Source organism: Methanoculleus chikugoensis (genome assembly GCF_019669965.1).
GTDB lineage: Archaea > Halobacteriota > Methanomicrobia > Methanomicrobiales > Methanoculleaceae > Methanoculleus > Methanoculleus chikugoensis.
In genome coordinates this window covers 1677800-1734843 of sequence record NZ_AP019781.1, presented here as the reverse complement: position 1 = coordinate 1734843, position 57044 = coordinate 1677800, and the positions used below count along the sequence as shown (strand labels likewise).

The following is a 57044-nucleotide window of genomic DNA, read 5'->3' as shown; positions in this document are numbered from 1 at the left end:
ATCACAACCCAGAGCGGTAGCCAGCTCTGGATCAGCCTGATGCTCATCATCATCGTCGTCGGTGTAAACTTTTACCTGCTCTTCTCCGAGTTGAAGCGTTACCAGGCCAGGAAGGCCTTCATGCACCGGATGTCGCAGTTCGAAGAGACCGAGACGGACGTGGAATCCGGCTACCTCTGGTGACGCTCAGGCGGCCCTGCGCAATATCTTCTGCATGGTGTTGTACGGCACAAAAAGGTGCTCCACCTCTCTTGCCAGGTACTCGGTCTTCCCTATGACGTAGTAGCCGTCGGCGGCAAGCGCTGAGTAGAAAAGATGCGTAAGGTCGTTCTTCTGCTTCTCGGTGAAGTAGATGGTGACGTTGCGGCAGGTGATGGCGTCGAGGTACCGGGCAATAGGAACGCCCGACATCAGGTCGTGCTCCCGGAATTTAACCAGGCTTTTGATATGGGAACAGACCTCGAACGTGCCGTCTTCGTGGCTGATGAAATGCTTGCGGAGCCTTTTATCGTCGACGTTCTCGAGCGCCTTCCTGTCGTAGACCCCGGCCATGGCCTTCTGCAGCACCACGGTATCGATATCGGTCGCGTATATCGTTACGCTGACGTTTTTATGAAGGGCCATCAGTTCATGGGCGAGGATGGCGATCGAGTAGGGTTCTTCACCCGTGGCGCAGCCGGCGCACCAGATCCGGAGAGAGTTTTTGCGGTGGGCGAGATCCGGCAGTATCTCCCGACGTATTACTTCGAAGACCTCCGGGTCGCGGAAAAATTTGGTGACGTTGATGGTGAGTGCGTTCCTGAGCAGGTCGAGTTCCTGCGGGTTCGCGAGGAGGTACTTATGATACGCCTCGAAATCTGCGGTGTTCGTCAGACGCATCCGGGAGAGGATGCGCCGTTTGATGTAATCCTCCTTGTAGTTCGAGCACTTGATCCGTACCAGTCTCTCGATGCTTCTCTGGAGCGATGCGAATTCATCCATGGGATAACCTGCTTATGCCGGGTGTTGAAGTGCGGAGACGATCTAGCGACTTGCTTGATCGCCGCCGAGATCGCCGATTACTTTCTGGACATCGAGCCATATGATGAGGGTCTTGGCCTTCCCGTCCTCTTCGTCCCCTATCTTGATGATTGCTTTGACGTAACTGCTGATAGACGACGTAATGCCGTCGCTGATACGTTCGATCTGTTCATTCCTGACCGATACGACGCTGTGCACGTCGTCGACGATGATCCCCACGTTCGATCCGTTCGTCACATCCGGCATCAGCACGACGATCTTTCGGTTCTCGGTCTCCTCCGATCCAGGGAGCCCGAGAAGGTCGCGGAGATCGATGATGTTCGTGATCTCGCCCCGCAGGTTAATGATGCCCGCGAGGTAGTCGGGAGCACGGGGAAGGGGAGTGATCGGCATCATCTCCACGATCTCTCGTGCAATCTGGATATCCAGTGCGTAGTGCTCCTCCCCGAGCTGGAACTCCACCACGTCTACGGATGCTGCCATCATCTCCTCCCTAGTTCAGCTTGAACTGCTTCATTATCTTCTCGAGCTGTCCGGCCATGCCTGCCAGTTCGTGGGAAGCGCTTCCGACTTCCTCGGTCGATGCGCTGACCTCTTCGGCGAGTGCCGCCATGTCCTCGGCGCGGTTCAGGCTCTCCTTGGTCATGTGGGTGGATTCGTCCATCTTCTGCATGACGTTGTTGGTGGAGTTCGCCTGGTCCTCGGTGGCCTTGGTTATCTCTGAGATGCCGCTGGTGACCACTTCCACGCTGTCGACGATCCGGTTCAGGCCTATGATGACCTTATTGACGCTCTCGATGCCCGCCTGGATCTCCTGGTGAGACGCCTGCATCGAATCGGTGGTCTTCTCGGTGCTTGCCTGGATCGTCCGGATCAGGTCCTCGATATCCTGGCTCGCACGTTTGGACTCTCCGGCAAGGTTCCTGATCTCGCCGGCGACAACAGCGAACCCGCGGCCGTGCTCCCCGGCACGGGCAGCCTCGATCGCGGCGTTCAGCGCGAGGAGGTTGGTCTGGTTTGCGATGTCGGCGATCAACTTGACGATGTTGTTGATCTCCCGCATCTGGCTGTTGAGGGTGCTGATCTCTCCCACGGTCTGTGTGGAGATCTCCTCGACGAGTTGCATCTTCTTCGTCGCGACTTCACCAAGCGTTGCCGCATCGTTCCCTTCCTTGGAAGCCTTCGATGCCTGCTCCATGACCGACTGCGTCGTGCTTGCAATCTCCTCGATGGATGCCGAGAGATCGTTGATATCCATCCCGATCTCCTCGATCTTCTCGAGCTGGCGGCGTGCATCCTCCGACGACTGCTGTGTCGAGACGGCAACCTGCTCTGTCGCCCGGATGATCTCGTCGGTGCTCTTGCTGACCTCCTTCGTCGTCATGTCCACCTGATGGGCGGCTTTCGCCACGTCGGCGAGGAGCCCGCGGATAGCGGTCAACGAGGTGTTGTAGTCATTCTTGACTTCCCGGAGAGGATCTTCGGTTTCTGCTTCGACGAACGTCGTCAGGTCGCCCTTTGCCATGGCGGCGAGTGCGTTCCCGAGTTCCCTGGCGCTCGCTCCAAGTCTCTCGCTCTCCTGCTTTGCGGTCTCCATCAGGTCGCGGATCTGGTCCTCTCTCTCCCGCTGCTCGGTCCAGTCGTTCCAGACGTAGAAGGCCATCTCGATCTCGCCGTTTCGGTCGAGGATGGGGATGGCGTTCAGGGTGAGATACTTCTTCACGCCGTCGGGCCACTTGACCATGACGTCCGTCCGGGCGAGTTTCTTCGTCTCGTAGCAGGTGTAGAAGTGGTCGCCGTCAAGGATGGTGATGTCGTAGTCGTAGAGTTTCTTTGCGAGGGTCTCTTCCCGGGTTCCCCGCCACATCCTGGCATACTCGTCGTTGATGTCGATCCGGCTCTTGTCGGGGCGGAGCGTCGCGATGGCAAGCGGGTTCTGCTTGATCATCGCATCCACCCGGTGCTCGGTATCTTTGACCTCCTCCTCTTTCTCCTTCAGGTCGGTCCAGTCGTTCCAGACGTAGAAGGCCATCTCGATCTCGCCGTTCGCATCAAGGATGGGGATGGCGTTTAAGGTGAGGTACTTCCTGACCCCGTCGGGCCACTTGACCATGACGTCCGTTCGTGCCGGCTTCTTCGTCTCGTAACAGGCATAGAAGTGCTCGCCGTCGAGAACGGTGATGTCGTAGTCGTAGAGTTTCTTTGCAAGCGTCTCTTCCCGGGTGCCGCGCCACATCCTGGCATACTCGTCGTTGATGTCGATCCGGCTCTTGTCGGCGCGGAGGGTCGCGATGGCAAGCGGATTCTGCTTGATCATCGTGTCGACACTGTGCTTGAGTTTCTCGGCCTCCTCCTTCTGCACCTGCAGGTCGGTCCAGTCGTTCCAGACGTAGAAGGCCATCTCGATCTCGCCGTTCGCATCAAGGATGGGGATGGCGTTTAAGGTGAGGTACTTCCTGACCCCGTCGGGCCACTTGACCATGACGTCCGTTCGTGCCCGCTTTTTCGTTTCATAACAGGCGTAGAAGTGGTCGCCGCCGATGACGGTGATGTCGTAGTCGTAGAGTTTCTTTGCGAGGGTCTCTTCCCGGGTTCCCCGCCACATCCTGGCATACTCGTCGTTGATATCGATCCGGCTCTTGTCGGGGCGGAGCGTCGCGATGGCAAGCGGGTTCTGCTTGATCATCGTGTCGATGCGATGCTGCATCTTCTTGATCTCTGCCTCCTCTTTTCGCTTCTCAGTAACGTCGTTATAGACGTTCAGGATCCCTGTCAGCTCGTTCTTCTCGTTCAAGAGCGGGATTCCATACTGTTCCAGGCTGTAGGTGCCGGCGGGGAACTCGACCGTCACTTCGCCGGAAACACGTACCTTCTCGGTGAGCACCTTCTTGATCCCGTCTCCTTTCTGATCAAGGACCTTGAAGTCCCGCAGGGTCATTGAGGTGATGCGCGACTGATCGATGCCGGTCAGCTCGAGGTATGCCTCGTTGGCCGTGACGATCTTCATCGCGGTATCGACGACCAGCATCGGCATCGGGTTCTTCAGGATGATCGTATCGGATCGATGTTGCAGTTCGGCGATATTCTCTATCTGGGCCCGGATCTCTTCCTCTTCCTCCCGCTGCTTGGTGAGGTCGTTGTAGACGATGAGGATGCTCTCGACCGCATTCTCATTGTCGAGCAACGGGATGCCGTACTGCTCGAGCGTGCGGGTGCCCGAAGGCAGTTCGGCGACGATTTCGCCATACACGCGCTTTTTCTCCAGGATTGCCTGCCGGAGGCCGGAACCCTTCTGCGACGTTATCTTGAAGTCCCTCAGGCTCCTGCCGAGCACCTGATCCATCGGGATCCCGCTCATCTCGGCGTAGGCCGTGTTTGCCATGGTCACCTTGAAGTTCGGATCGACGACCAGGATGGGCATCGGATTCTGCTGAATGATCGTATCGGACCCCTTCAGAAGCATCTTGGCCTCGTCCAGCCGGCGTTTGAAGCGCTGCTTCTCCTCCTGCTTCTTCTCGAGCAGCGCGTTGATCGAGGTGGCCAGCGGCCGGTAATTCTCCGGAACGCCTGCAAGGTCGATCTGAACGGAGTCGTCGCCTTCAAGCGCCGCGTGGAGTGCGGTCTCGATCGCCTCGGGCAGCACCGCCGCCCCCTGTCCCTGCGCCTGTCCTGTCATACCCGGCACAACCGGCCCGGTAAATAGTGCTTTCCTTCCAGGTTTATCGATCATTGATTACACATCCTCGTCACGTTTTTGTCCCGCTCGGCGAGCGCAGTCGCTATTGCCCGGTATTCCCTGCCGGCATCGCTCTCGGGCGCGTAATGGGAGATAGGAAGCCCCTTTTGCTGCGTCTCGTAGATTGCAGGTGAGTATGGGACGGTGAATACCTGCTTGAACGCTTTTTTTACCTCGGACTCGAACGCCTTCAGTCGCTCCCTCTCCTTCTCCTCTTCTGCGGCGGAGGCGGGTGAGAAGATCCGCTTCAGGAAGAGCGCAAGCCCGCCTGTTCCGGCCGCCGGGTCGCCCGACCCTTTCCAGCGGGTCAGGATGGCGAAATCTGCGGCGACGTCTTCCCCGAGCATCTCCCTGATGTCGCCAAAGATCGTAGACAGCGCTTCCATGCCTTTCAGGGCGAACGTGCCGGAATCGAGGGTGACGACGGTGTGGTCTGCTGCGACGAGGCCGTTGATGACGAACTGGCCCATGCTCGGGGGCGTGTCGATCAATATGAAATCGTAGGCGTCCTTTACCTGCGCAAGCGCTTCCCTGAGCACCCCGGCCCGGTCCTCGATGCCATAGAGGTAGGGTTCGACCCCCACGAGATCGAGGATTGACGGAGCGAGATCGATCCCCGACGCCGTGGGGACAATCACGTCGGTGATAGCGACGTCGGGAAAGCCTTCAAAGATGCTCATGAAGACGTCATACATGCTCAGTTTGAGGGTTTCGGGGTTGATTCCGAGACCCGTGGTGGCATTGGCCTGCGGGTCGCAGTCCACCACCAGAACCTTCTTCCCATCTTTCTGGAGGTATCCTGCAACGTTGAGGCATGATGTCGTCTTCCCGGTGCCACCTTTGTGGTGGGCAAACGCTATAATCGTAATATCCAGCACCCCTCACTACCTCTATTTGAAATAGGTAATATTAAACCTACTTTTATTTTGCTATGTATATTCTGAGCGTCTCGTCTTTTTTGAAATATTCTTTCATCCGAGATGATGAATTGAAGGTTTTTTGCCATTATATCTTGAGGAATCTGGAGACGGAAAAAGAGCGCCGTACAGGCCAATCGCTCCCGGGAGGTACGGCGCATACCCGTAGCAGATTTCACCGAAGGGATTCGCTGTCTGTGGAAGACATAGCGGGTTTCCTGTCTCCGGGATCAATTGCAGCCCGGAGCCTCTGCACCCGCTCGGAGATCGACGGCCGGTAGTCGGGCCCGGAACGAAGGACTCCGGGAATCACGCCTGCACGGCGGGGAGACGCTGTCCCTGCCATCAGGCCGGAAAGAAGGCTCTGGAGGAGGGCTCCGGGATCCCTGACCCGGTAGCAGCACCTCATCGCATCGGCGGCGTACCGGTCGGCTATGAACTCCTCATCGTCCATACGGCGGTAATATGTCCGGTAGGCGAAGAAGGCGGTCAGGAGGAGGAGGGCGACGAAGACCGGCTTTGCAACAGGGAGGCCTTCCGCATGCAGGGACGGGTGCCCGAGGAAGGCGAGGCAGAGGAGAACCGGGAGGGCCGGTAGGGCGGAGAGAAGAGAAGAGCCCTTCCTTACGTGCCCCTCCTCGTGGAGCAGCACGAACCGGAGCGTGTTGTCGCTTGCCCCCGAGAGGTTTCTTTTGTAGAATGAATGCCGGTAGCGGATGCAGTTGAGTGCCGGACATCCCCGTATGGAGACGGTGAGGGGGCATCTCACCAGTCTCGTCCTGCGGTCAATCAATCCCTTCTCCTGAAGTTCCCGGAATATCCGGTACAGGCGGGAATTGCGGTCGGCGCCATCCATTATTGTTAATTTATAATAATACAGTCATATTAAATGTTGCTCCGGATCGGATCGCCCTGTCTCCGATAGTTTCCTGATTTTACCCGCAGTAATCCCCCGGTGCAGGTCTCTCCCGGCGAAGCACCGTCCGGTCCGGTGCAGTCCTCCTTCTCCGGCAACCCGGGGAGAGCAAACCCGGAGATGCACCTGCACGATCTCCATGAACCCGGGTGAATCCCGTACCGCGTCCTGTGGTATCGGGCCCCGGATTCGAAACATACGCAATCTCCGTTTTTTTCACAATATTTTAATAATAGCAACCAAAATTCTGAATGAGTAGAGTGGAGGTGAGTCTGGAGGGCTGGAGGGGCCATACGGCCGTGCTTACGCCGGCACGGGGTGCGGATCCCCGGTTCTCCGAGCAGATGTCCAGAATATATACAATCCTTCTGATACTGGCCCTTGCCGCCCTCACCGGGGCTGCCGGATGCCTCTCCATGTCGTTTGGTGAGGTGACCTACAGCGGCGGTGCCCTGCAGGTCCAGGTAGAGAACGCCGGCGAGCCCGTCGAGAACGCTGTGCTCCAGATCATGATCATGGAGGTGAGCGCGCTCGAACAGCACGAGGCCTTCTCCGAAGCGCGGTATATCGACCTTGAACGGGGAGAGAACGAGTACACGATCCGGGCAGACCTGCAGCCCGGCTCATATAAGGTCTTTCTGACCGTGTTCGTCGGCAGCGAGCGGAGAGCATCCGTCATCCGCGACCTGGAGGTAACAGCCTGACCCCGGCGGGACTCGCGGCGGCGCGGGGGCTCGAACCCGCGGACGCCGTCTTCTCCGGAGCGGAGGTCTTCAACCCGTTCGCGTGCTCCTGGGAGCGCACGGACTTCGCGGTGACGGACGGCCGCATCGTCGGCTTCGGGGATTACCGGGGAGCGCGGGAGTACGACCTCTCGGGCGCCTACGTGGTGCCCGGGCTGATCGACGCTCACGTCCACATCGAGAGTTCACTCCTCGCGCCGGCGGAGTATGCCCGGCTCGTCCTCGCGCACGGCACGACGACGGTGATCGCCGACCCTCACGAAATAGCAAACGTCTGCGGGGCGCCGGGGATAGACTACATGCTTGCGGAAGGAGCACGGACGCCGCTCGATATCCTGGTCATGCTTCCTTCCTCTGTCCCGGCGACGCCGTTTGATGCGGGCGGCGCCGTGCTCACGGCCGCGGACCTCGCCCGGTTCCGGGGACGCGAGGGGGTCGTCGGGCTCGCTGAGGTGATGAACGTCCCCGGCGTCCTCTTCGGCGACGAGGATCTCCGGGCAAAACTGGATCTCTTCGAGGTCGTCGACGGTCATGCGCCGTTCCTCTCGGGTAAAGACCTGAACGCCTACATCTATGCCGGCGTCCAGAGCGACCACGAGTGCACGACGCTTCCCGAGGCGCGGGAGAAACTCCTCCGGGGGATGTACATCATGATCCGCGAAGGCTCGACGGAGCGAAATCTCCGCGACCTCCTCCCGCTCGTCGACGCCTGCACGGCGCCGCGGTGCTGTTTTGCCACCGACGACCGGCACGCCGACATGCTCGCCGGGGAGGGGCATATCGACGACTGCATCAGAAAGGCGGTATCATGCGGCCTTGAGGTTGAGCAGGCGCTCCGTATGGCCACGCTCTCCGCCGCCGGGAGGTTCGGGCTCCACGACCGGGGCGCTCTTGCACCGGGCAGGCTTGCGGACTTCTGCATCGTCGAAGATCCCGACCGCTTCAAGGTCCTCCGGACGTTCAAGCGCGGCGTCGAGGCGGTCGACACCGGTTACCGCCGGCCGGCCTGTCCGGCGTCTCCCATGCGCGTCCGCGTGCCGGAGCCCGGCGATATCCGGATAACCGGGCGGGGGGAGGCGCGGGTGATCGGGATCGTGCCCGGCCAGATCACGACCCGGGACCTGCGCTGTTCGGTCGACGCCGCCGGGATCCCGGATCTCGGCCGCGACATCCTCAAAGCGGTCGTCACCGACCGCTACCGGGCGACCGGATCCGGCGTCGGGCTCGTCAATGGATTCGGTCTGAAGGAGGGGGCGATCGCCGGGTCGGTCTCCCACGACTCCCACAACATCGTTGCGGTCGGGGTAGGCGACGCCGATATCGTCCGTGCCGTCGCCGAGGTGATCCGGCTCGGCGGGGGCCTTGCGGTCGTCTCCGGAGACGATATCACCGCGCTCCCGCTCGAGTGCGCCGGGCTGATGTCGGCCCTTCCCTACGGCGAGGTCGTTCAGCGCCTCGCGGCTCTTGAGGAGCATGCCCGGCGACTGGGCTCGGTCGAGAACCCCTTCATGTACCTCTCGTTCCTTGCCCTGACCGTCATTCCCGAGGTACGGGTCACGGAACGGGGAGTCTTCGACGTCAGGGCGTTCTCGGACGTCCCGCTCTTTTACGAGTGAGGGGGGACAGGGGGGCACCCGGCAGTGCTCTCTCCCTCCCTTCGCTCATGTTCAGGATTCCGACTGTATGGATATCGGGCGTCGAAAAGAGGGGAGGGGCGGCGATACACCCCTCCGGTTGAAGACTGACCCCGTCCAGTTTTTTTTCGAATGCGGGCAGCCAGGCGCGCGGGCTGCTCTAACCATACGCCCCGGGTGGGAGGTCACTCATCCCCTTTCTCGGTATTCTCAAAGTCCTTTGATGCTGAATCGGCCGTCTCTGTAGTGGGAGCCGGGGTGGCGTCGGGATCGAGGCTCCGGAGGGCGGGGCAGGCCTCGGCCTGCACTCTCTTCACCTCCGGACAGGTTCCTGTGCGCCGGGTCCTGATCAAGGACGCGATGATGGCCACCGCCAGGATCAGGAGGATGACGGCGAGCGAGATCTCCACCTGAACATGGTAGATGTCGGCGATCAGCATCTTGACCCCGACAAAGCTGAGGATGGCGGCCAGACCGTACTTCAGGTAGCAGAACGCGTTCATGATATGCGCCAGCGCGAAGTACATCGATCTCAGGCCGAGTATGGCGAAGGCATTGGAGCTGAAGACGATGAACGAGTTGGTGGTGATGCCGAGGATGGCAGGGATGGAGTCCACAGCGAAGACGATATCGGTCGTCTCCATCACCAGCAGGGCCACGAACATGGGGGTAGCCCAGGTCACCAGTTTGCCGGTCGCATCGGGCTTCTTAACGAAGAAACTGTCACCTTCATAACCCTTTGTAACCGGCATGACCTTGCGGAACGCGCGGACCAGGATGTTCTTGTCGGGCTCGACCGCCGTCTCCTCCTTCTTGGTTACCATCCTGATGGCGGTGAATATCAGGAAGGCACCGAAGATGTAGAGCACCCAGGAGAACGTCTCCACCAGCGCCACGCCTGCTATGATGAACGCGAAACGGAAGGCCAGGGCGCCTACGATGCCATAGAAAAGCACCTTGTGCTGGTCTTTTCGCGGCACGCAGAATGCAGCGAAGACGAGGATGAAGACGAAGAGATTGTCGACGCTCAGCATCAATTCCATGATGTAGCCGGTAGTGAACTCCAGCCCGGCCTGAGCCCCCATCCAGTGATACACTCCGATATTGAAGACCGCCGCGGCGGCGATGAATACGGCGACCTGCAGGAGCGCCTCCCTCGGTTTTATGACGTGGGCCTTGCGGTTGAAGACGCCGAGGTCTAGTGCAAGGAGAGCCACTATGTTGATGATGAATACGATCCACGCTGTGTCTGTCACGTCTGTCATAGGTTCCCCTCAACCCGGTGTTCCGGGCTCACTTTGCTCATGAATATTTCAGGCATGGTCTCGATCATCTCGGGACGCCCGGTAGGGCAGGACGGAAGGAGAACAGAAGATAGCCCGTGCTGTACTTCCGGACACCCTACCTTTCTTCTCAATCATTTTTCGCTTTATCGTCAAATGCCTTCTGTCGGCGACTCGCTCCTCGCAGAGTTGTGCTTCCCGGCGGCCCTCGCGTCCCTCATGAGAACCCCGTCACCGCGTCCGGCGCGAGGACCGCGATCAGGAGGAGGATAACCGGCTGGTGCAGGAAGTAGATCAGGAGTGAGTGCCGGCCGAGGATCGAGAGAGGACGGGCTGCCGCCGGCTCCGCCATCCGGAGCGTGAACCCTCGCACACCGTCCGGATAGAAGAGATGCCCGCAGGCCATCCCGACCAGGACGAGGCCGAACCAGGGGAGGAGCGGGACGTAATCGAGGCTCGCGAAGGATTCCGGCCGGATGCCGAGCCAGAGGAGCGGCCACGGGCCGGAGACGAGGCTTGCCGCATAGCCTGCGATGAGGAAGGCGATGCTCGTGATGATGAGTCTCTCTGGATCGAGCCGGACGAAGAACGGTGCGAGGAGGATCGCGATCCCGATGAAGTGCAGGATGCCGAAGACGATGTAGACGTTCGGTAGAAATAGCCGGGTGACGGCGGTGATGGCGAGACCGTAGCTGAAGATGGTGAGGCCGCGCCGGACATACTTGAGCGTGAGGCCGCGCCCGTCAAGCCGCCGCGAAGCCCGGGCGTAGCTGATGGTGAAGGAGACCCCGACGAGGAAGATGAACGTCGATGCGGTCAGGTAGGCGAGCATCCGGAGAAACCCGCCGGAGACGTTGAGCGGCAGGACGCCGAAGAAGTTGAGATCGAAGGCCGAGTGGAAGACGATCATCGTCACGACGGCGCCGCCCCGGGCGAGGTCGATCTCCCAGTAGCGCTCCCCCGACATGCTTCCCACCGTTAAAAGAGCCTTCTCCGGACGGGGGCGCCGCAGGCAGGACAGGTCTTCGTGTCGGTTATCTCCCGGCTCTGCTTCTCGGTGGGCTCGTTGTAGAGCCGGGAGAAGCCGCACTGCCGGCTGCACTCGATCACGACGAACGGACTACAGATCCTGCCCATCTCCCCTCACCCCGTCTACCTGCTGCGGACTCTGCAGAAGTGCTTCACATGCCTCTGGAATCCCACGCGAAGGCGCGAAGAACGCGAAGTGCGACTTCCCCGCAGGGGAAGGAGCATGAGCACCGTCAGGTGCGAAGGGGGATGCCGACATCTCTCTGGATTTCGCGTCTTCACGTCTTCGCGCGAAGCAACAAGACCTCCCCGAAGGTTTTCCTGTCGTCGATGGACACAGTAGGTTGTATGGCCTCAGCGAGAGGTTTTCTACAGAGCCCTGCTGTAAGCGTATCATGGCTTGCCTACAATTTCATGGAATGGTTATCTGATAAGGGTTTACCCCGGGGTCGGTGGGAGGCACTATTATTCTCCAGTCCGTTCTACGTTCTTTCATGAGCGACCATGACGAGCATATCGTAGAGGCCGCCGGCAGATGCCGGGTCGTGATCCGGAACGGCCGGGTGGTCGAGGTCGGAACGCCGCAGATAGAGGACTGCCCGCTTGCGCGGCGGTTCGCCTGCCCTGTTCCGGAGATGACGCCGGAGGCGATCAAACGAAACATCGAGGGGCGTATCAGGTCGTTCGGGATGTGCACGCCAAAGCGCGAGGTTCTTGCCGGGCCGGACTTCGTCATCTTCGGGGCGTCGGAACTCCTGAGCAGCGCCGTCCGCCGGGGAGACCTCGACGCTGCGGTGATCGCCTCCGACGGGGCCGGGACGCTCGTTGCGACGAACCCCGCTCTCATCCAGGGGATCGGCGGCCGGATGTCGGGTCTCGTGAAGACAAGCCCGATCCCGGAGGTGGTCGCGCGGATCGAAGAGAACGGGGGCGTCGTCCTCGCTCCTGCAACCGCCGCGATTGACCAGGCCGCCGGCGTCGCCCTGGCGGCAGAACTCGGCCATCGCCGGATAGCCGTGACCACCGCCGTTGCCGCCGAGGCGGCGGCTATCCGGGAGCAGTTCCCCGGTGCCGTGATCGTCGCCGTTCACACGACCGGGATCTCGCGGGAGGACGCCGCCCTTATGGCCCGCTCGGCTGATCTCCTCACCGCCTGCGCCTCGCGGCACGTCCGGGAGGAAGCGGCGAAGACCGCGCTCCTCCAGGCGGGAACGTCGATCCCGGTCTTCGCGATGACGGCCGCGGGGAAAGCAATCATCCTCGGGAAGGTCGCGGAGACCGACCAGCAGGTCATCGTCCACGGAGCGCGCCTCCCGGTGCCGGGATCGCAGTCGCCCTCGCCGCTCCGCTGATCCCGAATGAGCTCTATCATTAACTCACGCGAAGGCCCTCAAAGGTCTCCATCCGGACTTCGGGGCTTCGCGTGAGGCCATGTATTGCGATGCTGAAGAAGTCTCACGCGAAGTGCGACCTCCCCTGTGGGGAGGGAGCATGAGCACCGCTAGGTGCGAAACGCGAAGGTCGCGAAGGGGAGTTGTATTGTTAGCAGCCCTCTTCACAAACTCGCAGGACCTTGATTTTTTATTTCGGACCTGCACCACGGACTATCCGGGGTTGAACGAAGCACTTTGCGAGAGCCCAATATTCATGGACTATCGGCCCGTAATGCCCAGGTGGTCGGTGAGTTCGCCGAACTCTGCGAGAACGATATCGGCCGTTATCTCCGCCACGCTGCCGTCGCGCCAGTCGCCGTAGGCGGCGAACGCGGTCACCATCCCGAGATCTCTCCCCGGAGCGATGTCGCGGACCAGACTGTCGCCCACCATCATCGCCCGCGCCGGAGCCGCATCGAGCCGCCGGAGAGCGTAGACGAGTGAGTCGGGCTCCGGTTTCCGCCGGCCCGAGACCTCCGGGGTCACCACGGTCTCGAAGTAATCGATGAGCCCGGTCTTTTCGAGCCGCCGGTGTGCCTGGGACGACTCCGCGTCGGTCACGACCGCGAGAGCGATCCCGGCGTCCCGGAGGCACCGGAGCGTCTCCTCAACACCCGGGTACGCCTCGACCAGGCTGAGTTTCACGTCTTCGTAGGTGCGGCAGCAGACCTCGAATGCCCGCTCCTCGTACACCCCGAGACTTTCGAGATAATCGCGTATGTTCTCGTGGTCCTCGAACCCGTGAATTCCCCGGAGAAACTGTGAAAAGAGCGATTCAGGGTCGCCGGTTCCGAGGTAGTCGACCACGCACCGGCATGCCTCCCGCTTCGCTCCGATAAGGTCAAAGAGGGTGTTATCCATGTCGCAGAGGACCGCCTCTACCGCGGTATGCCGAGTGCCGTAAGGTGCCTGCATATCTTGAGTTCCCTCGTGAATGCACGGTACGCCTCGTCGTCCCGGAAACGGACTTTGAGCTCGTCAAGGTCGTTGCCCTTTCCGCCGTACTCCCCGAAGATCGTGGTGCCGTTGCAATCCACGAATCCGAAGACGGCGGCAAGGTTGAAGAGCAGTCGCCGGAACGCCGGCGCCGTGCAGGCTGTTGTCTCCAACCTATATGGGCGGTCGAAGTAGAAGTACTCGAGCCCCTCGGCCATGCAGAGATCGGCCATGTAGATGTCGGCGGTCAGGAGAACCGGGAGGGCGTACCGCTCTTCTTCGAACTTCCGGAGCGCCCGGACGATGTTATAATCGTTCTCCTCGGAGAGGTGCGTATGCGGGCCCGGGGCTGCAATCTTCGTCGCCCGGTCACGGATGGTGCGGTACTCCTTCAGCGCGAGATACGCCGCTTTGCGTGACCGCTTCGTCCGCTTGTTCTCGAGTTCCACAATGTATTCCCGGCAGTCGGGCGCCAGTGCCGTCATCTCCCCGATCGTCTTTGCCGGGTACTTGCGGTTGATGGCATACGCGATCTCGTCCCGGACGGTATCGACGATCAGGTATGAAGCGTGCTCGATCCGGGGATTGTTCGATGCAAACCCGTGGTAGAAGAGGTTCGTATCCAGGCCGAAGAAGACGGCCTTCTTGAGCTGCCCATACGATGCGAGCATCGATTCAAAGGCGGCATGGTTCACGTAGCGGGCGACCCCGCTTGCAAACATGCATTCCTGGAGATCGGCGTAGGAAGGAAGTTCCGCGGAGACCGGCTCGTATTCGGCGACCCAGTCCTGGAAGGTCTCGCGGGGCGCGGGCAGTTCGAGCGAAAACCCGGTACCTTCGGGGCGTGCGACCAGGATATCGCCCTCGTAGAGGGGGTACCTGATGCGGATCTCATCGAGGCTGTTGATGAGAACCTGCAGTTCGTCCTCCCTGACGATCGCATCGTTCATCCTCTCGCCCCCGCGTCCTCCATGATATCCCGGATCTGCTGGATCTGGTGCGGAATCATCATGTAGGGCTTTGCAACGTCGTCGGTGTTCTTCATGGCAAGATAATAGATGTGCCGGATATCGAGTCCCGCGACCGAGACCGCAATGAGCGCCCCGGCGACCGTGACTTTCCTGCCGGAGGTGATGTCAATCGCCACGTGAAGTCCCTGCTCGATGAGATCACCGGCAAGCGACCTGATCGTCTGTCCGGTCCTCACGAAGTCCGCTTCGGGCAGGATCTCCGTTTCGATCGCGGGGGCGAACCCGTATCCCTCCGAAACGACTCCGATTGCTTCGGCCGCGACCGATGCTTCCTGCGCGTAGGGTTCTTCGGTGACGATAATGACCCGTTCGGGGCGCAGTCCCTTCTCACGCAGGACTGCGTGATAAGCGTTGACGAGCGCCCATGTTGAGCGGCCGAGAAGTGCTATGTAGGCGTCGCCGGAAGCGGGTGTCACGGGGACAATCACTGCCTCAAGACTCACCCTGATGCTATATAGGCTTTGTCGGAGCAGCCCTCCCGGGATTGGGATTCATGGGAGCCATTCTGAACCTTTTGCTTCATTATTTTTGCATTATTGGCTCTGTATTCGCGTTTCCTGGAGTCGGAGGACCGTTCTTGCCGGATCATGGGGGCATTTCACTCGCGGCCCCTTCTAAATAAGCCTTTAACGTGGAATAAATCGGAAAATACCGCGAAATTTTTGGTAAATATTTTATGATCGATATCCCCATAGTGGTATAGTAGAGCGCGGAATTATTCCGGAGAGATATGACCATGGAGATACGAAGAGCACGATTACGGACACCGGAAGACACCTGGGGGTTGGCCGACCCGGAACAGCAGAGGAAGACGCGCCAGGACGCCATCGACGACGGCGATCTGGTCGAGATCACCCGGATGGGAAGGGATCTGGGTATCACGTTCCCTCTTGCCGTCTCGGCACGGGCCGCACAGAGTATGGTTCCGTTCCCGAACATCCCGCAGGAGACCGTTACGGAGAACCTCTGGGACACCCTTCACGCGTTCCGGGCCAAAGCCCACACGACGACCGAGGAGGAGTTCGAGTTTCAGGTCAGCCTCTACCAGAACGGCCTTGTTCCCACCCTGACGTTCAAGGCTGCGGTCTCCCCCGGGGACGACGGCGAACCGGTCATCACCATCATGCTGCCGGACGAGAACTGGGAGACGATCGGGTGCGGCCACCACCACAACGCGGGCGACGCAATGCTCACCGTCGACGACGTTGCTTCGACCCTGAATTTCACTCCCGGCCGGATCCGGGAGTTCATCCGGGAGGAGCGGATTCCGGCGGTCAAGTGCGGGGGAACCTGGCGGATCAAGCGTTCGGAACTCAACCGGATCATGAACGAAGGATTCTGATCGGCCGTTGGTGGATTGATTCAGGTGCCGATGGGGTTAATTCGGCAGCAGGGCCGTAGTTCTCCGGATTTTCCTGCCCATGCCGCAAATAGCGGTTGATCGGTCACGTCGCTGCAACGCTCCATGCGGCACCGTACCTGTGACCGCCGCCTGATACGCCTCATCAGTCCGGTGCAGACGCTGCCCGGCGACCCCGGGGTCCGGGCAGCTAATATTCGTTCCTGAAACAGGTGATATATAATGATTTTTTTATTTCCCGGGCGAGAGAAACAAACATATTTAATTTTTAGACGTAGAGTTTTCATTATGTGCATCGAGGGCCGACGAGCATTCCCGGACAGCCAATCCACCGATCCGGCAGCCGAAATCCGCGGTATAGTGATGGTGTTGCCGGTATCCGCGGATGGGCGAGCGCCCGGTGACGACCGTGCACCTTTTCCGGCGTTCCGTGCCCTGATCTGCGCGATCTTCGGGATCGTATGTCTTTTCCTTCTTCTGCCCGGTGCGGGAGTGCCGGGTATGCCGGCGGTTGAATCAGTATTGCCCATCGTTTGCCTGCCCGGGCTCTTCGGGCCGAACGGCTCTTCGCTTATCAGGCACTGGATAAAGAAGGATACCGAAGAGAGCGAAAGTAAGGGCGCCCCCAAACCCCCGGTTGCCGGTTTGTCCGTCGAGACCCCCCCGCGCAGGCATGCTCCGGCCGACGGTAGGGCGAGCGTCCTCGAGAGGCTTGAGAACGTCCCCGATGCTCTCCGGCGGTTCGACGAACTCGTCTCGCCGGACAAAACGGTTACCGTTCCTTCCCCGGCGGCGCCTCCTGCGGACGGCCCCGGGGGTCTTGCCCCCCCGGACGAAGTCGATGCTCTCTCCCCTACGGAGCCTTCTGCGGCAGAAGACTTCCCGGACTTTTCTCTCCTGGATGACGGCATGCCCGGCGTTCCGGACGACCAGCCTGCGCCGCACCCCGACTCCCTCAGCGCCGATGAACTCATGCAGATGCTGGAGTTCGAGGACGGAGATGTCGACCCCTCTCCCGGGCTTGCCGAACTCGAACTCGAACTCGATCTCTCAGAGGAAGAGCCGGCGGCCGTGACCTCCCCCCTCCCTCCCATCTGTGAGGCTGCGGGGGGAGACGATGAACGCCCGATAGAGTCGCTCATCGACGATCTCGGGAGTGACGATGCCGGAGTTCGCGGGCGTGCCGTCAGTGCCATCGCAGAGCGTGGAGCCGACGCCGTGGAACCGCTGGTTCGGGCCCTTGCCCTTGCGGACGACGGGCGGCGGTGGTGCGTCGCCGAGGCCCTCGCTCTGATCGGCGAGGACTCAATCTCTGCGTTGATTGCTGCGCTCGGGGACGTTACGGCGCAGATCGGGGCGGCAGCTACGCTCGTGCGCATCGGGTCTCCCGCTGTGCCGCCTCTCATCGCAGCGCTTGCCAGCGATGACGGCGAGGTGCAGTTCGGTGCCCGCTACGCGCTCCGGGAGATCGGCGCCGAAGTAATCCCCTTCCTCATCGAGGCCATCGGTGCGCCTGAGCGGAGCATCCGAAGGTCGGCGGCCTCCGTCCTCCGGGAACTCGGGTGGAAAGCCTCCGACGACGCCGGTGCGATACGCTACCTCGTCGCCGACGAAGCGTGGCTCGACGTTGCGGATTACGGTGAAACTGCGGTCGATCCCCTCATCCGCATCCTGAAGTCCCCCGACAGGGGGGTGTGGTGGAACGCCGCCCGGACTCTCGGGGAGATCGGCGCGGCCGCGGTCGATCCTCTGGTCGAACTTCTGCACGAGGCGGGCGATGAGATCCGCCCGCTGGCGGCCATGGCGCTCACGGAGATCGGTTCTCCTGCGGTCGAGCCGCTCATCGGGCTGCTCTCCGTCCCCTCCCTCCGCAGAACGGCGGCGGCGGCTCTGGCGAAGATCGGTGAACCGGCAACGGAGGCGTGCATCCGCGCCCTGGACTCCGCGGACGGGGAGGCGCAGGAGACGCTTCAGGAGGTTCTCGGTGCGCTCGGCGAGCCGGCGGTACCGGCCCTGATCCAGTCGCTGACGTCCGGGAAGTCCCGTATCCGGTCCCAGGTCGCTAAAATTCTCGGCAGGATGAACTGGGAGCCCTGGAGCGACTCTGAACGGGCCTGGTACCTGGTTGCCCGGGAGGAGTGGATGGAACTCGCCCTGATGGGCTCGCCGGCCGTTGAGCCGCTGATCCGGATGCTCAGCGGCGATGACGCCCGCATACGCTGCGAGGCTGCAGCGACGCTCGGCGAGATCGGCGATCCGGCGGCGGTAGGGGCGCTCGTGGATGCCCTCGCCGACGAGGCCGTCGCCCCGGTGGCGGCGGATGCGCTTGTTGCCATCGGGAAACCGGCCGTGGCGCCCGTCCTCGAACTGCTTGAAGGTGGGGTCGGGGGCGCCCGGGAGAGTGCCGTCGAGGTTCTGGGCCGACTCGGGACGCCGGAGGCGGTTCCGGCCATCGTCGAACTCGTCAGGACCGGTGAGGACCGCCTTCACCGGAAGGCCGTCGACGCCCTGATCGGGATCGGTGCGCCTGCGGTAGACGCCCTCATCCCTCTCCTCGGTGAGGAGAGCGACGGTCAGGCAGGGGCGGCGGCGGCGCTCACCGGGATCGGCGCTCCGGCGCTCGAACCGCTTGCCGGGGCACTCGGCGGCGAAAACTCGTCGATCCGCATGGGAGCCGCAAGAGTCCTTGAGCAGCTCGGGTGGGCTCCCGAAGCGCGGACGGCGGAGGAGATTGTCTACCTGATCGCGCTGCAGCGATGGCCGGAGATCGTGGATATCGGTGCTCCCGCCGTCGACCACCTGGTGCCGCGGCTCGGCGACCTTGATCCGGCGGTGCAGGCCGGAGCAATGGAGGCGCTGGTCGGCCTCGGGGCCCCTGCGGTTCCCTCCCTGATCCTCCTGCTCGGCAGGAAGGCGCTCCGCGATCCGGCGGTAGAGACGCTTGTTGCGATCGGCGAACCCGCGGTGGAACCGCTGATCCAGGTCCTGGAGAAGACCCGGCTCCGCAAGACGGCCGCCGGAGTGCTTGTCCGGATCGGGGGTTCTGCGGCCGGCGCGCTCGTCCCGGTTCTCGGAAATCCCGGGATTGGGCAGACCGCCGCCGGGATCCTCGAGGCGATGGGGGAGGAAGCCTTCGATCTCCTGGTCGAGGCGCTCGGGAACGACGACGCCCTGATCCGGCAGCGGGCGGGAGATCTGCTCGCCGGTCTTGGGGAAGCGGTTGCGGCCCCGCTCGTCGAGGCGCTGGGGCACCCCGACGATGCCGTCAGGCTCGGGGCGATCGACGTCCTCACCCGCCTCGGGAGCCTGGTCGTCGATCTGCTTATGCAGACGCTCAACGATGAACGCTACCTGGTGCGGCTGGGCGCGGCGGAGGTTCTCGGCAGGGCCGGGTGGGAACCGCGGACCGAGAGTGAGACCGTCAGCTACCTGATCGCGAAGGAACAGTGGGCTTCCGTCGCCGGGATCGGGCCCGGTGCGGTCGGACCGCTGATCCGGACGCTCAACGACCCGGACAGCGCAATCCAGATGGGTGCGGCGCGGGCGCTCGGGCTGATCGGGGCTCCCGCAGTCGCGAGGCTGATCTACGAGCTCCGCATCGAACAGGATGGCACGCAGAGAAAGGCGGTCGAGGCACTCAAGATGATCGGCGAACCGGCGGTCATTCCGCTCATCGAGGCTCTCCAGGACCGCGACTGGCAGATCCGCCTGGGTGCGGCGCGGGCGCTCGTCGGCATCGGCGATCCGGCCGTCGAACCACTGGTCCGGGCTCTCCGCGCCGCCCCCCCGACAATCCGGATGGGAGCGGCCGCGACGCTCGGCAAGATCGGGAACCCGGCGGCCACCGAGCCGCTGATCGATGCGCTCCTGCACGACGACCACCGCCTGGGGCGCGTCGTGGTGCGTGCGCTCGGGGTGATGAGCGAACCGGCGGTCAGGCCGCTCCTGCGGGTTCTCAGGGACGGAAACGAGGCGGCCCGGAAGGGTGCGGTGGCGGCGCTTGTGCTGATCGGCGAGCCCGCGGCACGCCTGCTCCCCGGTGCGCTCACCGACGAGCATTTCCGTGTCCGTGCCGGGGTCGCGGACGCCCTCGACCACCTGGGCTGGTCGCCTGCAACGGGGGAGGAGACGGTCGTCTACCTGATCGCGAAGGAGCGATGGGGCGATCTCGCCCGGGTGGGAGCGGCCGCGGTCGAACCGCTGGTGCGTGTGCTCGGCGACCACGACGACAGTATCCGGCGGCGGGCGGCGATGATTCTCGGCGAGATCGGCGACCCGCGCGCGATTCCGGGGCTCATGAGTCTCCTCCACGACGACTACTACAGCGTCCGGCGAGAGGTCGCAGCGGCGCTCGTCGCCATAGGGGCCCCGGCGGTGGATCCGGTCGTATCCGCGCTCGGCGACCCGGACGGCGATGTCCGGAAACGTGCGGCGGACGTGCTCGCCGAGATCGGGGATGCACGAGCGATTGCGCCCCTTGAAGGCATCTTCGACGACGAGGACTGGTACGCCCGGAAAGCCGCCGAGAATGCGGTGGAGCGGATCCGGGAGCGACCTGTCATACGACCTGACCATAGAGCATAAGTCTCTCTCGGGGCCGCGCTCGATCACCATCTTCTACCGGGAGCCTTTCCTCCTCTCGCAGGAGTTCCGGGAACGGGAGATCCCGCTCCTCGATTGTCGCCTTGACAGGATCCCGGAATTCCCTCTTAGTTTCCGTCACCTCCAGGATTGTAGGGATGTTCAGCGCCATCATGAGAGGCATGGTGAAGGGGTGGAGTTTCCTCCCCCAAATGCCTCATTGCCCACCCGGAGTTTCCGACCATTTCATCGATAGGCCGGGTGATGTTCTCCGGCATACCGCTTCCGGGGTGCCGGAGGCCCCAGGTGATAGGCCGGGTGGCGTTCTCCGGCATACCGCGCTCCGGGTGCGTGGAGTTCCAGATGATAGGGAAGGTGTCGTTCTCCGGCATACCGCTTCCGGGGTATCCGGTCTCAAGCGACTGCAGGATGTAGATCTCCCTCTGCATCTGATTGTTTGCGCCCGTCAGCCCCGCGTTCTTGATCAGCACGAGGCCGCTCTCCTTATCGACGACGTAGCGTATGTCAAAACTCGTCCCGAGGTTTGCGTAGTAATACGCCTGCGCATCCCATTCCGTGCCGGCGAGTTCCAGCGGCCCCTCAAGGACCATGAACTCCGGGCTGAAGGCGGGGCTGTCGAGGTCGACCCAGAATGGTACGAGCCCCATCCCCGGATCCCCCGGAAGGTATGACCACGAACCTGTGTACAGGGTTCCCCCGTCGATGCCGCTCACCACCACCGAGTCGCCTGAATAGCCGCCCGCGGCGTCCCCGGCGGTGATCGTGTCGGTCAGATACCCGAATACCCCGGTCCCCTCGTGATGCACCCACTGGTCCATCGGGTCGTCGGGGTCGATGGCGTAGTACGGGGTCAGCGCGGCCTGATACGTCACCTTCGTTCCGGGCTCTGCCCAGGCGGGCGGGGCCATGGCGGAGACCTGGCACACCATCAGCAACAGGCAACAGCCCGCCAGCAGTCTCATCGATGCTCTCATATGCTCGACCTCGGCCGGGCTTGTTGCTATCCCGGTATATCTGGGTTGTGCAGATCGCCGGCAGGTGATGGGAAGGGTTCCTATCTCCTTTCACCCGCAGGCAGTGGGAGCATCCGTAATCCCGGCAGTTACCGGCGGACACGGTATCCGGCCGCCGTGAGAATATCGATGACGGCATCGTCCCATTCGGTGCCGGAGAGCCCGTTCAGGGTCGGTTGCACCCGTTCCCAGAGCCGGCGGAGTTCGTCGGTGTCCGGGAGGAATGTTGTCCGGTACATCACGCGCCCGGCCCTTTTGCCCTGCGAATCGAGGATGAGGAGACGCCAGCAGCAGTAATCGCGGCAGATCTCGGGGCGCGTCAGGTGGACGGTGCACCATGCCTTTCCCGTCTTCCCGTCAAATGCGACGTTCCCATGGAACGGATCAGGAGAATCCCGGGGGGTTTCGAACCTCAGGAAGGGGCATGCGTCCGGCAGTTCCGCGATGCTGCTCTCATCCTCGAAGAGGGCGATCTTGTCCGGGTCGATCCGCACCTCCTTCACGTCCCCGCTGTAGGCGTTGCGGACGACGAAGATGTAGTTGCCGCGCTCTTCGATGACCGTGTGGACGTTTCCCATGTTGCTGCAGCAACTGCCGCACTGGCAGCACCTACACGCCATGGCGGCCGTCTCCCCGGATGCCGGGCAGTTGATGTGCGAACATGCTCGTTATCCAATCATAATCATCGCAGAAATAAAATACCCGCGGGAGAGTCGCCCGGATCAGATCTGCGTCATGCACGGCCAGCTCGGGATAAATAGGCTCCTGATTTACCGATGCCGTAGCCCTGCCCTCTCTTGCCGGGATTACCGGCTCTTCTGTCCCTTATGGGTTGCGAAGTAATGGCAGAGTCCTGGGATAATTACTGGATCGTGCCACTTTAATTTGGAGATTCCGGTGCGTGAAATGCAACGCCCCTTCGCGGCTTCGCGCTCTTCGCGTGAGGAGTAATAGAGAGCATCAACGCCTCACGCAAAAGGGGCGAAGGATGTGAAAGGTGGCAGTGCGAGATTTATAGATTTAAGCGGCAACAAGCACTACCGGCAGAATCGGGGGGATTCGGTGAAGACTGATTGGTGCCGGATCTGCCCGGGAAACATCTAAAACAAGAACCGAATGCGAGGGGTGAGATTCGAACTCACGAACTCCTACGAGACCAGGCCCTCAACCTGGCGCCTTTGACCTGGCTTGGCAACCCTCGCCCTGTGCTTCTCTATACAATGCGCTGCAACCAGAAATATCTTGCTCTGCCGGAACCCGGGCTCCCGCGGGCGCGGGGCAGGGAGGCGCCGCAGATCCAGGCGCCCTGGCATGCCTGCCGGGCTCCCGCGGGCGCGGGGCAGGGAGCCGTTTCCCGGGCGGATCCCTCCTGCGACACCTGTACCCCAGCGCCCCGGAACCGCCTTCGATGTGTATTTATGCGCCCGGATCCAACGATCCCGCATGTGGGCTGACATCTCACGGAAGTTCGCCGATTCGCCGTCCCAGGGCAGGGTAGTCCGTTTTCTGCTGGAGAACGGGTTCGGCATCAACGAAGAAGGGCGCATCGTCTGCAACGGCATCGAGATCCCCGCGACGCACATCGGCAGGGCGATCGAGACCGACCGGAGAGTCGTCGATGCCACCGCCCGCCGCATCCTCGATAATCCCGAACTGCGCGAGATCTTCATCCGTATGCGCGCCGCCCCCGACCTCACCCGGGTCGCCGAGGCCCTCGGCCTCTCGGTCATCACCCTCTACCCGAAGGACGCGCAGCAAAAAGGGATCGTCGGCGCGGCGGTCGAAGTCCTCGTCGAGCACAACCTCTCCATCCGCCAGATCTTCGTCACCGACCCCTACCTCGCGGAGGAGCCCAGACTCGTGATGATCGTCGACGAACCGCGGATCCCGGCTTCGGTCTATGAAGAGATGCGGGCCCTTCCGCAGGTAAACCGGCTGGTTATCTGAAAAGTTCCATCTCCTGCGCGAGCCTGCAGACCCGCTTCCTCTGCCTTCGCGGGAGGGCAATTGCGTGCTGCAGCCGCTCTTCGAGCGCGATGGCGCGGGTTCCCTTCACCAGGTTGTCCGCGTGGGCGACGATCTTCTCTTCGAGCGTGCAGGGCATGCAGTCGCGCGGGGCGAGACCCAGCAGCGAAGACTCGTCGGCCGTCAGCCCGGCCCCGATGTGCCGCTCGACGATGGCGGCGACTGCCTCGTCAAGGCCGAACGACCGGCACATCTCGCCGCCCACCTCGGCGTGGCGGAGGTCGTGCGTCACCCCCCGGCCGATATCGTGCAGAAGGGCGCCGGTCTCGACCAGGTCGCGGTCGACCAGGGGGTCGGACGCGTAGGCGAGCGCAAGGTCGCGCACCGCCCGGCAGTGTGCGATGACCCCGTCGGAACAGCCCGCCCCCCTGAGGAGATCGATGCAGTCCTCTTCACGCACTCCCGAGGCTCTCCTTGATCCTGTCGATTCTCTTCCTGAGGGCGGCGGCGATGAGTTCGTTGTCGAAATGTTCGAGCATCTCCTCGCAGTTCGGACACTCGAAGTTCCAGTTCGCCGCGTCCGTGAAGGTGTAGATGACGCTGCAGTTCCTGCACATGTAAAAGTCGTTCTTCTCCTCGTAGGCGAGCCGGGCGTCGAGATGTTCGAGCACATCCCGGACCTGCTCCTCGAGCACATCGTGGAGACGGTCGAGGCGGAGGTGCCAGAGGTAGGTGAGCCAGCCGGTCTCGGAGTTCTTCAGTCGCCGGTACTCGGCGAGGCGCTGCTCATAGAGCGTGTAAAGGGTATGGCGGACGGTGTTGAGGTTGACACCGGTCATTTCGGCAAGTTCCTCGTCACTGTGCTCTCCTTCTTCAGGGAACCGCCTGAGAAGTTCGATTCCCTCTTCCCCGATCATGCGCAGAATATAGGCGTTGATTGCCGGATCGTTCAACAGTTCAGTGACGGATACCATACTTAAATCTCTCCTGTAGTAGAATTATCATATAAGAGTTTATATGCCGCATCGATGCCTACCATACTCTGTTCTCAATCTTTAATTCACTTTTCCCGCCCTGAGGGAGCGGGCTCATCTCCCGATCCGCTTTCGGACGGCCGCGGTGTTCCTCTCGAAGTCGGCATACGCCTCTTCTTCCGTCTTGCCGCAGCCGTAGACGCTCACGACGGCGTGCCCCTCCTCGAACTCGGTTCCGGGCCAGGGGATATCGGCGATGCGGGGCGCAAGGTCTGAGAGGTCGGCTTCAAGCCGCATATCCCGCTCGGCAAAGAGGATCCGCCGGACTGCGACCTGCCGTGGGACGGGCACCGTCACCGGGATCACCCCGCGGCAGGCGTTCATATGCATGGCAAAGACACTCTTCCGGATCGCCATCTCGACGGTGTCCAGGGTGGCCTGGAACCGGGGATTGATCTCGATCGCCCAGGTTTTCTCACCCGCGACGAAATCGATCCCGATCGAGCCCACGCACCCGCTTGCGGCAGAGATCCGCTCCGCCGCCGCGATCATCTCCCCGGCAAGGGGATGGGAGAACGGGGTGACCGACCCGGCAAACCCGTGTGCGCTCTCCCCCTCGCCCCGGAGGATCTGGCGGTTGACCGCGATCGCCCGCGCACGCCGGCCGTCCGCGACGCAGGAGACGCTCGACGGAATCCCGTCGACGAGAGCCTGCGCGACGTAGGGGACGTCCGGCCAGGCCTCCTCCCACCGGCGGAGTTCCTCCTCCGCTCTCACGACCGCGTTCCTCCATCCCCCCGCCCCCCGGCGCGGCTTGATCATCGCCGGGTAACAGTCGTCCCCGGCGAGTGGCGGAACCGGAACGTCCAGTTCCTCGAAGAACCGCTGGATCTCCAGTTTGTCGAGGAACCGCTCCACCTTCGCGGGCGGCGTGCCGCAGAGCGGGATCGTCGTCCCGACGGCCTCGGCGCCCGAAGCGACGACCAGCGCGTCGACCGGATGGCGGATGGCGAATTCGGCGATCTTTCCCGGGAGTTCATCGAGTTCGTCGAACGAGACGCAGTCTTCCGTGTACCAGCGGAGATCCTGGTCACAGAAGTGGTCGACGGCGTAGACCGCATAACCTGCCCGGCGGGCCGACTGCGCCACATGCCGCGTGGCGAACCCCGCAACCAGAACCCGCCCCTTCACCGCTCCACCGTCTTCTTGCCTGCTTTTGCCGGTTCGATCCGGATCTTCGCGTCCGGGTACTCCCGGTTGAGTTCCCTCCCCTCGAAGAGGTGGTCGAGGAAGAGGGCGAGGCTCGATATCTCGGAGTGAGGCTGGGTCGTCACCGAGACGTTGTAGTCGGCGAGCCCGTAGATGTCGCCCGGCACCTTCTCTGCCCCCACCACGACGAGCACCCGCTCCTCTGCGCGGATCTCGTCGATGACGTCGGTCATCCGGAGCCCGTACATCGTGAGGTGGGCGACCTTGCCGCCGGCGGCCTTCCAGTCCTGGATACACCGCCGCCACTTCACGTCGTTCTCGATGAAGAAGTCTCCTCCCCACCGGTCTGCCACGTCCGTTATGCTCGCAGCGACACCGGGGTCGTCTGCGGCGAGGTACATCCCCCGGGCACCGAGCGCCCGCGCCGCGAGCCCGACGTGGGTCGTCACCCGCTGGTCGCGTTCGGGCCGGTGGCCTATCCGGAGCACGGCTACTTCGGGCATCCCGCTCATTCCTCGCTCCTTTTTGCCCGGATTACTCCGTTCTCGATGATGAACGGCAGGTCTTCTCTGGTATGGCGGCACTGGCACTCTATCAGCGATTCCTGGATAGAGAGAAGGCGCACCATCTTCCCCGTCTTTCTGATAAGAAGGTAATGTTCAAGACGCTCGAGCGATGCCGTCACCGCATCGGGCTCAAATCCGGTGGCTGCTACCAGGTCTCCGACCGTAATGTCGCCGGTTTCGGGAATCCGGTGATATACGGCCCAGTCCAGATCTTCCTCACGCACACCTATTCTTTTTTCCGGGAGACCGATATAGTTATTCATGCACCGTTCCGGCTCTGTCGGCCGCTATCGGCGCGGTTGTTCAGCCGGTGCGGGAGATTGGATGTGCAGGTGGGAACCGGGTATGACCGACTATATGGAACTGGCGGAACTTGCCGACAGCCTCTTTGAGGCGAGTGAAGACGACGACGAGCTTCTCGCGAAGATGCTGGATACGCTTGACGAAGAGACCCGAGGAGCGCTGCTTTCCTCCGACCTTCTCAACGCGTACCAGGTCTTTTACTACTACTTCCGGGAGACACCGGACGAACTGACGATGGAGCGGCTGCAGCTCCACGCCGCATCGGACCTCGCACGGGGGCTCGTCATCGATGAGGTCGACCTCTACGAGGTGATCTTTCTGATGGAAGACGGGGAGCCGGCCGTCCTCCTCACCGACGGGGAGAACACGCCCGCACGGTTCAGCGGCACGGAGGCATACGCAGAGATTGCCCGCTACATGGAGGAGTGCCTCTGATACGTCGGGCTGCCTTCGTTTGAGGGCATAGTCTTTTGCGAGGTTTGAAGGTCGTCAATAGATCACATACTTCGCGTCTTCGCGTGAATTGACGGCATAGGGATGATGATGCGGTCTCACGCGAAGGCGCGAAGATTGTTGATCGTACCCTACCTTCCCTTCGCGTTCTTTGCGTCTTCGCGTGAGCTGACGGTGCATAAAGATGGATGCGGCCTCACGCAAATTGAAGCCAGTAGCACTAGACCGGCGATCTCCCGGCGGTGATCAGCCGTTCGTCCACCCTTGCCCGCACGATCGGCGGGAGGTCCCCCCATCGGATCACCGCATCGCCGATGACGGCAAGCACGCCCCGGATACTGGTCCCCTCAAGGTCGTCGAGGACGGAGGTGTCGTCAACCGTGATCCGATTGCAGATCGCCGTCGCCCATGCGTCCGCGGCGGCGACGTCGGGAGAAATGACCGTCACGGCGTCGGCAATGCCGAAACTGATCGACGGCCCCACCGTCGCCGACGAGGTGCAGATGCCGAGGATCTCCTCGTTCGGAGGGATCAGGAACGCAAAACGCCCGCTCAACGGTGATGCCCCCGCGTAGATGCCGATCGTCACCTCGCGGTCGCTCACGAGAGCGATATCCCCGCCGTTGTCGACGAGGCCGAACACTGCGCCGGCCTCGACCATCGCCTCCACCCCTGCCCGGGCTATGGCGCCCGCCACCGCCGCCATCGGCCCGACCCCGGCCTCCGCGGCTGCCCGGGCCATGCTTGCCGGGATATCTGTAGGGCTCTTTGGAGTATACGGCTCGAACGTTGCCGAAAAATAGGGGTCGACGGCAATCTGCCGCTCGACCTCCTGCCGGGCGGCCAGTATGCCGGATTTCGCCGCCTCGATCTGCCGCGGTTCATCCGCGAGAATCGTCGCGATCGTCTGCCGGTACTCGAAATGTTCCCGGATCATCCCTGTTGCGAGAGGGCGCCGTGCGGGCACGCCCGGATGCACTTCCCGCAGAGGACGCAGCGTTCGGCGCTCACGGAAAGGCGCCACTCCGCATCGAACGAGAAGACCTCCTGGGGACAGATGCTGATGCACGCCCCGCAGTCGACGCACTCCTCCTCGTCGCGGGCAATAGCGTTCTCCATCACACGAACCGAGACTCCGAGATCCTCAAGGCGCCGCCGGATCTGGTCTGCGCTGCTGTCCGGGACGTCGATCAACACCTCGCCGGCCATCGAGTCGATGTTGGCCTTCTCGACGTTGATGAGAACGCCGGTCTCCTTCACCACCCGGGCGATCACCGGTTCTCTTCCCGGGTCGGCTTTTCCTTTCCGGGAGAACGTCAGCAGGAGTTTCATCGCCGCCGCCTCCCGCCGAAGAGTTTCCCGAGATCGATCGCCGAGAGGATGCCGACCACCCGGTTCGTCGCGTCCACCACGGGAAGGGCGCTGATGTTGTTCTGCTCAAGTTTCTGGGCGGCGACGTCCACCGGCTCGTCGGGTGTCGTCTTGATCACGTTCCGGGTCATGATGTCCTTTACCTGACGGAGCCTCCCGTCCGTCACCACCGCCTTCGAGACGTCGTAAGTGGTGATGATCCCGACCAGCATGCCGTTGCCGTCGAGAACCGGGAGGTGGTTCGTCTCGCCCCGCAAGAGCCGCTTTGCCGCCACGCGAATCTCCTCGTCCTCCGTGATGCTGATCACCTGCCGGTTCATGATATCACGGACGCGGGGGGTGACGGCTGTCTCCCGCATGGGTTTCGCGCGTTTTGTCGGGTCGATCCGGCGGGTAGGGAGGGCAAGTTCCATCTTTCCTCGCTCGATCCAGTCTTTGAGTTCCACTGCAACCGCGCGTGCCCGCCGGTAACTGGAGAGCGACGACGTCCGGACGGTCTCACCGCCGATCTCGACCGACCCGCTCTTGAGGTCGGCGTAACTGACCCTCGCGAGCGACGGGCGGTCACGCCGGGGCGTGCCGTAATCGATGATCTCGGTCAGGATATCTTCGTCACGCGCCGCGGTGCTCCGGACGATCCCGGTATCGAGCACCGGTATCGGGACGCCGACGCCGACGTACATCGTCACACCGTAGCCGTTCATCACCGCCGCCCGCAGGAACTCCTGGCGCATCTGCTTCATGTCCCCGGTCACCATCAGGGTTCCAAACCCGCCGCCCGCCGAGTGTTGCGTCCCCTCGCCGACGATCATCCCCTCCGCACCGGCAAGGAAGATCGGGACGCCGCTCCCGATGACCCGGAAACCGGGGTCGTTTATGAGCGGGGAGAGAGTCCCTGCGCCGGAGTAGGAGACGTTGCCGCACCGTGGGAGGAGTGTCCCCATGTAGGTGTTGAGCGTCCGGTCGGTGGTGTTCGTCGCCGCGTTGTAGCGCTGGTAGGAGTTCCTCGGGTTGACCATGATTGCCTGGTTCATATCCTCGAGCAGCAGTTCCGTCGTGATGCTCCGGCGCGGGTAGCAGTCGGTCCCGTGGGAGGTTGCCCGCAGTTCGACGGTGCCTCCCGCGACGAGTTCTTCGAGGACGTGGGCGCCGCCGTACGGCCTGTCTTTGGACTCGGCCTCCTGGGTTGCGCCCAGGTAGGCGTCGACCGCTGCAATCCCCGCGTATGCCTCAACGTCGTTGAGCCATACGCGCTCCATCCGGATGGGGGGGTCGGCGTGCCCGAAGTTAAAGAAGGCACCGGAAGAGCACATTGCCCCGAACGTCCCGGTCGTGACGACGTCGACCTCCGCCAGTGCCCCTTCCTCGCCCAGTTCGTCGACGATTGCCGGCATCTCGTCGGCGGTAACTACTCGTGCACTACCGTCGCGTATCCGGGCATTGATGAGGTCGAGGGACTTTGCCATGAACGTATATTCATTTTCGGAATATTTATAGGTGTTGTTTATTACTTTAGGTAATATTGCGTCGGGGTATGAACCCTGCCGTCAACGGTCAATCGGTAACATCTGGGAGATTTATGCTTCTCAAAAAAGTGTGGGTTTTTTTCGTGTTCAGTCCCGCCTGTGCAACGCGACGAGGATCCCGAGGATCCCGAGCGCGCCTATCACGGCAAAGGGTGCCACGCCCGCGTGGGGGGCCTGGGTCGGCACAGGCGAGAGCGAAGCCGAGGCCGAGGCGGTGCTTCCGGCACCGACCTGAACGGTGGTCGACCAGTCGCTGTAGCCGCCGAGCGCCACCCTGACCGCGTGGGTGCCGGTGGCAATCCCGTCGACGGTCAGCGGGGTGATACCCTTATAGACGTTGTCGATGTAGACCTCGGCTCCGGAGGGGGAGGAGGTGACCGAGATCGAGCCCGTCGAGGTCGACTGGCCGGGCTGGAGCGTCGCGGTGACGTGGCTTGTGGTTGCCCCGCTGACGATGACCGACGTCGTGTAGTCCTGGTAGCCGGAGAGGGCTACCCTCACCGTGTGGGAGCCGACCGCGACGTTCGATATCGCGTATACTCCGGCCGCGGGGGTCTTGCCCTGGTACCTGTCGTCGAGGAAGATGTCCGCGCCTGCCGGGTAGGAGACCACGTCGATGGCGCCGGTGGTCTCGGAGGGGATGGTCGTCAGGTAGGCGTTGACGTAACTGGTCACGCCGGGGCTCACGGTCACGGTCGACCTCCAGTCGTAGTAGCCGCTATGATCAAGTTCGATATTGTGTTTCTTTGCCGAGACGCTGGTGAGCGTCAGGGGCGTCCGGCCCTTGTAGACGCCGTCCATGTAGACGTACGCACCCGATGGGCTGGAGGTGACCTTGATCGACCCGTACTGCTCGATCGGCGTCAGGGTGAACTGGATGTTCGACTGCTGCCCTGACCTGACCGTGACGGTGGCGTGGTCGGAGTTGTAGCCGGATCGCTCGGCTTCAAGGGAGTAGGTTCCGGGGGAGAGGCTCTGAATCGTGAGCGGCGCTGTGCCCCGGTAGTTTCCGTTCAGGTAGATCGCCGCACCTGAGGGGCTTGACGTGACGTGGATCGAGCCGGTAGTCTCGACCGGCTGCAGTGTCGCGTAGACGTCCACGGTCTGGCCTGCCGCGGGGCCCGAGGGCAGGCTGCCGGAATACGAGTTGTACCCGCTCTTCTCGACACGGTAGGAACTGTAGGGCGCCCCGGTGGTGTAGACCGGGACGTCGAGCGACCCACCGTAGGTGGTACCCTGGTACTGTCCGTCGAAGTAGACGTTGGCACCGTCGACGTTGCAGTGGACGCGGTACCATCCTTCATCTCCTCCCAGTGCGGACACGGCGGGGATGCCGGCGCAGAGAACGAGGAGTATTGCTCCGATAATAAGTGGTCTCAACATGTTCTGTCTCCGAAAGACGATAATCGAGTCTCGGCTTTTTTAGAGATAATTATTTCTATTTGATCTATTCCATACCTGCTGCCTTTATCAGATAATGGCCCATTTTCTCTCGAATTATGTTCAAAACTTCCTGGGAAAGAAATTTTATTCGATGGGATTTTTCTGGGTGCAGGGTGGCGTCCTCGTTCACCCTTTTATTTTGTGAGTGCCATATGAGGTACCGTATGGATATCGAGAGGTTCATCGCCGCACTGGAGCAGGTTGCTCCGCCCGAACTGGCCGAGGAGTACGATGCCGGGAGGATCGGCCTCGTCGTCGAGGGAAGAGAAGAGATCGGAACCGTCTGCTGTGCGCTCGATGCCACACAGAAGGTGGTGGATGCCGCCGCCCGTGCCGGCGCGGATATGCTGGTCGTCCACCATACGCCCCTCTGGAGTCCGGTCACGGCAGTCCGGGGGGCGACGTCGCGCCTGCTCCGGACGCTCCTTGCCGCCGATATAAATCTCTACGTCATGCACACGAACTTCGACCGTGCCGAGGGCGGCGTCAACGACGTCCTCGCGGCCCGGCTCGATCTCCTGCAGACGGAGCAGATGACCGTCGGGCTCGTCGGCGACTGCTCCCTCGATGCCCGGGAGATTGCCCGCCGCCTCCCGGGCGGCGGGATCCGGGTCTACGGCGAGGTGGGAACGATCCGGCGCCTCGCCGTCGTGGGGGGGAGCGGGTTTGACCCCGACCTGATCCGGGAGGCCGCCGGTCTCGGGGCGGAAGCATTCCTCTCGGCGGAGCTGAAGCACAGCGTAGCCCGTGCATCGCCCATCCCCTGCCTCGAATCCACTCACTATGTGCTTGAGGCCCCGGCCATGGAGGCCCTCGCATCACGCATGGGGTGGCATTATATCCCTGATCCGCCACACGTAGTGGTAGTTCCATGAGGGGTCTCTGGCAGAAGATGGAGCAGGACCGGGCGCTGACGCCGGAGTTCCGCGCCTGCATCGAGCGTGTCTACGGCGAGCGAGGGAGAAAGGCGCTCGAGGCCGTCGATGCAGGGCAGGTGAAGCGTTACCTCGACTTCTTCGTCGTGGTGGGCCGGAGCAGCGAGTACATCGTCGAGGGGGACTTCTGCACCTGCAGCGACTTCCTCTTCCGGGGGCGCGAATGCTGGCACATCCTTGCGGTGCGTATCGCCGAGAGGACGGGATTATATGAATCCTACGACCTCTGGTATCAGGATACATGGAAAGTATGAATAGGCTGCACAAACAACTATATCGCGCAGAATCCAACAGATTTATGCTGCGTGATTTTCAATGCTCGAGGAAGAATATACGCTCGATTATTTCAAGTCGGAGGGGTTTGAGCGGAAGATCTGCAAGAGTTGCGGGTCGGCCTTCTGGACCCGGGATCCGGAACAGGAGTTCTGCGGCGACGCCCCGTGCGTGACGTATAACTTCATCGGCAATCCGGTCTTCAAACCTCATAACGTCAGCGAGATGCGGGAGGCGTTCCTCTCGTTCTTCGAGCGGCACGGCCATACACGCCTCGAACGATATCCCGTAGCCGCCCGATGGAGAGACGATATCTACCTCACCATCGCATCCATCGCCGATTTTCAGCCGTTCGTCACGAGCGGGGTCGTTCCCCCGCCGGCGAACCCGCTGACCATCTCCCAGCCCTGCATCCGCTTAAACGACCTCGACTCGGTCGGCCGGTCGGGGCGCCACCTGACGCTTTTTGAGATGATGGCGCACCACGCCTTCAACACCCCGGAGGAGCGGATCTACTGGAAGGATGAGACGGTCGCCCTCTGCGACGAGTTCATCAAGTCCATCGGCGGCGATCCCACCCGGGTCAGCTACAAGGAGCACCCCTGGTACGGCGGCGGGAACGCCGGAGCGTCAGTCGAGGTGCTCATCGGCGGTCTTGAGGTCGCGACGCTGGTCTTCATGAACCTCGGGCGGCAGAAGACCGACAAGCCGCCCGTCGACGTGAACGGGGTGCCATACTACCCGATGCGGCTGAACATCGTGGACACCGGCTACGGCCTTGAACGGTTCGTCTGGGCCTCGAAGGGTTCGCCGACGATCTATGATGCGGTCTTCCCGGAGATGGTGAGCCGCCTGATGCGATCGGCTCATCTCGAGAATCTCCTCGACAACCCGGAGTTCACGAAGATCATGGGGCTCAGCGCCCGGTTCGCCGGGGTGATGGACATCTCCGGGACGAACCTCTACAACCTCCGCAGAAAGGTCGCCGATGCAATCAGCGTGCCGGTCGATCGGCTCGAGCGGATCGTCGTCCCGATCGAGAAGGTCTACTCGATCGCCGACCACACCCGTTGCCTCGCCTACATGCTCGGGGACTGCATCGTCCCCTCGAACGTCCGCGAGGGCTACCTCGCACGACTCGTGCTTCGCCGGACGCTCCGGATGATGAACGACCTCTCGATGGACGAGGATCTCGGCGACCTGATCGAAGCACAGATGCAGGTCGTGGGGGTCGAGAACTTTGAGCAGGACGTGGACGCGGTACGGGAGATCGTGGAGAGCGAGGAGGCGAGGTACGCAAGCACGCTTGAGCGCGGGGCCCGGATCGTCCAGAAGATCGCCCGGAACTACAAGGCAAAGAGTTCCCGGGTGCCTCTCGAGGAGGTCATCACCCTCTACGACTCGCACGGCATCCCGCCCGAGATGGTGAAGGAGGTCGCCGCCGCCGAGGGCGCCGTCGTGGAGATCCCCGACAACTTCTACTCGCTGATCGCCGAGACGCACTCGGAGGCGCAGAAGGAGGCGAGGGGAGAAGACCCGCTTGAAGCTTACCGCGAGCGTGCAGCCTCCCTCCCCCCGACGAAGAAACTCTACTACGAGCTGCCGAATGAGATCGAGTTCGAGGCGATGGTGCTGGACTACTTCGACGGGATAGCGGTGCTCGATCAGACGCTCTTCTACCCGGAGGGCGGCGGCCAGCCGTCCGATACCGGCACCCTGGTGGCGTCCGAGAGCATGGTGCGGGTGGAGGAGGTCGTGAAACTCGGCGAGGTGATCCTCCACCGGGTCACGGGCGGCCCCCTGAAGCGCGGCGAACGGGTGAAGGGCATGTTGGACGAGGAACGCCGGTGGTCGCTGATGCGCCATCACTCGGCGACCCATGTCCTTCTTCACGCCGCAAAGGAGGTGCTCGGCGTCCACGTGCACCAGGCGGGCGCCCAGAAGGGAAGCGAGGCGTCCCGCCTGGACATCCGGCACTACAAGCACATCACGCCCGATGAACTCAAGAGGATCGAGACTGAGGCGAACCGGTTGGTCATGGCCGATACGCCGGTCTATGTCCACATCGAGGAGCGGACGAAGGCCGAGCAGAAGTATGGGTTCGGTCTCTACCAGGGCGGCGTCCCGCCGGGCCGGGAGATCAGGACAGTGCAGATCGGTGCCGACGTGCAGGCATGTGCCGGAACGCACGTCCGGGCAACCGGTGAGATCGGGCCGATCCGGGTCATCGGCGTCGAGCATATCCAGGACGGCGTCGAGCGGCTGGTCTTTGCGGCCGGTATCGCCGCCGTGCATGCCGTGCAGCACCAGGCCGACCTCCTCCAGGAGTCTGCCGACGTGGTGAGCGTCCAGCCCGAGAACCTGCCGCCGACGGTAGCGCGCTTCTTCTCGGAATGGAAGGAACAGAAGAAGGAGATCGAACGTCTCCGGAAGAAAGTGGTGGACCTCGAGATGCAGAATCTCGACGGCGAAGTGGTGGACGGGGTCCGGGTCGTCGTCAGAACGCTCGACGCGACCCATAAAGAACTCGTCGCACTCGCCACGACTGTCGCCGCCGAGGGCGGCGTGGCGCTCTTTGCGTCGGCAGACGGAACCGTGAAGGTGGTGGCGACGTCGGGCGTCCCGGCGGTGAACGCCGTCGATATCGTGCGGGAGGTCTGCGGCATCCTCGGCGGGAAGGGCGGCGGCAAGCCGAACCTTGCCCAGGGCGCGGGCACGGACGCCTCCCGGCTCGAGGAGGCGCTCGAGTACGGGCGCAACAGAATTATTGAAGCACTCCATGGCGAATGATGTTGTAGTTGTCCAGCCGGGTGATGAACGGGCACAGAAGATCGCCCGGGCGATGGCGAGCCAGACGGCAAACACGATCATCCAGGCCTTCGGCGGCGGGCCGCTGACGTCGTCGGAGGTCGCCCGGCGGATGAAGATCCCCATCACCACCGCTTCTTACCATATTGAGAACCTTCTCGACGCCGGGCTCCTTGAGGTCATGGAGACCCGCTGGAGCGAGAAGGGGCGTGAAGTGAAGGTCTACGGGCTCGCGAACCAGGTTCTCATCATCGCGCCCCCGGCAAGCGATCTCCGGTCGGTGCTGCAGAAGTACGCAACGCTCTTTGGGGTCGTCGTCCTCGCGAGCATCGGGCTCTGGTCAATCCTCCCGGCGGTGCTGCCGTTCGGCGGTTCTACGCCCGTTTCAAGGCTGATGACCGAGAATGGGGATAAATACGCAGGCGGCACCGGAGAGGATGTCTCGACGCTCCAGTCTCCCGTTCCTGCCCTGGACGGCGCCGGGGCGCTGCCGGCCCACGATATCGTGATGGGCTTCTTCTTCGGCGCCTGCGCGGTGCTGCTCGCGTTGCTGGCCTATGAGGTCTACTACTGGTGGCGCACATCCCCGCGTTACCGGGTGGAAGAAGAGCACGAAGAATAAAAAAAGGTCCGGTGAGAGGGTTTTAAGGGGTCTTTACCGTCGCCCCCTTGTAACTCCCGCTTGTTGTGGTTGTTCTCCGGTCCCTGCCTCTACTTTTGCCCCGCACCTGGGACATCGCGTCTTCTTCGGGTTGATCTCCGCTCCGCAGCTGTAGCATTTCGGCATGGCATATCACCACACTGTGCCTGATTGGACTCTGATGCCATAAGGTTATCTCATGGTGGTTCCGGCACTAACCCCGGCTGTAGGGAGAAATCGGCTGAAAACGTGGTTGGAATGCGGTTTACGACGATCTCACGGTGCTCATGCGTTCGCACGTACGGCGGGCGGATCCCCGGCCGCTTCCGGCGCCGACGGGAGGAGTTACCCTGTTCGGGAAGCGGGCGAAGATCCGGGTACCGCGCCCTTCCGTACGATCTGCGTGTCGGACTCTCCCGTTCTCCCGTCATTTTCAACTGATATCTCCAAATATTGGTTTTATGGGATCTTTTGCATCCGGCATATATTTGAATATGGATAATAATATATCGCCTGCTCGTCAACCATGATCCATGCTCGGTGCCGTCCCAGGTATCGACCCGGAGTTCTTCTCCCTGGTCGTCGTCCCGGTCTTCATCTTTCTCGCACGCATCTGCGACGTCACCATCGGGACGATGCGGATCATCTTCGTCTCCCGCGGGATGAAGGTGGTCGCCCCTATCCTCGGGTTCGTCGAGGTCTTCATCTGGATCATTGCCGTCGGCCAGATCTTTCAGAACCTCACGAACCCTCTCAACTACTTCGCCTACGCGGCCGGGTTCGCCACCGGGAACTACGTCGGGATGCTTGTCGAGGAGCGGCTGGCGATGGGGCTCGCGCTCATCCGGATCATCACGCAGCGCGACGCGACGAACCTTATCGACTACCTCCGCGCCGCAGGCTACGGGGTGACCGTCCTCGACGCCCACGGGAAGCAGGGGCCGGGCAAGGTGATCTTCTCGGTGGTCAAGCGCAAAAACATGCGCGACGTGGAGGACGCCATCCATGAGTTCAACCCCAGGGCGTTCTACTCGATCGAGGACGTTCGGCGGGCGGCGGAGGGGACGTTTCCGGCAACCGTGCCGGGCCCGACACCGTTCTCCTTCGGAAGAGTCATCCGGAGGGGGAAGTAAGCCTTTCGTAGGTTATCGCGGTGCTACAGGACTGTTTCACACCCCCGTTTTCCCATTTTCCCTGAGGGGGCGCTGATGTCTCATGCGAAGCCGTCAAATCTGGAGATGCCGGCTGTCTCCGTCGCACCCTGCGGGGAAGTCGCCCTTCGCGGCCTCGCGTAAGATAACCGGGATGGGTAACAATACGGCCTCACGCGAAAGACGCGAAGCCGCGAAGGGCGACAGGCCGAAGGGCCGTCGTCCTTCGCATGAAAACTCGATAAGTTTTGAATGAGTGTCCTGGTCCCGGCGGCGTAATCTTATGCAAACCGCCGGATGCCCGCGAGCGGCGGGAGGACGACCGTCTCGCCGTCGACCTCCACCACCGGTTGCAGGGCGCCTGCATCCACGCGGCGGAGGACGGGCGAGAGGAAGTCGCGGCTCTTTGCGTAGTTGATCGTGACGCCCGGAGAGAGCGGGTTATAGGCCGGCAATACGATGAGGTCGTTCCCGCGCACCACGCCCTCGCCGTAGAGGAAGCAGGGGAACCGGGCGAGATCGATCTCGATCGCCGGGTGGTCGTGGCCGATGATGAGCGTCCCGTGGTCGTCGACCGCCTGATCGCCGTGAACCACCGTGTAGCCGCCGCGGTCGTAGCGCTCGACCGTCCCTCCCCGGATCGTCGGCAGCATGACGTCGTGCGATCCCCGGACGAGGACGACCTCGCACTCCGCCCGGAGCGTCGCGAGGATCGTCTCAAACGTCTCCTTCACATCCCGGCTCACCCGATCGAAGGCGTGGAAGATGTCTCCGCCGAGTACGAAGACCCCCGGCTTGAACCGGCCGAGGATCGCCTCGAACCGCTCGAGCAGCGTCTCCTCCTCGTGGAGCGGGAAGTGGAGCCCCTGCCGGTAGAGCGCCTCTGCAAGCCCGATATGGACGTCGGAGACGACGCAGAGGGACTCCTCCCTGACGTAGAGCGCGCCCTTATAAAAACCGAACCGGGATAGGAGTTCGGTCTCCGTGACCGCGTTCATGCCGCCGCCTCGCCGCCGATGCTGCTCATCACCCGGCGCTGGAACTCGCGGAGCATCGAGAGTTTGTCCTGCGCGTAGACCGCATCGGAGACGCCGAGCGTCGCGATCCCGAACGCGAGCGGGCTCGGGGACGCGGTGCGGGTCAGGACGACCTCGATCTCACCGGCACCGATCCCGTCGACGATCCGCCGGATGTTCTCCGCCTCGAACCGATCCTCGATCACCTCCCGGTAGGTCTCCCGCATCACGGCGAACCCGGGGAGCCGTTTGGCAAACGAGATCAGCATATCGGCGCTCACCTGCTGGCGCCGGGCGCTCCTCCGCCTGCCCATGTAGTTACGGAGGATCATGAACGACCGGGCGGCGTTGATCCGGAAGACCCGTTTTAAGAGCTGGGTGTCCCCGACGGCCTCCTCGAGGATCTCGTTGCACTCGTCGGCCCGGATAGCCCGGAGGATGCGTGCGGGGTCGGCCCGTTTCTCGAGGGGGATCGAGACCAGAAACCCGGTATCGCTGATCCCGACCGAGACGTTCGTCGTCACGTCCCGTGCGATCGTGAAGGCGACGATCCGCGAGAACCCGTCGTTGAACCGCAGCCCGTAGTTGGTCATGAAGTAGTAGAGCCTGCGATGGTTCTCTTGATCGACCTGCTCCTCAACGACGATCCGGTTCAACGTCGGGACGGCTTCGTCGCCCAGATAAAGCACCTGCTGCTCGAAGATCGCGCAGATGCTCCGGGCGCTGTTCTCGTCGATGGGATACTCGGCGAGGAGATCCTCGACGATCTCTTCCGTCTCCCCCCTCGCCATCGCGCGAAGCATCATCTCCTTGAACCGGAGGACGTGGAGCCCGAGATCGAACGAGAGCGGGAGTTTCTCCGAGAACCAGCTCGGGATCGTCGGCCGGTCGGTCGTCGGGTCGACGTAGAGTTTCCCGCCCCGGCGGTAGGCGAACCGGTAGCGCCGCCCGCCGAGGACGAAAACGTCGCCCTTGTTCATCCGCTCCAGGTACTTCTCGTCCAGGTTGCCGGCAAAGATCCCGTCACGGGTGAGGACGTCGCAGGAGAACTCGTCGGGGATCGTCCCGGAGTTGAGGAAGTAGATCATCCGGGCGTTCCGCCCCCGCTTTCGCACCGTCCCGGTCTCCTCGTCGTGCCAGATCTTCGCGTAGATCCGCCGCTCCTCGAGCCCTGCGTACTCCCCGGCGAGGTAGCGGACGACGCTCATCAGGTCTTCCTCCTCGAGGTCCCGATAGCAGTACGACCGGCGAATAATCTCGAGCATCCCATCGATCTGCGCCTCCCCGTCGAGCGCCATCCCGAAGACGTGCTGCGTGAGAACGTCGAGGCAGTTCTCCGGGATGTGGATCCGGTCTACGAACCCGTTCTGCCCCTCCCGGAGCATCACCGCGCACTCGACGAGTTCGTCCCGGTCGAGGACGACGATCCGCCCCTTCACCACCTCGCCGAGGCGGTGGCCGGCCCGCCCGACCCGCTGGAGGAGCGCCGCGACGGATTTCGGGGAGCCTACCTGGAGGACGAGGTCGACGTGCGGCATGTCGACCCCGAGTTCGAGCGACGTCGAGGTCGTCACCACCTTCACCCTCCCTGATTTGAGCCGCTCCTCGACGGAGAGCCTCCCCTCCGTCCCCATCGAGCCGTGGTGGCAGCCTGTGTTCTCCTCCGTGTACCATTCGGGGTAGCGGACGCGGAGGTTGTGGAGGATCCGTTCGGCACCGTTCCTGGTGTTCGTGAAGACGAGCGTGTTGCTGTGCTCCTGGACGAGACGGTGGATCGTCGAATAAAGATGCCGCGATAGGTCTTCGGGAGTGGTGTCGATGAGATCGGGAACCGGACAGAGGAGTTTGAGGTCGAACTCCCGCGCGAACCGGGTGTCGACGATCTCCACCTCGCGTCCGGCGCCGACCAGGAATTGGCCGACCTCGGCGAGGGGTTCGATCGTCGCCGAGCAGCCTATCCGGGTAAAACCGCCGCCGGTCTCCTTCACCAGTTCTTCGAGCCGTTCAAGGCTCACCGAGAGGTGCACGCCGCGTTTCGAGCCCGCGAGGGAGTGGATCTCGTCGACGACAACCCACCGGACCGTCCGGAGATTCTCGCGGAACTTCGGGGAGTTCAAGAGGATCCCGAGGGTCTCGGGGGTGATGTTGAGGATGTGCGGGGGTCTTCGCGCCATCTTTGCCTTATCCGCCCGCGAGACGTCCCCGTGCCGGATGGCGTGGCGGAGCGGGGTGTGGTCGATCCCGCGCTCGCGGGCAACCTCGGCGATCCCGTCGAGCGGCTGGCTGAGGTTCTTGTGGATGTCGTTTGCAAGCGACTTGAGCGGCGAGACATAAAGGCAGTAGACGCTGTCTTCGAGTACTCCTGCCCGTGCCCGGACGAAGAGGTCGTCGATGATTGCAAGAAACGCCGAGAGGGTTTTTCCCGACCCGGTCGGCGAACAGATGAGGACGTTCTTTCTCTCGTGGATGAGCGGGACTGCCATCCGCTGCGGCGGGGTGAACCGCCCGTCCAGTCTTCGTATGCACCATTCCCGTGCGTTCTCGTCGAGGAGATCGAGGATCTCCTCGTTCGAATGCCTTTCCGGCCGCTTCTCCATCCTGTTACCTCTTGTCGTCCCTTGAGTCCCGCCGTGCGCCCCCCCGCATATGGTTGCGGGGAACGGCAGGCCCGCGTAATCCCTGATCCGCTCCATATCCGGGAGAATTTACCCGCATCGGCGCAATGGGGCGTCGAAATTGGGGTGTGGTGCTGCAAAAATGAGTTCTGACAGCTGTAATCCTCCTGTTGCGGCCGGAGCGTCGTGCCGAATTTTGTATGTATTTTGCAATCATCCACAATAGCCTTTTGCATCTCCAGAAGCGATCTGCCGTGGTGGATGGATGATATATTGCGGGTTTATTGCGTCGGTATTGGATTTATTGCCCGATTTAACCGATATCCGATCCGCCGGGCGGCCGGACGAAACCCGCGACCCCCTCTCTGCGGGATAATGGTTGCTGTCCCCATTTTCGGCAATTACCGTCCCCTCCTGTGCCGTGTCCCGGCGAACCCGGGGGGAAGAGGGCGGCCGCCCCCGTCACGGGGCGTCTGGGATATTCTAATGTATGATCTGGTGAAACTTAATAACGGAATTACGATGACAAATCACCCGGTTAAGAACATGATGCGGTTGATGGCGACCAAGATCAGGACGATAGCGGACGTGATGTCCGACGACGAGATCGATATGCTTCTCGCCGAGATCCTGAACGCAAACCGCATCTACACCATGGGCGCCGGGCGCTCCGGGCTTGTAGCGAAATCGTTTGCCATGCGCCTGATGCACCTCGGGCTCTCCGCATTCGTCGTCGGGGAGACCGTGACCCCGGCCATGAAGCCGGGAGACGTCATTATCGTCTTCTCCGGATCCGGCGCGACCAAGACGGTTGCGGATATCTCGGAGACCGCAAAGGAGATCGGCGGGAGGATCTGCCTCATCACGTCAAAGAAAGACTCGCGGATCGGGCGTATCGCCGACTGCATCGTCATCATCGAGAGTCAGCGGGACAAGGTGGCCGACGAGTCTGCGGAGTTCGAGATCCGGCAGATGATGGGCGAGCACAAGTCGTTCGCGCCGCTCGGCACCATCTTCGAGACGACCGCCATGGTCTTTGCGGACGCGATCATATCGCGGCTGATGGAGATCACCCAGTGCCGGCCCGAAGACCTCCAGTGCCGCCACGCGAACATCGAGTGAGGTAATCATGAACGAACACAGGTATGCCGACCGGGTCAAAAGCGTGGAGATGTCGGGGATCCGCAAACTCTTCGAAGCCGGAGGCCCGGACGCGATCAACCTCGGCATCGGACAGCCGGACTTCGATACGCCCGATCACATCAAGATGGCCGCGATCAGCGCCATCAGGGAGGGGAGAACCGGCTACACCCCGAATGCCGGGATCATTGAACTCCGGGAGGCTATCTGCGAGAAACTCGCGCGCGAGAACAGCCTCGCCTGCCGGCCGGAGCAGATCCTGGTCACGGCGGGAGGAAGCGAGGCGCTCCACCTCGTGATGGAGGCGCTCGTCGACCCGGGCGACCGCGTCCTCTTCACCGACCCGGGGTTCGTCTCCTATGCCGCCCTTGCGACCATTGCCGGCGGAAAGCCCGAGGGCGTCGGGCTCGACGCGACCCTGCACATTGACGTTGAACGGGCGAAGGAGCAGATGGACGGTGCACGGATCTTCGTCCTGAACTCTCCCGCAAACCCGACGGGCGCGGTCGAGAGCGAGGAGTCGATCCGCGCCCTCGTGGAGTATGCAAACGATCGTAAGGTCACCGTCGTCTCCGACGAGGTCTACGAGCACTTCGTCTACGAGAAAGAACACTTCAGCGCGGCCCGGTTCGGCGACGACGTCATCACCGTCAACGCCGCGAGCAAGACCTACGCCATGACCGGGTGGCGGGTCGGCTACCTTGCAGCACCCGAGGATTACATCCCGGAGTTCCTCAAGGTGCACCAGTACGCCCAGGCGTGCGCGACCTCGATCTCGCAGTATGCCGCGCTCGCCGCATACACCGGCGACCAGGAGCCGGTCGTGCGGATGCGCAATGAGTACCGCGCCCGACGCGACCTCCTCTACGACGGGCTGACCGGTCTCGGGTTCGATTTCCCCCGGCCGGAAGGTGCGTTCTACATGTTCGTCCCGATGGGGCGAAACCTTATCGAGAAGGCCATCGATGCTGGCGTCATCATTGTGCCGGGCGAGGCATTCGGTTCGAGGGCACCCGAGTACGCGCGCTTCAGCTACGCGACCTCCCGGGAGAACCTCTCCCGCGCGGTCGGGCGTCTCGGGGAACTGATGGGGTGAGAGAAGAATGGTGAAAGAGTTACTCAGGAAGTTATCCGACGCCCACGGCGTCAGCAGCAGTGAAGGAAACATCAGGGATATCGTCAGGGCGGAACTTGCAGGTGTCGTCGACGAGCTCCGCGAGGACACGATGGGGAACCTGATTGCCGTGAAGCGCGGCGACGACTTCTCCGTCATGCTCGCCGCCCACATGGACGAGATCGGCCTGATGGTGCAGTACATCGATGAGAAAGGGTTCATCCGGGTCGTCCCCATCGGGGGATGGTTCGGGCCGGTGCTCTACTGCCAGCGGGTGATCCTGCACGGGAAGAAGGGGCCGGTCATGGGCGTCCTCGGCGCAAAACCCCCGCACGTCATGAAAGAGGAGGAGCGCAAGAAGGAGATCAAGATCGAGAATATGTTCGTCGACGTGGGCGCAACGAGCGAGGAGGAGGTGAAGGGTCTCGGGATCGAGATCGGCACCCCGATCACCATCGACCGCGAGTACACCGAACTTGCCGGCACCCGCGTCACGGGTAAAGCGCTCGATAACCGGGTCGGCGTCGCGATGCTCATCCGGGCGCTGCAGCAGGCGAAGTCGCCCCACACGATCTACGCTGTCTTTACCGTCCAGGAGGAGCTGGGGCTGAAAGGCGCGAAGGTGAGCGCCTACTCGTTAAACCCCGACTGCGCGATCGCGACCGACGTCACCATCCCCGGCGACCATCCCGGGATCGAGAAGAAGGATGCGAGCGTCGAGATGGGCAAAGGGCCGGTCCTGGTTCTCGTCAGCGCGAGCGGGCGCGGGCTGATGGCCGATCCGAGGATGACCGCGTGGCTCCGCGAGACCGCGGAGAAGAACGACATCCCCTGCCAGCTCGAGGTCGGCACCGGCGGCAACACCGACGCGACGATCATCCACCTGGAGCGGGGCGGTATCCCGAGCATCCCGTTCTCGATCCCGGCTCGCTATATCCACTCCCCGGTCGAGGTGGTCGATACCGCCGATATCGAGGCGGGGGTCCGGCTCCTCGTCGAGGCGCTGAAGAGCAAACCTGCGCTCTGATACAACCCTCTTTTTTGTTCAGGAGAGATCCTTCCGTTAGAGATCACACTGCTGTCTCCCCCCGTCAGCAACGACGCAATCGAAATACGGAAGTATCACGTTGCAGTGCACCGTGGGACAATCGCCGTGGAGGGAACGACGACGCGGGAGCGCTCGCTGATGTGGCAGAACCACGCTGGTGAGTCTGAAGAATCGGTGTGCCCGGGAGGCGGGATCGTGTCCGGGGTGCTTTTCGGTCCATGGGTGCAGCATTTTTGGTGTTCTCAGGCCTTAACCGCCTGGGCCTGTGAACTGTTGCCTCATGGTGAGGCACCTTCTGGTTGATTCCTCTCCCAGGCAACCCCCCCATAGCTCTCGAAGGTTATAGTTCTTGTCCGACCATGGGAATAACAATTGTTCGGCGCCGGTAGTTGCGCCGCCGGCCGGATAGCCTCATTCTTCGACGAAGATGATCGTAACCGGACACGAATCGGCGGCTTCCTGGGCGCAGTCGGTGAGGTCGTCGGGCACCTCCCCCTCCGCGGGGTTGCCGTCGACCCGGTACTGTTCCGTGACCGAACTCAGGTCGTCGTTTGAATCCTGTTCGAAGACGTCCGGACAGAGCGTCCAGCACGACTCGCAGCTGATGCATCCCGGCCTGTCGATGGTTATCTTCACCACACTCCATACCTCCTCTGGATCTCCGGGAGGGCACTCATCCCTGTTAAACGTGACGGAAGCAGATGACTCGCATGATCTTCCGGGTGGAGAAGGTATATCATTTTCCGGACCAAATAAAAGAGGAATCATGCAGAATACCGCCTGGATCACTCTGTTCTTTGCCGGGCTCCTGGAGACCGGCTGGGCGCTTGGCCTCAAGTATACCGAAGGGTTCACGAAGGTTGGGCCGTCGGTGGCGACCATCATCCTGATGGTCGGGAGTTTTTACCTCCTCTCGCGGTCGCTCACCACCCTCCCTATCGGGACGGCGTATGCTGTCTGGACGGGTATCGGGGCGGTAGGAACGGTCATCGCCGGGATCGTGTTCTTCGGCGAGTCCAGGAGCGTCATCCGCCTCCTCTGCATCTTCCTGATCGTAGCGGGGATCGTGGGGCTGCGGTTCTGTTCGGATGCGTGAAGGAGGGCCGTGCCGGCCCGTCGCACTTCATGTGAGACTGTATCATTATCTACACCGGTCATTTCACGTGAAGTTTGGTGTCCGGGTGCAGCCAACCCGTGTTAAGGCATCCACGGGACCCCATCGCTCGATACCGGGTGCCAAAACTAGCGAAGTATTGGGTCCTGCGGGTTTTGGGTGCATATCTCGCCGTTCAGGGCGTCAAGAAACGCAAACAGAAACGCGTGCCTCTCTTCGGCGATGCTCCGGGCGCTCTCCGTATATTCCACTCGGGGATGTTCACGTTCTTCGTTGTGAGGGAGCGGGGTCGGTTCTGGCGTTCGATGCCCGGCAAACCCCTTCTTTGAGCTATCGTTATCGATATGGTTGTCATTGCGATGATAACGATCGTCGGGGTTCCCGGGATCGCCCCGGTCTCCCCTCGTATAACCCTCCTCGTCGTCCTATTCGCCGGTATTTTTGCGCTGCCGGTGAACGACACCGTCAAAGTCTCGGTGCTGGGGAGGATTGGATTCCGTTGGTGAAACACGATTCCCCGTAATCGTACCGGAAGGCAGGCGCAATCTGCACTGGCCAGGAAGCGTCCTGTACACCCTGGCAGGAGAGATCTGGTGTAGACGAGTGACGGCCGGGGTGTCGGATCCCGCAGGGTGACCGAAATCCGGCAAACCGATTATCTCGGTCTATCTCCTGCACAACAGTCGCTCCTGTTACATCGTGAGATTGTTCCGTTCAGATCGGCCCCGTATCCGGATAGCCTGGAGATCGGTACCAGTGTACACTCCAGTCTATGAGACACCCAGTCGATCGGGTATGCAACCCCGTCTGGCCCTGGCCGGACTCGTCTGGCTGTACGCTATCGACGAGGAACTCGCAAACATGGACCGGGTGAATGTTCGCGGCCGCAGACTCATCGATCAGAGTGAGATCAAGTGGGCCAGGTAAACGGGGTGCGTATCTCCAGCCCGCCTTATAATCCCCACCGCCGCTGTTCTAGATGGACGATCTGCAGGGTATGATGGTAGTGCCACTACCTTTATGTATGCGTGAATGAAGCCTGATGAAAAACTGCTGGCTGTGCGATTATTATTTGAATGGATATGAAAATGCTCGATAGGCACTCCTTACTCCATTCAGAGGATGTTCCTCCATTCCGGGTCTACTGGATCGGGAATATGCAATGGCGGTGTCTCCCGGACTATGAAGGGACCCGTGACAATTCGCTTAAAAAATCGAAGGTGAATGAGGTATTATGAGTGCACGAGGTGGAGAGCCGAAGAGATCCGGTCTCACGACATTTGTCTATGTCGCCGTTGCGGTGGCGGCCGTCGGAGGGTTCCTCTTCGGGTACGACACGGGAGTCATCTCAGGAGCGATCCTCTTCATCACCGGCGAGTTCGCTCTCCCGCCGACCCTGGAAGAGATCGCGACCAGTTCTGTGCTCGTCGGCGCAATCCTGGGTGCGATCGCCGGCGGTCTCCTCGCCGACAGGATCGGGCGACGTCTCTCGATCATCGCCGCATCGGTCGTGTTCCTTGCAGGCACGGGTGTCGTCGTCGTTGCACCGGGCCTGCCCGTCTTCCTCGCCGGCCGCGTACTGATCGGCATGGCCATCGGCATCGCATCGTTCGTCGTTCCTCTGTATATATCGGAGATTGCGCCTTCGGCACTCCGCGGCGGCATGGTGTCGCTCAATCAGCTCTTCATCACGATCGGGATCCTCATCTCCTATGGGGTTGATTACCTCTTCTCCGCAAGCAGCGACTGGCGTGCCATGTTTGCCTTCGGTGCGGTGCCGGCCACGGTTCTCCTCGTCGGAATGTTCCTGCTCCCGGACAGCCCCCGATGGCTCGTGTCCCGGCAGCAGACAGACCGGGCAACCGCCGTTCTCCGTAAGGTCCGTGGAACCGGGGAGATATCGGGTGAACTCGAGGAGATCACGAAGTCGAACGGTGTGCAGAAAGCCGGGAGATGGTCGGACCTGCTGGCACCGTCAATCCGAATGCCCCTGTTCGTCGGCTTCGGCCTGGCCGTCCTGCAGCAGTTGACCGGCATCAACACCGTCATCTACTACGCTCCGACGATCTTCCAGTTTGCAGGACTGCACTCTGCCGGTGCCTCGATCGCAGCGACTGCAGGCGTCGGCGCCGTGAACGTCCTCGCCACCGTCGCTGCCGTCGTGCTTGTCGACCGGACAGGACGCCGTCCTCTTCTCCTTGCGGGGATCGCCGGCATGGTCGTGAGTCTTGCCGTGCTCGGGGCCGGGTTTGCTCTTAGTGGAGCGGTTCAGAGCGGGAGTCTCCTCGGGCTGATCACCGCGGTCAGCCTGATGGCGTACGTCGCTTCGTTCGCGATCGGCCTCGGGCCGGTGTTCTGGCTGCTGATCGCCGAGATTTACCCGCTCAACGTGCGAGGGCGGGCCATGAGCGTTGCGACCGTCGCCAACTGGGGCGCGAACTTTCTCATCACCCTGACGTTCCTGACGCTGGTCGGAATACTGGAACAGGCCGGCGTCTTCTGGCTCTACGCACTCGTGGGCCTCTTAGCATGGTTCTTCGTCCTCAGGCTGGTGCCCGAGACGAAAGGGCTCACGCTCGAAGAGATCGAAGAGCATTTCAGGGCCGGCAGGCACCCCCGCGAACTGAAGGGCGCACCGGGACCACGTGGTTGATATGCCCGATCGGATCCGGCAGAACAAGTCGCAGGCTCCCGTGCAGTCCCATGACGAGTACCGGCCGATCGAGGACTACGGGGTGATCGGGAACGGGCATACCGTGGCGCTCGTCAGCAGCAGCGGATCCATCGACTGGCTCTGCTTCCACCGGTTCGATTCTCCGTCGCTCTTTGCCCGGATTCTCGATCCGGACCGCGGCGGCTACTGGAGCATACAGCCTGAGGAGCCGTTCGAGAGTTCGCGCCGGTATCGGGAGGCGACGAACATCCTTGAGACGACCTTCGAGTGCAAGGGGGGAACCGTGATCGTCCGGGACTTTATGGACATCGCAAGTGTTGCCCGCCTCCGCCGGCTACCGGCTCCCGGCAGAATCGTACGCATAGCAGAATGCACCGGCGGGAAGGCCGGGATCGTCAGCAACTGCCTTCCCCGACCGAACTACGCCCGCACGCCCCCGGAGTTTGCACTCCAGGAGAATCAGGCGGTGTTCGGCGGGTATACGCTCACCGGGCCGGCCGCATGGCAGGTGGACGATGCGAACGAAGCGTTGACCTGCCGGGTCACGCTTCACGCGGGTGAGACGGCGGCGTTTACGCTCGCAACGGAGGACGACGCCACCCTGCCGCAGCTTACGCCTGCAGACTCCCTGAAGGTGACGACCGATTACTGGCGGCAGTGGAGCGGCGCCTGCACCTACGATGGGCCGTATCGCGATATCGTGATTCGCAGCGCTCTCGCCCTCAAGTTGATGACCTACGAACCGTCGGGCGCCATCGTTGCGGCGCCGACGACATCGCTCCCCGAGACCTTCGGCGGCGAACGGAACTGGGACTACCGTTTCACCTGGATACGTGACGCATCGTTCACCCTGTACGCGCTCCTCCTTGCTGGCTACCTCGATAACGAGCAGCCGTTCTTCGACTGGCTTGTGCGCACGGTCAAACTGAAGGGAACGGGCATCTCGATCCTGTACCCCATCATTCCGGAGAGCAGAACCGCCGAAGAGGTGCTCGACCACTTCAGGGGGTACCGCGACTCCCGGCCGGTGAGGATAGGGAACCGGGCGGCGGTCCAGGAGCAGCTCGATGTCTACGGGGAAGTCATGGGCGCCATTCAGTTCGCCTGGCGGATCGGGAAGTACGATCCGACGCCGCTCTGGGGGACGATACGGCAGATGCTCGACTGGGTGGTCCGCCACTGGCACAACCGGGACAGCGGGCTCTGGGAGGTCAGGGGCGGCGTGCGGCATTTCGTCTACAGTAAAGCCATGATGTGGTTCGCCCTCGACTGCGGGATCGAGATCGCGGAAGAGATGCGGCTCCCGGGCGATCTTGCAGGCTGGCGCCGCGAACGCGGCATGATCCACGAGGAAGTGCTCGATAAGGGATGGAGCGACGCATTGGGCGCGTTCAAACAGTCTTACGAAGACGAGCAACTCGATGCCGCGAACCTGCGCCTCTCGATCATCAATTTCATCGAGGGGGATGACCCACGGATGATCTCGACGATAGACGCCACGTTGAAACACCTCGTCGTCGACGGCCTCTGCTATCGCTACGTCGACGCTCCGGAAGGCGTGGCCGGGAAGGAAGGGACCTTTGTCGTCTGCACGGCCTGGCTCGTCAACGCGCTGATACGTGCCGGGCGCACGAATGAGGCGCACCGGATATTCAGGCACCTCCTTGCACGCGCCAGTTCGCTCGGCCTCTACGCCGAAGAACTCCAGCCGGTGACCGGAACCCATATGGGCAACTTCCCGCAGTCGTTCTCGCACATCGGGATCATCAACGCTGCCGTATCACTTGCTCACGCAGGATACGTCGGCATGGTCAGTCCGCACCACGCTGCCGCCGCGGATGCTGCAGGACATGGCGGCGGGGGTAATAAGCGCAGCCGCTGAACCGGAGCAGGCAGGCTCCCTCTCCAGCCGTCTTCACCATCCCCGTTGCGACGGCCCACGCCTTCGTCCGGGCATACCCGGGCACAGCGAGAGCTGCCGTCAGTAATCTATTTGTGTGACCAGCCGGATTCGGAGCACAATGCAGAACGGAGCACAGCGGACAAAAGGGTTGAGCATGTATGCTGCTATCGCGTTTGCGGTAGGAAATATGGTGGGTGCCGGGGTTTTTGTGCTGAGCGGCCTCATCGTGGGTATCGCCGGCCCTTCGGCAGTTTTCTCCTACCTTCTCTGCGGTCTCATCGTTGTCTTCTCGGCTCTCTCCTACGCAACGCTCGCCAGCATTTATCCCGAGGATGGGGGCGGATATCTCTACGCCCGGCGCATCCTTGGGTCCTATCCGGGTTTTCTCGCGGGATGGGCGATGTATATCAGCGTCACCATCGCTACTGCCTTTGTCCTCCTCGGATTCGGAATCTACGTAAACTTACTGATTGGGACGAGCCTCGATCCGCGGTACGGCGCCATCGCTGCCCTCGTGCTGCTCACGGCTCTCAACCTCCGGGGGATCGCGGAAGCAGGAAGGATCGAAGTCGCCCTCGTCGCCTCGAAAGTGGCAATCCTGGTTGTTCTGATACTGGTCGGGCTCGTCCACATCCAGGTATCCGATTTCAAGCCATTCCTTCCGGGAGGCATGGGCAGCATGCTGCAGGGGGTGACGATGGTCTTTTTTGCCTATATCGGGTTTCAGGTCGTGGCCATGATGGGTGGAGAGGTGAAGAGTTCCTCGAAGAACGTGCCGCTTGCCACTCTTGCATCCATCGGAATCGTGGCGCTGATATATACGGGAGTCGTCGTTGCACTGCTCGCGGCACAGCTTCCCTCGTACGGGAGCGAGAGTGTCTTCGATGCATCGGTTGTCCTCTTCGGATCCGTCGGCGGGATTATCATTGCACTGGGGGCACTTTTCTCGACGCTCTCGTCCGCGAATGCCAACATCATCGGAGCCTCGAGAATAATCCTGGAAATGGCGAGCGAAAAACAGATCCCGGGAAGATTTGCCCGGATCCGGAACGGCCAGCCGATCAACTCCGTCCTGCTCGGGGCCGGACTTGTGCTCCTCCTCATTCTGATCGGGAATCTCTCCTTCATCGTAGAACTCACCAATGTCACGATCCTCAGCACCATGACGCTCGTGAACATAAGCGCGATCATTCTGGTGAGGCAGGAGGCGCTGCTCCCCCCGAATAAGAGCTATTTTGTCGTTCCGTTCGGCATCCTCTTCCCGCTGCTGGGCACCGCGTCCTGCATGGCGATGCTCCTCACTCTCGCACCGCCGATTGTCCTGCTCGGTCTCTGTGCCCTTTTGATAGGTTCGATCCTTTTCATCCTCGAGGATACCCCGGAAGGAGAGAGGATTGTCCGGGAGATACGCCTTCTGCTCCGCCGGCCCGTGGAAGAAGTCTCCGAGGATCCGGGAAGATTGCGGGTTGAGACTCCCTGAACACTCTCCCGCCGGACAGCACCCAGCATTGGATTTGAGCATGACGAACCGTCCCTCGCAACAGGGATCTGCTGCCGGTGGGAGGCCTGCCGCTCGTACCGGGGAAGAGGGTGTCCTCTGTCTCCCCTTCATTTTCCCTTTCTCTTCGGGAGACGGAGGTGCGGTCGCGAGGTAGACAGCACCGCCGGATATGAGCGCCCGATGAGGAAAAAGCGATTATTCGGGTATCCATGATAGAAATACTGGCCGTATGGCCGTTAAGCGTTTCTTTTTCCGAGGATCTGGAAGAATTTCCTCGCTGTCCGGAGGTTCCTTCTGCAATCACGAATCCGACGAGATTCGGGCGCCTATCTCGTCATCCAGTGCATCGAGAAACGCAAGGAGGAACGCGTGCCTCTCTTCAGCGATACTCTGGGCGATCTCTGTGTACATGCGGTCTCTGAGATTGAGCAGCTTGTCGTGGAAGTGACCGGTTGCGTCTGAAATATCCCGTCCCTGCTCCCCGGATTGCATGAACGTCCTCGCGATCCCGACCGCGCCCATCGCGTCGAGGTTGTCCGCATCCGAGAGCACCCGGGCCTCCAGGGTCTCCGGGGCGATACCCGAGGAGTAGCGGTGCGCACGGATGGCGTGGACGATGCCCGGGATGCGCTCCTCGGGATAGCGGACGGAGCGGAGGTAGGACTCCGCCATCCGCGCTCCTTCCTCCTCGTGAGGAACGCCTGTCTCCTCCTCAAAGGGCCGGGCGATATCGTGGAAGAGGGCGGCCGGGGTGAGGATCGCCATATCCGCTCCCTCCCGGGCACCGATCCGCTCGCAGAGGCGCACGACCCGGAGGGTGTGGTCGAACCCGTGCGCCCCCGATTCCGGGAGCGCTGTCCTGACGTGGTCGAACATCGCGGCCGTCTCTTCATGCATGGTAGATCTCTATCTTCCGGGATCGAAAAGATTCGCTTTCGGTCGTCCTGTTCCCACGCTCATGCCGCCGTCACGGCGCTGCAGACCACGGTCCCGGTGGCCGGCCGGGTCCGATTGTTGCGCGTCACCGGTGTCCCGCAAAAATATTTGTGGGCCATATTGTGTGTTTTATGACCCACAAACGTTCCCGGAAATTGATTTACGTATACCGGATCGGGGTTTTGATATACACAACATGATCGCTCATTGCTTTTCTGCACCCGCACGTAAACTGGACGATCTCGATCGTCACCCCGACCCAAATAACAACACTCATCCCTCTTCCACCCCAACTTCTCTTCAGGAGAGAAGATCGGATGTCCCCCGCCATCCTGTACCGCCAGTTGCCCGGAGAGGGTCTCGACGCGTTCATCGCAGAGTTCCGGAAAGCCGCCGCCCGCGATCCGTTCGGCACCGTCTTCATCGTCCCGACCTCTCATCTTGCCCGGGAGATCGTCCGCCGCCTCAGGGAAGAGGATGTCCCGGTCGTCGCCGACACGGTCACGACCCTCTCCGGGTTCGCCCGGAAGATCTTTCTCGATTATGCGACGTCGGAAACGCTGATCTCCGGGGCCGAGTCCCGGCTCATCCTCGCCCGCCTCCTCGACGCCGGCAAGTACCCGCTTCTTTCCGGCACCGGTGCGGTCGACGAACTCGCGACCCTTTTTGAGGCCATCCTCATGTGGAAGGTCGATTACCCGGCCGCTCTCGACGATCTCGCGACCGCCAGATGCGTCGAGATCGCCCGCCTCTTCGATGCCTACCGCCGGTTCCTCGACGAGCACGACCTCGTCGACGAGCGCGCGCTCTTTGCCCGTGTGGTCAGGATACTCTCCGACACAGGCTGGTTCCGGACGGTCTATATCTACGGCCTCTTCGAGCCGATGCCGCGGACAGCCGGCAGGTATTATGCCCGCCCTCCCCGGACGGTCTTCGTCTACGGTCTCTTCGAGCCGATGCCGCTCGAGCGCGACCTGCTTCTTTCCCTGCGGGAATCTGCGGAGGATTTTCATTACTCGATCCCCTACGCCAGAAATCCGGTGGTCTTTGCCGATGACGGCGAATGGCTGCTCCCGGATACGGTCATCTCCGGGGATGCCCCGGACACGCGCCGCTCACGCCTTGCCCTCCTCTTCTCCCGGGCCAAGTCCGCTGACTGCGGCGGCTGCATCCGCCTCGCAGAACGACGTGACGGGCTCGACGAAGTCCGGGCGATCGCGCAGGAGATCCGCGATCTGGTCGCCGCCGGCGTGCGGCCGGGCGAGATCGCGGTCGCGTTCCCCGACTTAGCATCGGCGCTGCCTTGCGTGGAGGCGGTCTTCCCCGAATTCGGGGTTCCATACGTTGCGTCCGACGGCCGGCCGCTCTCTGCATTGCCGCTCGTCAGGGCACTGCTCGACGTCGCCGCGGTTCCTGCCCGCGGTTACCGGCGGGAGGACGTCGTCGCGCTCGCGGCCTCTCCATTCCTACCGATCACATGCGGCTGCGATCTCGATCTCCTCTCCCGGGAGGCCCGGATAACCGCCGGGGCGGCCTCCTGGGACGAGCAGTTTGCCGCGCTTCTCCGCACCGTCGAAGATGAGCGAGACCGACCGGAAACCCCGGAACCCGCGAGATCCCGGCTCGCAGCAAAGGCGGTCTCGATAGCGTCGGCACGGGACGCCGTCGGGACGCTCTTTGCCGATCTCTCGATGCTCGATGGGACGAAGACGCTCGCCGACCATATCGCCGTCTATCGCTCCCTCATCGAGCGGTGGCAGGCTCCGGTTATGTCAAAGATGGGCGATCCCGATCTTCTCGGGGAGTTCATCAATCTTCTCGCGTCGTTCGAACGCCTCGCCCGGTTGCTGCCGGAAGAGAAGATATCTCTTGCGGAGTTCTCCTCCCTGCTCGCGCAACTTGCCGCCGGAACCCGGACAGCCCGTCGCCGGAACAGCGGCGGCGTCCAGGTGGTCGGCGTCCGGGAGGTTGCGCACCTCGCCGTCCCCTACCTCTTCATCGGCAACCTCGTCGAGGGCGTGATGCCGCAGCTGACCACCCCGCCCCCGTTCACCGCCGATGCCGGGACCCAGCGCTCTGGGGCGCGGTCGAGGGAGGATATCCTCCGGGAGGAGCGGTATTACTTCACCGCCGCCTTGCTCTCCGCCCGCTCCAGGATCTACCTGAGTTACCCCGCGACCGACGGTGCGACCCCGGTGATCCGTTCCGGGTTTGTGGACGCCGTCCGTGAGGCATTCTCCCCGGGGATGTGGGGGAACGGCGATCTCCCGGACTCCGGGCTCGCGGCAATCCGGCAGGCCTGTGCCTCCATCGCGCGGGGTGAGTCCGTCACCGAGACGCTCCGCATCCCGCCTGCTCTCGATCCCGCGGCGATCCCGGCCGACGCGCGGGAGACCACCCCGCCCGGTCTCCCGCTACGGGACGATATCCCCACGGCGGTTGTCCCGCCGGGCGTTCCCCCGAACGGAGAGGGGGAGCGTGTCTACTCGGCAAGCGAGATCGAGGCGCACCTCCGCGGCCCGGCAGAGTCCCGGCTGCCGGGGTTCGCCGCCGGGGATGACGCCCTAATTCGAGGTCTCGCCGTCCACGAGGTCTTCCGCGGCCGCGATCCCGCCGCGGTGCTGCGGCGGCATGGGCTGGATCCCATCCGGGCACCGGAGTACCGGGAACTCTACTCCCGGTTCCTCGCCTCCCCCCTGATGCAGGGGATCGTCCGCGACCACCGTGAGGTGCCGTTTCTGGTGCGGGTGAACGGGATTGCGTTCAGGGGGGTCATCGACCGGCTGGTGCAGCGGCTGAACGGCGCCTGGATGCTCATCGACTACAAGACCGGGACGCCGGGGGACGCCGCGGATTATGCGATCCAGATGACGGTCTACTGCCATGCCGCCGGCCAGTTCCTCGGGAGTCCGGTCACGCCCTACCTCTACTTCGTCGATGCCGACCGCTGGGCGGAGATTGAGGTGGACGAGGAGCGGGTCTTTGCCGAGATTGGTCGAGCGGTCCGGGGGATTGAAGAGGAGAATCTTTAACGGCGGGGTTCCGGAGGAGAAACACGGGACGCGGCGCTTCCCGGCCGAAACGAGTCGCAACGGGCACTTCTGCGCCCTGCCTCACCGCTCAGTCGTAGAGGCCGATCGCCAGATAGTCGTCGTCCGAGAGTTCGTCCCAGAGTTCGAGGACGACCGAGCCGTCGTCCAGGACGTCGCCGGGGATGACCCATTCGGAGTCGACTTCCCTGACCTCTTCAGCCCCGTCAGGGGTTCTCACGAGCACCTTCATGATATCCTCTCCAGCGTCCGGCTCCACCCGGATCAGGCTCTCCTCGGTGGCTCCCGGAGTATTTTACCCGCCGGATTATCTACCCTTTGTCTCCGGCGGGGCAGGCGAGTTCGCAGGCCCGGCAGTGGTCGATCCGTTCCCTCCCGGAGTTCCTGTCGGCGTCCATCCGTGCCAGGCACCGCGTCCGGCTAAATCTCCCGGTGGAGAAGGCGTCCATCGGGCAGGCGCGGGCGCAGGAGTTCTCGCAGCCGGTGCAGGGGTCGTCTCCCTCCGGCGGTTCCACATCCGGGCTGTCCAGGTCAGCCCATACCGCCCGGAACCGAACCCGCGGCCCGTAGCCCGGGACGATGATGAGGTTGCTCCTCCCCATCCGCCCAATCCCTGCCAGAGAGGCCGCGTCTTTGAGGTAGATCCCGCCCTCCTCGATCCGGTAGGGGATAAGTCGGGCGCTGGTTCCGTACTCTTTCTGCAGCCAGCGGGCGAGTTCTTTGCCGATCTTTCCGAGTATCCGGTCGCCGGGCGTCCCCCGGCCCGGCTCCCAGAGGTCGAGTTCGGGGTGCCCGGGGTCGTGGGAGAGGCCGAGGACGATGTAGGTCCCCCGGTCTTCCTCTGATCCCGGGCGTTTTTCCACGACCGCCGAGGGGCAGTCGATGAGCCGTGCCGCCGCCACGGCGCCTGCTACGTCCGCCCCGAGTTCACGGGCCTTTCGGATGGCCGCCCCGATGATCTCCCGGTCGTTGGGCATTGGAGGTGGTATTGGGGCGGGGGGTGAAGAAGGGAGTGGTTGTTCGGCCTGCCGAAAGAGTGCCTCGGGAACAGCTTGTATGAGGGGGAGTGTGTAGACTGCACGACACCTGGAGGCGTTGAGAGTATGGAGGCAGAAAGGATCATCGTGCCCGTTTCAGAGAGCATTCGGCCCGGGGAAGCTGCGGATCGCCGTCCGGTGCAAACAGGAGGAAGAGTGGGAAGGCTACGCCGTCAGGGAGAGGCTTTGCGGCGAGATGACCCGAATCGTGAACCCTCCCGTAGGTGTCACGGGAGATCGGACAGTATCCGCCCTTTCCCACCGCTCATGCAGGTTCACCGTATTTCTGTCCAGCCGTGCCTCACGTTCAGCCGCAGTTCGGACGCCCGGCGGATGTTTCTGCTCCGTCGCCAACTACCTTCTGCCTGCGTCCCGTTCTGGACTGTCCCCTCCGGCCCGGGCGCGTCTCCTGGCCGGGAGATCCGGGTGCGCGGTTGGTTTCCGGACCTGCGCGCAAACGGGGCAGCGTGCGAAGTCAGGACCGAAAGAGCACAGATCTGCAGGTTCTGGCTGCGATGATAAATAGAATACAAAATCAAAAAGCGCCCCGGCCGGGATTTGAACCCGGGTCAAAAGCTCCGCAGGCTTCTAGGATATCCACTACCCTACCGGGACACGAGAATAAG

General features: G+C 62.3%; 51 protein-coding genes and 2 tRNA genes (1 of these 53 cut by a window edge). 23 read left to right on the top strand and 30 right to left on the bottom strand.

Going from position 1 to position 57044, the window contains the following annotated elements; all coding sequences use genetic code 11:
- A protein-coding gene (locus MchiMG62_RS08725; protein WP_054847729.1) for a hypothetical protein crosses the window boundary here: on the top strand, positions 1-183 show its 3' portion. The gene continues 75 nt to the left of window position 1, outside the view; the window shows 183 of its 258 coding nt (coding positions 76-258); its start codon lies off the left edge, out of view; it ends in the stop codon at positions 181-183.
- Between the two features lie 3 nt (positions 184-186).
- Here the strand turns inward: MchiMG62_RS08725 and MchiMG62_RS08720 are convergent, their stop codons facing one another.
- The 5 genes from MchiMG62_RS08720 to MchiMG62_RS08700 form a co-directional block, all read right to left on the bottom strand.
- Positions 187-981 (bottom strand): CheR family methyltransferase, encoded by a 795-nt coding sequence (locus tag MchiMG62_RS08720; protein ID WP_054847730.1) that lies wholly within the window; start codon positions 979-981, stop codon positions 187-189.
- Positions 982-1023: 42 nt separating this feature from the next.
- Complete coding sequence (locus MchiMG62_RS08715) at positions 1024-1503, bottom strand: chemotaxis protein CheW (protein WP_221058728.1); 480 nt, start codon at positions 1501-1503, stop codon at positions 1024-1026.
- 10 nt (positions 1504-1513) lie between these two features.
- A complete protein-coding gene (locus MchiMG62_RS08710) occupies positions 1514-4750 on the bottom strand; it encodes a methyl-accepting chemotaxis protein (protein WP_221056622.1) in 3237 nt (1078 codons plus the stop codon).
- The gene (locus tag MchiMG62_RS08705) at positions 4747-5634 is read right to left on the bottom strand and encodes a ParA family protein (RefSeq protein WP_221056621.1); all 888 of its coding nucleotides are present in this window, start codon (positions 5632-5634) and stop codon (positions 4747-4749) included. The genes MchiMG62_RS08710 and MchiMG62_RS08705 overlap by 4 nt, the downstream gene beginning before the upstream one ends.
- Positions 5635-5848: 214 nt before the next feature.
- Positions 5849-6529, bottom strand: a complete 681-nt coding sequence (locus tag MchiMG62_RS08700; RefSeq protein ID WP_244987649.1) for a M48 family metalloprotease — start codon at positions 6527-6529, stop codon at positions 5849-5851.
- 311 nt (positions 6530-6840) lie between these two features.
- Here MchiMG62_RS08700 and MchiMG62_RS08695 point away from each other — a divergent pair, with 311 nt between their 5' ends.
- The gene (locus MchiMG62_RS08695) at positions 6841-7293 is read left to right on the top strand and encodes a hypothetical protein (RefSeq protein ID WP_221056620.1); all 453 of its coding nucleotides are present in this window, start codon (positions 6841-6843) and stop codon (positions 7291-7293) included.
- Between the two features lie 110 nt (positions 7294-7403).
- A complete protein-coding gene (gene ade, locus MchiMG62_RS08690; RefSeq protein ID WP_244987648.1) occupies positions 7404-8948 on the top strand; it encodes an adenine deaminase in 1545 nt (514 codons plus the stop codon).
- A 203-nt stretch (positions 8949-9151) separates the two neighbouring features.
- Here the strand turns inward: ade and MchiMG62_RS08685 are convergent, their stop codons facing one another.
- From MchiMG62_RS08685 to MchiMG62_RS08675, 3 genes are all read right to left on the bottom strand, one after another.
- Complete coding sequence (locus MchiMG62_RS08685) at positions 9152-10231, bottom strand: TerC family protein (protein ID WP_221056619.1); 1080 nt, start codon at positions 10229-10231, stop codon at positions 9152-9154.
- Between the two features lie 235 nt (positions 10232-10466).
- Positions 10467-11216 (bottom strand): heparan-alpha-glucosaminide N-acetyltransferase, encoded by a 750-nt coding sequence (locus MchiMG62_RS08680; protein ID WP_221056618.1) that lies wholly within the window; start codon positions 11214-11216, stop codon positions 10467-10469.
- A gap of 11 nt (positions 11217-11227) precedes the next feature.
- Complete coding sequence (locus MchiMG62_RS08675) at positions 11228-11386, bottom strand: hypothetical protein (protein WP_221056617.1); 159 nt, start codon at positions 11384-11386, stop codon at positions 11228-11230.
- Positions 11387-11772: 386 nt separating this feature from the next.
- Here MchiMG62_RS08675 and MchiMG62_RS08670 point away from each other — a divergent pair, with 386 nt between their 5' ends.
- Entirely contained in the window at positions 11773-12630 is an 858-nt protein-coding gene (locus MchiMG62_RS08670) for a methanogenesis marker 8 protein (protein ID WP_221056616.1), read from the top strand.
- Positions 12631-12930: 300 nt separating this feature from the next.
- Here the strand turns inward: MchiMG62_RS08670 and MchiMG62_RS08665 are convergent, their stop codons facing one another.
- The 3 genes from MchiMG62_RS08665 to MchiMG62_RS08655 are packed head-to-tail and all read right to left on the bottom strand — an operon-like array spanning position 12931 to position 15106.
- On the bottom strand, positions 12931-13626 hold the full coding sequence (locus MchiMG62_RS08665; protein ID WP_244987647.1) for an HAD family hydrolase: 696 nt from the start codon (positions 13624-13626) through the stop codon (positions 12931-12933).
- Positions 13590-14597: a PIN domain-containing protein gene (locus MchiMG62_RS08660; protein WP_221056615.1), complete on the bottom strand. Its 1008-nt coding sequence runs from the start codon at positions 14595-14597 to the stop codon at positions 13590-13592. The genes MchiMG62_RS08665 and MchiMG62_RS08660 overlap by 37 nt, the downstream gene beginning before the upstream one ends.
- Complete coding sequence (locus tag MchiMG62_RS08655; RefSeq protein ID WP_221056614.1) at positions 14594-15106, bottom strand: hypothetical protein; 513 nt, start codon at positions 15104-15106, stop codon at positions 14594-14596. The genes MchiMG62_RS08660 and MchiMG62_RS08655 overlap by 4 nt, the downstream gene beginning before the upstream one ends.
- 302 nt (positions 15107-15408) lie before the next feature.
- On the opposite strand from MchiMG62_RS08655, the gene MchiMG62_RS08650 reads away from it, so the two are divergent.
- Positions 15409-16020 (top strand): helix-turn-helix domain-containing protein, encoded by a 612-nt coding sequence (locus MchiMG62_RS08650; protein ID WP_244987646.1) that lies wholly within the window; start codon positions 15409-15411, stop codon positions 16018-16020.
- Positions 16021-16539: 519 nt separating this feature from the next.
- Positions 16540-20622 carry a HEAT repeat domain-containing protein gene (locus MchiMG62_RS08645; protein ID WP_244987645.1) on the top strand — a complete coding sequence of 1361 codons (4083 nt, stop codon included), beginning with the start codon at positions 16540-16542 and terminating at the stop codon, positions 20620-20622.
- A 125-nt stretch (positions 20623-20747) separates the two neighbouring features.
- Here the strand turns inward: MchiMG62_RS08645 and MchiMG62_RS08640 are convergent, their stop codons facing one another.
- The 3 genes from MchiMG62_RS08640 to MchiMG62_RS08630 all read right to left on the bottom strand — a co-directional run bounded on the left by MchiMG62_RS08640 (position 20748) and on the right by MchiMG62_RS08630 (position 22855).
- Positions 20748-21602, bottom strand: coding sequence for a hypothetical protein (locus MchiMG62_RS08640; RefSeq protein ID WP_221056612.1), 855 nt, complete (start codon positions 21600-21602; stop codon positions 20748-20750).
- Positions 21603-21742: 140 nt separating this feature from the next.
- A complete protein-coding gene (locus MchiMG62_RS08635) occupies positions 21743-22273 on the bottom strand; it encodes a YkgJ family cysteine cluster protein (RefSeq protein ID WP_221056611.1) in 531 nt (176 codons plus the stop codon).
- A 497-nt stretch (positions 22274-22770) separates the two neighbouring features.
- Positions 22771-22855, bottom strand: a tRNA-Leu gene (locus MchiMG62_RS08630).
- Positions 22856-23096: 241 nt separating this feature from the next.
- On the opposite strand from MchiMG62_RS08630, the gene trpY reads away from it, so the two are divergent.
- Complete coding sequence (gene trpY, locus MchiMG62_RS08625; RefSeq protein WP_221056610.1) at positions 23097-23600, top strand: TrpY family transcription regulator; 504 nt, start codon at positions 23097-23099, stop codon at positions 23598-23600.
- Here the strand turns inward: trpY and MchiMG62_RS08620 are convergent.
- From MchiMG62_RS08620 to MchiMG62_RS08600, 5 genes are all read right to left on the bottom strand, one after another.
- Entirely contained in the window at positions 23593-24078 is a 486-nt protein-coding gene (locus MchiMG62_RS08620; protein WP_221056609.1) for an HDIG domain-containing metalloprotein, read from the bottom strand. The two genes, trpY and MchiMG62_RS08620, sit on opposite strands and share 8 nt — an antisense overlap.
- Entirely contained in the window at positions 24071-24592 is a 522-nt protein-coding gene (gene tfe, locus MchiMG62_RS08615) for a transcription factor E (RefSeq protein ID WP_221056608.1), read from the bottom strand. The genes MchiMG62_RS08620 and tfe overlap by 8 nt, the downstream gene beginning before the upstream one ends.
- Positions 24593-24706: 114 nt before the next feature.
- Positions 24707-25783, bottom strand: a complete 1077-nt coding sequence (locus MchiMG62_RS08610) for an ATP-grasp domain-containing protein (RefSeq protein WP_221056607.1) — start codon at positions 25781-25783, stop codon at positions 24707-24709.
- A complete protein-coding gene (locus MchiMG62_RS08605) occupies positions 25780-26304 on the bottom strand; it encodes a tRNA (cytidine(56)-2'-O)-methyltransferase (protein ID WP_221056606.1) in 525 nt (174 codons plus the stop codon). Before MchiMG62_RS08605 ends, MchiMG62_RS08610 begins: the two co-directional genes overlap by 4 nt.
- A 5-nt stretch (positions 26305-26309) precedes the next feature.
- Positions 26310-26591 carry a hypothetical protein gene (locus MchiMG62_RS08600; RefSeq protein WP_054848599.1) on the bottom strand — a complete coding sequence of 94 codons (282 nt, stop codon included), beginning with the start codon at positions 26589-26591 and terminating at the stop codon, positions 26310-26312.
- 121 nt (positions 26592-26712) lie between these two features.
- Here MchiMG62_RS08600 and MchiMG62_RS08595 point away from each other — a divergent pair, with 121 nt between their 5' ends.
- Positions 26713-27105: a hypothetical protein gene (locus MchiMG62_RS08595; RefSeq protein WP_221056605.1), complete on the top strand. Its 393-nt coding sequence runs from the start codon at positions 26713-26715 to the stop codon at positions 27103-27105.
- A 238-nt stretch (positions 27106-27343) separates the two neighbouring features.
- On the opposite strand, the gene MchiMG62_RS08590 is transcribed toward MchiMG62_RS08595, so the two are convergent.
- The 4 genes from MchiMG62_RS08590 to MchiMG62_RS08575 form a co-directional block, all read right to left on the bottom strand.
- On the bottom strand, positions 27344-28060 hold the full coding sequence (locus MchiMG62_RS08590) for a UPF0280 family protein (protein ID WP_221058723.1): 717 nt from the start codon (positions 28058-28060) through the stop codon (positions 27344-27346).
- A complete protein-coding gene (locus MchiMG62_RS08585) occupies positions 28057-28455 on the bottom strand; it encodes a 4Fe-4S binding protein (RefSeq protein ID WP_221056604.1) in 399 nt (132 codons plus the stop codon). Before MchiMG62_RS08585 ends, MchiMG62_RS08590 begins: the two co-directional genes overlap by 4 nt.
- Positions 28452-29960, bottom strand: a complete 1509-nt coding sequence (locus MchiMG62_RS08580; protein WP_221056603.1) for a homocysteine biosynthesis protein — start codon at positions 29958-29960, stop codon at positions 28452-28454. The genes MchiMG62_RS08585 and MchiMG62_RS08580 overlap by 4 nt, the downstream gene beginning before the upstream one ends.
- Before the next feature lie 147 nt (positions 29961-30107).
- A complete protein-coding gene (locus MchiMG62_RS08575; protein ID WP_221056602.1) occupies positions 30108-31403 on the bottom strand; it encodes a PEGA domain-containing protein in 1296 nt (431 codons plus the stop codon).
- 224 nt (positions 31404-31627) lie between these two features.
- Between MchiMG62_RS08575 and MchiMG62_RS08570 the strand changes: the two genes are divergently transcribed.
- The 5 genes from MchiMG62_RS08570 to MchiMG62_RS08550 all read left to right on the top strand — a co-directional run bounded on the left by MchiMG62_RS08570 (position 31628) and on the right by MchiMG62_RS08550 (position 37252).
- Complete coding sequence (locus MchiMG62_RS08570; protein WP_221056601.1) at positions 31628-32338, top strand: Nif3-like dinuclear metal center hexameric protein; 711 nt, start codon at positions 31628-31630, stop codon at positions 32336-32338.
- Positions 32335-32652 carry an SWIM zinc finger family protein gene (locus MchiMG62_RS08565; RefSeq protein WP_054847254.1) on the top strand — a complete coding sequence of 106 codons (318 nt, stop codon included), beginning with the start codon at positions 32335-32337 and terminating at the stop codon, positions 32650-32652. The genes MchiMG62_RS08570 and MchiMG62_RS08565 overlap by 4 nt, the downstream gene beginning before the upstream one ends.
- A 61-nt stretch (positions 32653-32713) precedes the next feature.
- Complete coding sequence (gene alaS, locus MchiMG62_RS08560) at positions 32714-35461, top strand: alanine--tRNA ligase (protein WP_221056600.1); 2748 nt, start codon at positions 32714-32716, stop codon at positions 35459-35461.
- The gene (locus MchiMG62_RS08555) at positions 35451-36101 is read left to right on the top strand and encodes an ArsR/SmtB family transcription factor (RefSeq protein WP_221056599.1); all 651 of its coding nucleotides are present in this window, start codon (positions 35451-35453) and stop codon (positions 36099-36101) included. Before alaS ends, MchiMG62_RS08555 begins: the two co-directional genes overlap by 11 nt.
- 551 nt (positions 36102-36652) lie before the next feature.
- A complete protein-coding gene (locus tag MchiMG62_RS08550) occupies positions 36653-37252 on the top strand; it encodes a DUF2179 domain-containing protein (RefSeq protein WP_074369918.1) in 600 nt (199 codons plus the stop codon).
- A 299-nt stretch (positions 37253-37551) separates the two neighbouring features.
- On the opposite strand, the gene MchiMG62_RS08545 is transcribed toward MchiMG62_RS08550, so the two are convergent.
- Positions 37552-38268 carry a metallophosphoesterase gene (locus MchiMG62_RS08545; RefSeq protein WP_074369917.1) on the bottom strand — a complete coding sequence of 239 codons (717 nt, stop codon included), beginning with the start codon at positions 38266-38268 and terminating at the stop codon, positions 37552-37554.
- Positions 38265-40883, bottom strand: coding sequence for an ATP-dependent helicase (locus MchiMG62_RS08540; RefSeq protein WP_221056598.1), 2619 nt, complete (start codon positions 40881-40883; stop codon positions 38265-38267). The genes MchiMG62_RS08545 and MchiMG62_RS08540 overlap by 4 nt, the downstream gene beginning before the upstream one ends.
- A 540-nt stretch (positions 40884-41423) precedes the next feature.
- Here MchiMG62_RS08540 and hxlB point away from each other — a divergent pair.
- The 3 genes from hxlB to MchiMG62_RS08525 are packed head-to-tail and all read left to right on the top strand — an operon-like array spanning position 41424 to position 44182.
- A complete protein-coding gene (gene hxlB / locus MchiMG62_RS08535; RefSeq protein WP_221056597.1) occupies positions 41424-42023 on the top strand; it encodes a 6-phospho-3-hexuloisomerase in 600 nt (199 codons plus the stop codon).
- Between the two features lie 7 nt (positions 42024-42030).
- Positions 42031-43137 carry a pyridoxal phosphate-dependent aminotransferase gene (locus MchiMG62_RS08530; RefSeq protein WP_221056596.1) on the top strand — a complete coding sequence of 369 codons (1107 nt, stop codon included), beginning with the start codon at positions 42031-42033 and terminating at the stop codon, positions 43135-43137.
- 7 nt (positions 43138-43144) lie between these two features.
- Positions 43145-44182: a M42 family metallopeptidase gene (locus MchiMG62_RS08525; RefSeq protein WP_221056595.1), complete on the top strand. Its 1038-nt coding sequence runs from the start codon at positions 43145-43147 to the stop codon at positions 44180-44182.
- Positions 44183-44614: 432 nt separating this feature from the next.
- Here the strand turns inward: MchiMG62_RS08525 and MchiMG62_RS08520 are convergent, their stop codons facing one another.
- A complete protein-coding gene (locus tag MchiMG62_RS08520) occupies positions 44615-44839 on the bottom strand; it encodes a ferredoxin (RefSeq protein WP_244987644.1) in 225 nt (74 codons plus the stop codon).
- A 130-nt stretch (positions 44840-44969) separates the two neighbouring features.
- Here MchiMG62_RS08520 and MchiMG62_RS08515 point away from each other — a divergent pair, with 130 nt between their 5' ends.
- The 6 genes from MchiMG62_RS08515 to MchiMG62_RS08495 all read left to right on the top strand — a co-directional run bounded on the left by MchiMG62_RS08515 (position 44970) and on the right by MchiMG62_RS08495 (position 51374).
- Entirely contained in the window at positions 44970-45299 is a 330-nt protein-coding gene (locus tag MchiMG62_RS08515; RefSeq protein ID WP_221056593.1) for a DMT family transporter, read from the top strand.
- 362 nt (positions 45300-45661) lie between these two features.
- Positions 45662-45823 carry a hypothetical protein gene (locus MchiMG62_RS08510; RefSeq protein WP_221056592.1) on the top strand — a complete coding sequence of 54 codons (162 nt, stop codon included), beginning with the start codon at positions 45662-45664 and terminating at the stop codon, positions 45821-45823.
- A 289-nt stretch (positions 45824-46112) separates the two neighbouring features.
- Positions 46113-46244, top strand: a complete 132-nt coding sequence (locus tag MchiMG62_RS13320) for a hypothetical protein (protein ID WP_280636148.1) — start codon at positions 46113-46115, stop codon at positions 46242-46244.
- Positions 46245-46551: 307 nt separating this feature from the next.
- Positions 46552-47970, top strand: a complete 1419-nt coding sequence (locus MchiMG62_RS08505) for a sugar porter family MFS transporter (RefSeq protein ID WP_221056591.1) — start codon at positions 46552-46554, stop codon at positions 47968-47970.
- A 1-nt stretch (position 47971) separates the two neighbouring features.
- Positions 47972-49873: a glycoside hydrolase family 15 protein gene (locus tag MchiMG62_RS08500; RefSeq protein ID WP_221056590.1), complete on the top strand. Its 1902-nt coding sequence runs from the start codon at positions 47972-47974 to the stop codon at positions 49871-49873.
- 139 nt (positions 49874-50012) lie between these two features.
- Entirely contained in the window at positions 50013-51374 is a 1362-nt protein-coding gene (locus MchiMG62_RS08495; protein ID WP_221056589.1) for an APC family permease, read from the top strand.
- Positions 51375-51695: 321 nt separating this feature from the next.
- On the opposite strand, the gene MchiMG62_RS08490 is transcribed toward MchiMG62_RS08495, so the two are convergent.
- Positions 51696-52292, bottom strand: a complete 597-nt coding sequence (locus tag MchiMG62_RS08490; protein ID WP_221056588.1) for an HD domain-containing protein — start codon at positions 52290-52292, stop codon at positions 51696-51698.
- A 356-nt stretch (positions 52293-52648) separates the two neighbouring features.
- Here MchiMG62_RS08490 and MchiMG62_RS08485 point away from each other — a divergent pair, with 356 nt between their 5' ends.
- Complete coding sequence (locus tag MchiMG62_RS08485) at positions 52649-55363, top strand: PD-(D/E)XK nuclease family protein (protein WP_221056587.1); 2715 nt, start codon at positions 52649-52651, stop codon at positions 55361-55363.
- Between the two features lie 88 nt (positions 55364-55451).
- Here MchiMG62_RS08485 and MchiMG62_RS08480 read toward each other — a convergent pair whose 3' ends face one another.
- The 3 genes from MchiMG62_RS08480 to MchiMG62_RS08470 all read right to left on the bottom strand — a co-directional run bounded on the left by MchiMG62_RS08480 (position 55452) and on the right by MchiMG62_RS08470 (position 57033).
- Positions 55452-55640, bottom strand: coding sequence for a hypothetical protein (locus MchiMG62_RS08480; RefSeq protein ID WP_074369900.1), 189 nt, complete (start codon positions 55638-55640; stop codon positions 55452-55454).
- Positions 55641-55692: 52 nt separating this feature from the next.
- Positions 55693-56358, bottom strand: a complete 666-nt coding sequence (locus tag MchiMG62_RS08475; RefSeq protein ID WP_221056586.1) for an NADH-quinone oxidoreductase subunit I — start codon at positions 56356-56358, stop codon at positions 55693-55695.
- A gap of 603 nt (positions 56359-56961) precedes the next feature.
- A tRNA-Arg gene (locus MchiMG62_RS08470) sits at positions 56962-57033 on the bottom strand.
- Positions 57034-57044: the final 11 nt, after the last annotated feature.

Coding starts and splice junctions, on each gene's coding strand:
- MchiMG62_RS08720 (WP_054847730.1), bottom strand. CDS start 981: ATGGATGAATTCGCATCGCTCCAGAGAAGCATCGAGAGACTGGTACGG.
- MchiMG62_RS08715 (WP_221058728.1), bottom strand. CDS start 1,503: ATGGCAGCATCCGTAGACGTGGTGGAGTTCCAGCTCGGGGAGGAGCAC.
- MchiMG62_RS08710 (WP_221056622.1), bottom strand. CDS start 4,750: ATGATCGATAAACCTGGAAGGAAAGCACTATTTACCGGGCCGGTTGTG.
- MchiMG62_RS08700 (WP_244987649.1), bottom strand. CDS start 6,529: ATGGATGGCGCCGACCGCAATTCCCGCCTGTACCGGATATTCCGGGAA.
- MchiMG62_RS08695 (WP_221056620.1), top strand. CDS start 6,841: ATGAGTAGAGTGGAGGTGAGTCTGGAGGGCTGGAGGGGCCATACGGCC.
- MchiMG62_RS08685 (WP_221056619.1), bottom strand. CDS start 10,231: ATGACAGACGTGACAGACACAGCGTGGATCGTATTCATCATCAACATA.
- MchiMG62_RS08680 (WP_221056618.1), bottom strand. CDS start 11,216: ATGTCGGGGGAGCGCTACTGGGAGATCGACCTCGCCCGGGGCGGCGCC.
- MchiMG62_RS08675 (WP_221056617.1), bottom strand. CDS start 11,386: ATGGGCAGGATCTGTAGTCCGTTCGTCGTGATCGAGTGCAGCCGGCAG.
- MchiMG62_RS08670 (WP_221056616.1), top strand. CDS start 11,773: ATGAGCGACCATGACGAGCATATCGTAGAGGCCGCCGGCAGATGCCGG.
- MchiMG62_RS08665 (WP_244987647.1), bottom strand. CDS start 13,626: ATGCAGGCACCTTACGGCACTCGGCATACCGCGGTAGAGGCGGTCCTC.
- MchiMG62_RS08660 (WP_221056615.1), bottom strand. CDS start 14,597: ATGAACGATGCGATCGTCAGGGAGGACGAACTGCAGGTTCTCATCAAC.
- MchiMG62_RS08650 (WP_244987646.1), top strand. CDS start 15,409: ATGACCATGGAGATACGAAGAGCACGATTACGGACACCGGAAGACACC.
- MchiMG62_RS08645 (WP_244987645.1), top strand. CDS start 16,540: ATGCCGGCGGTTGAATCAGTATTGCCCATCGTTTGCCTGCCCGGGCTC.
- MchiMG62_RS08640 (WP_221056612.1), bottom strand. CDS start 21,602: ATGAGACTGCTGGCGGGCTGTTGCCTGTTGCTGATGGTGTGCCAGGTC.
- MchiMG62_RS08635 (WP_221056611.1), bottom strand. CDS start 22,273: ATGGCGTGTAGGTGCTGCCAGTGCGGCAGTTGCTGCAGCAACATGGGA.
- trpY (WP_221056610.1), top strand. CDS start 23,097: ATGTGGGCTGACATCTCACGGAAGTTCGCCGATTCGCCGTCCCAGGGC.
- tfe (WP_221056608.1), bottom strand. CDS start 24,592: ATGGTATCCGTCACTGAACTGTTGAACGATCCGGCAATCAACGCCTAT.
- MchiMG62_RS08605 (WP_221056606.1), bottom strand. CDS start 26,304: ATGCCCGAAGTAGCCGTGCTCCGGATAGGCCACCGGCCCGAACGCGAC.
- MchiMG62_RS08595 (WP_221056605.1), top strand. CDS start 26,713: ATGACCGACTATATGGAACTGGCGGAACTTGCCGACAGCCTCTTTGAG.
- MchiMG62_RS08590 (WP_221058723.1), bottom strand. CDS start 28,060: ATGATCCGGGAACATTTCGAGTACCGGCAGACGATCGCGACGATTCTC.
- MchiMG62_RS08585 (WP_221056604.1), bottom strand. CDS start 28,455: ATGAAACTCCTGCTGACGTTCTCCCGGAAAGGAAAAGCCGACCCGGGA.
- MchiMG62_RS08580 (WP_221056603.1), bottom strand. CDS start 29,960: ATGGCAAAGTCCCTCGACCTCATCAATGCCCGGATACGCGACGGTAGT.
- MchiMG62_RS08575 (WP_221056602.1), bottom strand. CDS start 31,403: ATGTTGAGACCACTTATTATCGGAGCAATACTCCTCGTTCTCTGCGCC.
- MchiMG62_RS08570 (WP_221056601.1), top strand. CDS start 31,628: ATGGATATCGAGAGGTTCATCGCCGCACTGGAGCAGGTTGCTCCGCCC.
- MchiMG62_RS08565 (WP_054847254.1), top strand. CDS start 32,335: ATGAGGGGTCTCTGGCAGAAGATGGAGCAGGACCGGGCGCTGACGCCG.
- alaS (WP_221056600.1), top strand. CDS start 32,714: ATGCTCGAGGAAGAATATACGCTCGATTATTTCAAGTCGGAGGGGTTT.
- MchiMG62_RS08555 (WP_221056599.1), top strand. CDS start 35,451: ATGGCGAATGATGTTGTAGTTGTCCAGCCGGGTGATGAACGGGCACAG.
- MchiMG62_RS08550 (WP_074369918.1), top strand. CDS start 36,653: ATGCTCGGTGCCGTCCCAGGTATCGACCCGGAGTTCTTCTCCCTGGTC.
- MchiMG62_RS08545 (WP_074369917.1), bottom strand. CDS start 38,268: ATGAACGCGGTCACGGAGACCGAACTCCTATCCCGGTTCGGTTTTTAT.
- MchiMG62_RS08540 (WP_221056598.1), bottom strand. CDS start 40,883: ATGGAGAAGCGGCCGGAAAGGCATTCGAACGAGGAGATCCTCGATCTC.
- hxlB (WP_221056597.1), top strand. CDS start 41,424: ATGACAAATCACCCGGTTAAGAACATGATGCGGTTGATGGCGACCAAG.
- MchiMG62_RS08530 (WP_221056596.1), top strand. CDS start 42,031: ATGAACGAACACAGGTATGCCGACCGGGTCAAAAGCGTGGAGATGTCG.
- MchiMG62_RS08525 (WP_221056595.1), top strand. CDS start 43,145: ATGGTGAAAGAGTTACTCAGGAAGTTATCCGACGCCCACGGCGTCAGC.
- MchiMG62_RS08515 (WP_221056593.1), top strand. CDS start 44,970: ATGCAGAATACCGCCTGGATCACTCTGTTCTTTGCCGGGCTCCTGGAG.
- MchiMG62_RS08510 (WP_221056592.1), top strand. CDS start 45,662: ATGGTTGTCATTGCGATGATAACGATCGTCGGGGTTCCCGGGATCGCC.
- MchiMG62_RS13320 (WP_280636148.1), top strand. CDS start 46,113: ATGCAACCCCGTCTGGCCCTGGCCGGACTCGTCTGGCTGTACGCTATC.
- MchiMG62_RS08505 (WP_221056591.1), top strand. CDS start 46,552: ATGAGTGCACGAGGTGGAGAGCCGAAGAGATCCGGTCTCACGACATTT.
- MchiMG62_RS08500 (WP_221056590.1), top strand. CDS start 47,972: ATGCCCGATCGGATCCGGCAGAACAAGTCGCAGGCTCCCGTGCAGTCC.
- MchiMG62_RS08495 (WP_221056589.1), top strand. CDS start 50,013: ATGCAGAACGGAGCACAGCGGACAAAAGGGTTGAGCATGTATGCTGCT.
- MchiMG62_RS08490 (WP_221056588.1), bottom strand. CDS start 52,292: ATGCATGAAGAGACGGCCGCGATGTTCGACCACGTCAGGACAGCGCTC.
- MchiMG62_RS08485 (WP_221056587.1), top strand. CDS start 52,649: ATGTCCCCCGCCATCCTGTACCGCCAGTTGCCCGGAGAGGGTCTCGAC.
- MchiMG62_RS08475 (WP_221056586.1), bottom strand. CDS start 56,358: ATGCCCAACGACCGGGAGATCATCGGGGCGGCCATCCGAAAGGCCCGT.